Below are 57,671 nucleotides of genomic sequence, written 5' to 3'. Positions count from 1 at the left end.
CATAAATTCCGCAAGTTCCCGTTCTACACGATAGGTGGCTGGCTCTGGAACTAGCAAAATAATAGGGTCACCTGGACATTCGGTGATAACCTGCCGAATGCGTTCATATACGGCACGGGTCTTACCGGAACCAGCGCGACCATAATACATGGTAATACTCATACTACCTCCCACAACGATGCTTATATTTAGTAATTCTGCTTATATTTCATCATCCCTAAAATAAAATATATAGCACGGATACTTTATACGATATATAAATATATATACTATTGTACACCATGGAATATCAAAATTGTATTTGACAAATTCTCATTTTTACCTTATTCTGTTTACAAAAATTAAAAAAGTTAAATTTGTTTATATTTTGTTTACATATCGACACTTATCATGTATAATGAAACCTAGATGAAGTGTTATTTGTAAAAATGTGAGATTAGGAGTCTTTATTATGAATACAAAACGAATTGCAACTGCTTTTGCCGTATTGGCAGTAACAACAGTATCTTTCTCTGCTTTTGCAGCATCTATGGATGCTAATGCACGCGCTTATGAACGCGCTGCAGCAGAACAAGCTCAATATCAATACACACCTGCAAACAGTGCACCTGTTGCACAAGCAAGTTATGTGGCAATGCCTCCACGTCCTAACTATACACCATTACCAGCTGTACCATATACAGCAGGCGATATGAGCCAACAAATGCCTGTTTCTAAAGACTTAGGCGATCCAATCTTTGTGGCTCCACAAACAACAGCTGTAGGCATGCAAATCATGGATCCAATTCCAAGCCCTAACGCACCTCTACAACAACCTGTAGATGCTCCAGCTACACTTACTTTCAGCAAAAGCGGTAGCGGTTATGTATCCACATACAGAAATAACCAATTGAACGCATTTGATGTATTGTTAAATGGTCGTTCTTATACATTCGATTTACCAGCTTATACAAATGGTTACCAAGTAAAAACTGCAAGTTCTTACAACCGTGCTGGTAATGGCATCGCTAATGTATTTACAACAAATGTTATTACAGAAGCCATCGTAAACAACACATCCTTACGCGTTACTGTTAACATGACACAACCTACATCCGTAGCTGCATCCAAATTACGCGCTATGCAACAATCTGGCCAAGTAACATTGGGCGAAGTTTCCACATTGTTCGCTTATAATGAAAGCTATGATGGCGTAAAACAAGCGGCTAACTACGATGTATACAACAATAATGGTCGTTTCATCGTTGTAAAATCCGGCGCGGTAACAGTACCAAATGGTGCACAACATCCATATGCAACAGCTATGTTCGCCATCACTGATGATACGGTAGCAGCTGTAACTGTTTCCGGTAACAGTGGTGAAACTTATGAACTTGTGAAAGGCACAGCTTACGCTATCGCAGCTTCTGCACACGCTGCAGCTGACAAAACATCTAAACAAAAATAATAGACCTCAGTGTACGACGTATGTCGAGCACTACATATAACGAAAAGAGCACATCCTACAGGAACGTGCTCTTTTCTACTATAATCGTGTAAATGTTTCCAATGCCTTATAGGCCATCAAGCGATAGCCTCGCTCATTTGGATGAACCTCTCCGGCAAATACAATTTGTCCTATTTGATCGGCTTCATGAAGAACGGTGTAAAAATCGATAGTTTGTAAACCATGTTCTAAGGCATAGTCTTGTAAACGACGGTTTACGTCCACTACCACATGATTAAGTCCATCCATTTCACTATCGATTTGCGTTTCAAGGCCCATAATAACATGCCCCTTTTCACCGGCTATGGTAGCGGCTTTAATGAGCTTGTTATATACGTAGTCGCTATCGCGATTTTGCAAAATATCATTTGTACCGCACATAATGCATATATATCGATCCTCCTCATAGGACTTGTCGATACACCAGGATTCTAAATAATTGATTAAACCTTGCACAGATAGTCCATCGATGCCGTGATTTTCCATATGATATGCGGGTAGTGCGGCACTACATAGTTCAACCCAGCCGAGACCTTCTCTCACATCATATCCACGGGTGATGCTATCTCCAAAACATATTATATTCATAAATTCCTCCCTGTACATTAATTCATCTACATTGTAAAATATATATGTATAAAGTACAATATGTTACTCATTTTCATGTATTCTTAAGTACACCATGGTACACTTTTTTCACATGGAGAGGAGAATTATAATGAAATATTTATTAGCTCTCGTGGGAACCCTATTGTGTACCTCGCAATCGGGATTTGCCATATCACAATATGAAATAGAGCAAAAGCCCACTCAATATCAGCTAGCGTATTCTAGCGATACCGAGCATATGTATGTCGACCTTAGCTCAATTCATACAAAACAGACGGCTTCTAATTATAAAACGGTACAAGCTCGACTATTGAGCTTATACACTAAAAATAACGTAATTGCAGACTATGATACAAACTTCACATTTTATAGACAACAACCTAATGCAACGGTAACGATGACTGCGTGGAAAATATCGAAACCAACATTCTATGCGGAAAATGGGTATCCTATCGATACATTACCGCAACAACGGTTAGCAAAGGATTATGGACAACATGTGGCGGCGCCAAATAGCCCATCACAACGCATTGGGGAATTTATCTATAATACGTCTAAAGAGATGGAAAAGATTACCTATACATATGATAATCCATATATTCCACCTCAAGTATTCCCTCCTGTAGTCGATCAACAGACACGGACTGTATTATTTGGTCTCATGCCTCCTACAGATGCTGTTATTTCTACGCCAATGGATCGTGTTATACCAGCACCTCCAGCACCTCCAACTAATATGCAGCCAAGCTTGCAACCAGGTCATGTAGGCGGACCTAACTCAGATAGCTTAGGTGATCGTGGGCGCTTCTCACCAAATTTAAATGCACTTCAAACGGGTAAATTCCAACCATCTAATCCAAATATTGCTCTTCCAGATCGACAAGGACCTCCTGGCCCTCAAGGTTTTAGAGATACCAAGAATCGTGATAGTCATCGCAACGATGGTAATCGTGACAGCGGCGGTCGTAATGGCGATGGTCGCGGAGATGGTGGCCATGGCGGTGATCAAGGTCCTCATTAATTATTATTTACAAAAACATTTAGAAATACGAAAACCCTCATCATTATCGATGAGGGTTTGTTTTATGGCTTTCACAAGGGAAATTTATTTTTTTAGTCTTACAAAGAACAAGGCAACGGCACCGATAACTGGTGCAATAGCAAGGGTCATCAATGCAGATTTATAGCTACCAGTTGCAGTTAGCATACTACCTAAAATCATAGGCGCCAACATAACGCCGATTTGATTGAATAAGTTTACAAAGCCTGCCGTAGTACCTCGCAAGTGAGGTTCTGCTGATTGTACAACGAGAGCATTCGTCAACGCACTGTGCATGAATGCGCCAATACCAAGAATTGGACCTGTAATAAAGAGCATATCTGGGTTTGTGGTGCTCGCAAAGAGTATTAAGGCCGGTCCAAATAAGAACATAACGAGTGCTGTTAAATGATTTTTCTTAATCGGCAAAATATCGGATAAAATACCGATGGTTGGCTTTGCAATAAGTGCAGCCAAGCCAAAAGCGGACATAACATGACCTGCATAGATGGCGTTAACACCTAGTTGTTTTACCATGTACAAGTTTGACCATTGAGCCACCGCCCATGTAGCACCGGTAGCGAAAAAGCCAGCAAACGCAAGGCAACGAATATTGCGATTTTTTAACACGTGAATCAAGTTTTCCTTTATGGATGGCTTGTTCCCTACAGGAACTGCTTCGACATGAGCCTCCGCTTCACGTTGAGCTAGGATTTCAGCACTTGGCTTACGAACTGTAAAGTAGCTAAGTATAAAGATAAGAACTGGCAACATAGCAGTTAAGAGGAATGCATTTTGCCAACCATAATTCGTTGCTACATAAGGGGCATATAAATTTACAGTCGCCACCCCAAGCGATGTACAAGACATGAAAATACCAACGGCTGCACCACGTTGATTAGGACCAAAGTAATCCCCAATGGCACTCAAGCAAGAAGCCTGTACAGGACCGGATACGATACCTAATAAGAAACGCAACACCCATCCATAGGTATAATTATCAATGGTACTCATCAATGCAGTGATGACTGCCATGGCGAGTAAACTAACCAATATAGTATAGCGATAACCGATTCTATCCGCTAAGATACCACCTGGTAATACCATGATGGCATAGCCCATGTAAAAGGCAGACAAATAGGACGTCCCCATTTGCGGTGTAAAATTCAATGCGTCATTGACAATCGGCATCAATGATGCCCAGGATAAACGCATAACAAAGCTAATCAAAAACGTTAGCCAAACGCTGACGAGAATTAAAATCTGAGTTCGTGAGAAACCAATTCTACTCATACGAGCTCCTTTCTATAGAAAAATAACATATAGAGCTATCATACTATAAATAGAAAGAGTTTTTCAAACATAATGAGTGAATATCTAATACTTTACAAAATTAAGTATCCGATGTACTATAATAATTGACTAAGGAAATGAATAACTAACATTGCTTAACGCAAAAGAAAAAAGACGGTACTGCGAATACCGTCTTTTTTATATGTGCTAGTTACTTGCTGAAGTATCTATCTAGCCACTTGCAAATGTAGTGACAAGTTACACCTGCTATGATAGATACAATTAAGGATATGAATAACTCTAACACAGCCTAACCCCCTTTCTGTTACCAGTCTAGGGAAGTAACACTCATAGTATAGCACAGAAAGAAATTACATCAATGCTACATTACTGTTACATCAAAACATACCGTATTAAGTGGTTAAGAAAAGTTAATGTTATCTATTAATAAAGCATACAAAAAAGCAGTACTACTAACGTTAAGGCACAGAGTGGCAATAGCCAAGCGGCCAATCATACGTCTAGTAGTACTGCTTTTGATACTATAAGTATAAAATTGAATGGCGGAGAGGGTGGGATTCGAACCCACGGCCCCTTGCGGAGTCACTGGTTTTCAAGACCAGCTCCTTAAACCACTCGGACACCTCTCCATAATGGTATATTATAGCAGATTTGTATTGAAGTGTGCAACAATTGAATAGAGGTAACCTCAGATATCTCTCATGTAGAACTACTTATATTAGAGACAAAAAAGCTGGCCTAAAGCCAGCTTTCAGCATATCTATTATAGTTATTATCTTAGAAAAGATCTTTTTTCCACATGCCAATGATGGCCACGATGGAACAGGCCACGGAGATGCCCACAACCTCGAAGAAACCATTTTCATCGTTTTGAAACGGCAATGGCACGTTGGTCCCCCACAAGCTAAAGATAATGGTCGGTACGGCCAAGGTAATCGTCAAGGCTGCCAACATTTTCATAACCATATTAAGGTTGTTTGAAATGATGGATGTAAAGGCGTTCATCATGTTCATCAAGATATTAGAATACATTTCAACCATTTCTATGGCCTGTTTATTCTCGATGATAACGTCCTCTAATAGATCCTCATCTTCCTCATACATCTTGAGAAGGTGTTTATAGGAACTGTGACCACGCAAGCGCAATAAACGTTCCATAACGGTACCATTCGTACGCAAAGCGGACGTAAAGTATGTCATGGATTTCTGTAATTCCAACAATTGGAAGAAGTCCTTGTTCTTTGTAGTATGACGCAATTGGACTTCGATATCGTCGGTACGACGGTTGATTTGTTGCAAGTAACGCAAGAACATGGTCGCCGTGCGATACAAAATTTGGAACAAGAAACGGGTCTTTTTATACGTATAGAACGTAGAAATCTGATTAGAAATAAACGGATAGAGCACTTCAGATTCTTCTAAACAGATGGTAATAAAGAAATCTGGCGTCAAAAAGATACCAAGTGGCACCGTATCGTACATATCATTGCCGCGAACAACAGGAATGTTGATAACAACAAAGATATAATTGTCCTCTAACTCCACGTGAGAACGTTCTTCCATATCGAGGGCGGTCTTTAATACGTCTGTAGGAATTTCCGTCAGAATATTGATAAGGGATAACTCATCGGGGTCTGGGTTCACCAAATTTACCCATGAACCTTTTGTGGCATCTGATACCGTGTAATCGGCTACTAATTCTTCTTCTATGTGCTTGTACACCGTAATCATGTTATCCCTCCTTCCGAGCGAAAATACTGTATCTCATCTTTAAAATTATATACTATTTAGGTGTACTATTCAATTCTCTTGTGAAAGTTTTACATAGAAAAACTGCTCCTCATTGCCTAATACAATGTAGGAGCAGTTTATTATCTATCAGTATTATTTTCTACTCAAGATGCGGACAGAGTTTAAGATACAAAGGATGGATACGCCTGTATCGCCAAATACAGCCCACCACATAGATGCATAGCCTAAGATGCCAAGCAGCATGATAAGGATTTTAACAGCAATGGCGAATACAACGTTTTGCCAAGCCACGCGCAATGTTGATTTGGACAAATCAAGAATATGTGCAATAGCGGTCAAAGATGGACGCATGAACACAACGTCGGCCGCTTCGATAGCCGCATCAGCGCCGCTACCCATCGCACCACCTACGTCAGCACCAGCAAGAACTGGCGCATCATTAATGCCATCGCCTACAAACATGGTAGGACCATATTCAGAGCGAATATCTCGAACAACGGACAATTTATCTTGAGGCAATAGTTGAGCACGTACTGCGCTTACACCCGTTTCTTTGGCGATATAGTTAGCGCTTGCTTCAGCATCACCCGTAAGCATAACAGTTTTAATATCTTGACGATTAAGATCAGCAATCGCTTCAGCAGAATCTGGACGAGCTTCATCGGCGATGATAATACGGCCAAGGTATGTATTACCTTCGGCTACAAGAACTTCTGTACCATATTCAGCAGGTTCTGTTGGATAGCCTTGTACATCATAGCGTTCCATAAGGCGACGGTTACCAACAAGTACTTGTTGACCATCTGCCATACCTACCATGCCTTCGCCAGCTAATTCTTGAACGAAATCGGAAGGTTCCACTGTAAGGCCTTGATCTTTTGCTTCAGACACGATGCTTGTTGCGATTGGATGTGTAGAAACGGCTTCGATAGCTGCAGCCATGGATAACAATTGACTGGAACTTACATGAGAGCCTACAGTTTCTACGTTGTGAACTTTGAACTCACCAGATGTAATAGTACCTGTTTTATCAAGAGCTACTGCTTTCACATTAGCCAATGCTTCGATAACACGACCACCTTTAAGCAAGATGCCATGTTTGGATGCGTTACCAATACCGGAGAAGAATGCAAGTGGCACGCTTAGTACCAATGCACATGGACAAGAAATAACAAGGAATGTTAAGGCTGTATAAATCCATCTATGCCATTCGCCAGTAATGAGGGATGGAATAATCGCAACAGCAAGGGCAAGGGCTACTACGATTGGAGTATATACACGAGCAAAGCGCGTAATGAATTTATCGATTTTAGGTTTCGATGCAGCCGCATTTTCAACAGCATCAAGAATTTTAGTAACCATGGATTCTTCTAGAACCTTATCGACGCGCATCGTAATACGGCCAGTTTCATTGATGCAGCCAGACATCAATTGTGTACCTGGTTCTGCGCGAACAGGCACTGGTTCGCCGGTTACAGGAGCCGTATTGACGCGAGTTTCACCTTCAAGAATCGTACCGTCTAGAGGAATCAAATCGCCAGGACGAACTTCAATAGTCCAGCCCACCTCAACCTTTTCAGGGGACATAACTACAATTTCGCCACCGCCGCATGTATCTACAACGCGCACCTCTTGAGGACGCATATCTACAGCATTCATGATTTCTGTACGGCTACGATCTGTTGCTTTTTCTTCAAAGAATTCACCGATACGGTAGAATAAAATAACACCAACCGCTTCAGGCAATGCATCGATAGCGATGGCACCTAATGTAGCGATGGACATCAAGAAGTTTTCATCAAATATTTCACCCTTTAAGATATTACGCGCGGCTGTACGCAATACAGGAAATGCAAGGAGTACATAAGCAACGTAGTAAATCGGAGTTTCAATAGATTCTGGCAATCCGATGGATGGAACAAAGGAAGTCAATGCATCATAGATCATAAATAATAGACCTACTACGATAACTGCAATTGTTACAGAGTCATTGTCCTGATTGTTTTCACGGCCATCATCCACAGCCGCTTTAGATTTACGTTCGTAATCAGCTACTGTTACGCCCTCTTCGATAGCATCACAGATATCTTGAATGTCACGCTTAAGAGCCTCACGGTCCTCCCAAGACCCAGTTAATTTTAATTGATGGGTAGCAAGTGTAAAGTTAGCTGTTTCTACCACATCCATTTTACGGATACGATCTTCGATTTTCGCTCCACAGTTCGGACAGTTTAAATTCTTTAGAAGTAATGTTTCTTCCATGATATCTCCTTTATCTATATTTGAAAGCACAGAAAGCCTTCATCCTATATGAATTAAAATAACATATGAATGTTCTTTCATATGTTATTTTATAGTGAAGGAGAATAAATGTCAATACCTATTGATATACTTATATAGGCCTCTGAATAAAACGCTCATATTCCAATATAAAATCTATTGTTGTACGTAGCATTATATGTTACTATATTAGTTGTAAAAAAATGGTGATGCATAAAGGTAATTTTAAAATGGGTCTATCAACAGCTGAAATAGAAAAAAAATATCATATAACTAGACAAACTCTCTATAATTGGATGAAAAAAGGATTACTCTCTAGACCTACGACAGGTAAAAACAACAAATTTGATTGGTTACCATCTGATGAGAAAAATATTCTTAACATTTTAACCGCAAAACAAATGCACAAAAGTCTTATCGAAAAAAGTGATAATGAATACTTACTAATCTCCAATCGCAGATATCTTGGCTCAAAGCAAAAATTGCTCCCATTTATTCTAAATATCGTAAAAAAGCACACTTCTAATGTAAAAATAGTTGCAGATATCTTCGGGGGGACTGGAGTCGTTGCACATGCCTTCTATACACAAGGAATGCAAATTATTATAAATGATATTTTACATTCTAACGTCATTTCATATGATACATGGTTCGGTAGTGATCCAGTTAACGAAAAGAAAATCAAAAAATATATTAAATATCTTAATCAATTATCTCCTACAAATGATAATTATGTCTCTATAAATTTTGGTGGGTTATATTTCTCCAATGAAAATGCAAGAAAAATCGGCCTCATCCGTGAAGAAATAGAAAACTTAAAAGTGTCGCCTCGTGAACGATCAATACTATTAACATCCTTATTGTATGCTATGGACAAAGTTGCTAACACTGTAGGTCACTATGATGCATATAGAAAAAAGATGGATTCATTTACTCCCATCTATTTAAAAGTACCTAAGATTAGCCACTATACAAACAATAATAAAATTTACAACATGGATGCTAATGAACTAGTAAAACAAATAACCCCCGACTTAATTTATATTGATACACCTTACAACTCTCGTCAATATAGCGATGCATATCATTTATTAGAGAACATTATAGATTGGAAGTTCCCCAAAGTTTATGGTGTAGCAAAAAAAATGGATCGTTCCCATATCAAATCTTCATATTCGACCCAAAAGGCTCCTGAAGCATTTGCCGACCTTATTTCAAAAATTAAGGCCAAATATATATTAGTATCCTATAACAATATGGCACAAAAAGGAAATGGTCGCTCTAATTCTAAAATATCAGAAACGGAAATTATTGATATCTTAAAATCTCGAGGCTCCGTCCAAATTTTCGAACAACCATTTCAAGCCTTCACTACCGGGAAAACGCATATTGATAATCACAAAGAGATTCTATACTTATGTACAGTAACTAAGTCTGGCAATTCAAATAAATTCACAAAATCCGCAATTAATTATACTGGTGGTAAAGCAAAATTATTAAATCAAATTCTCCCTTTATTTCCTAATGATATTCACGATTTTTATGATTTATTCGCTGGCGGAGCTAATGTTGCACTCAACGTAAAAAATAATGGTCGCCTATTTATTAATGATATCAACACTAATATTATCGAATTATATAAATTTTTATCTAAGTCTAATATATCCAATCTATTGACCAAAATCTCCAGATTACTAAATGATTATCAACTCTCAGAAACAGATAAATATGGATATTCATTTTATAACGCTAATTCATCTCAAGGATTAAAGGATGTAAACAAAAAGAACTATGAGAAACTAAGAAAAGACTTTAATAATCATACTTTTAAAAACGGGGATAAATGGATTGCATTTTATGTTCTTATAACTTTCGCCTTTAACAATCAAATTCGATTTAATAATATAGGACAATTTAATATGCCTGTCGGAAAACGTGATTTTAATATCAATATGAAAAATAAACTATGTCAGTTTATAGAAGCATTAAAGTCAAATGACATTGTATTTACTGCTTCTGATTTTAGAAAATACAAAAATCACTCATTTTCCTCAAACGACTTTGTTTATATTGATCCACCATATTTACTATCTACAGCCTCTTATAATGAAAATGGTGGTTGGTCAGAGAACGATGAGATAGATTTACTTAACTTCCTAACAGATTTAGATAATAGAAATATACGATTTGCATTATCTAACGTATTAGTCCATAAAGGCAAAACAAACCATCTACTAAAGAAATGGGCTAAACAATATAAAATTCACTACTTAAACCATAACTACAATAATTCTAATTACCAATCCACTGCTTCAAAACAATCTACAACCGAAGTCCTAATAACTAATTATTAATATTAAGGAATATAAAAAGCCGATGAAAATTTGATATGTCTCCTTTTTACTGGACAATCAGTAAAAAGGGGACATGTCAATTCATCGGTTTTTCTTAAGTTAAAAGATGTTTAATAATCGGAATTCTCCAATCATTTCTAATAACATCAATTTCCTCTTTATTAAATTTTTCTAGAACTTCCAATACAGTTTCACTAGAAATCTTTTTATCTAATAATTGTATTAATTCATCAGTAGTAAAACTAAAAATGTTTAGCCCTAAATATGTCCCCTCTATAAGAGTACCATTTAACTCGACATTTTTAATACTCCTAAAAATATTAATTACATTAGGATCTAATTCATTTGCAATAAAAATAGTTTGTACTTGTTTTGACTTGTGTTGTAAGGCAAAATTAACTGAATGCCTAATTACAGGTTCTAACTCGCCCCGTTTTTGAGTATTACTATCCATCAACGTTGCCTCGATTAATGTGGCATTACTATCAGTAACAACCTCAATATCACCCGCTCCACCTCCTTTATGAACTAACGGAAGTTTATTACCATCTAAAGATACACCAAACATCTTATATACTTTAAAATCTTTTTTATCTGATAAATAATACCAAGCAATAGTAAGTATATATTCATAAATAGTTGGAATCGTAGCTTCTTCAGTTACTAGCCTAGCTACTTGAGAGTCATCTCTATTCTTAATATAATTCAAAATATCAATAACTATATTAATTGGAAATCGTTTCTCAATAAACGTCCTATATTCACTTTCTCTTTGATTTTCTACAACTAAAGAGAGATTATCATCTAATTTATCTGTGCTAATACCTAAACAAGATCCAATATCTTCAAAAATTTTTTTAATTTCATCTTTAGATAGTGCTAAAATTCGAGTTAGTGCTATATTAGAAAACCAGGGACTTTCAAGATTAAGCTCATACTCTTCACGTGGAGAGACACCAATTAATTTAAATTTTTCGCCTAAGTTGTCTAATAATGGTTTTATAATATATCGGAAATTAAGGTTTACCAAATCATTTGAAAAGTTAATAATTCCTGTTATATTAAAGTATCTATAACACATATCTGAATACTCTCTAATTATATCCTCCGTTTTAGATAGTATAAACTGGTTATAAATATCTTCATAATTTCCAGACAATAATCTATTATCTTTATTATTATTCCAAAATGACTCTACAGTTTCTTTATTTCTACTAAAGTTAAATGGATTTTTCCCTAAGCCAAAAGCCTTTTTTATCTTATCGACTGTAGATAAACGCTTTAATCGTGAAAGAGATTCTACAGACCTATTAGCTAAAAAATCAAAGATAGAAAGTATAAACTTTTTATATTCTAAAGATATTTCACTACTTTTTCTATTCGGAAATGCTCTAATAAAATTCTCATCTGAATAATCCTCGTTTTCAAAGATTTGTCGAACAAATAAACTATCGTCTTTATCTATAAAATCATTAAAAAAATTTTTCTTCCAATATGACTCAAACGTACTCCGTTCACTAACTACATCTTCATAAGATTCAAGAACTCGCTTTAATTTCTCCTGACTTATATTAGGCCGAATACTCTCCAAAATAGAAAAAAAATGCTTTTTATTTACATTTTCATATCGGCACAAAAACTTTAATGCAAATCTAAAACAATAAAAATATTTATCAGTTTCTGAATCATAGACCCGTAACTTCATATATTGTCTAAAATATAGTAGGTTATCTTGAGATAATCCTAAAAGTTCTTCTATAGAATCTGCCTTAAGATTCTCTTCTAAATAAACTTTCGCTACCTTAGAAACATTTCTTCTGTCATCAATTAATCCAGATTTAACTATAGCATTTGTTAGGGTTCTCCCTCTCTTATCTAAATCAGAACCTCTTAAATTTCGAGATAAGTTCTGAAATAAACCGGTTCCACTCTTCTCCTCTAAGCGCTGAACCTCACTAATAAACAATTTATAAAACTCAGCCTGAGCACTATTATTTCTCTCCCATTTAGGGATTCTATTAATGAAACCATTTAAAACCTTAAGAATTAATCGATTAACTTCTACAACTTCTTGAACACGAATAGAAGTATCTCCCATATTAAAAACACTTCCTGATTTAGCAAGTTTCATTTCGGCCCCCCCATATAACAAAGATGAAGTAGTATATACTTGTAATTATAACATATTTCGATATTGATATATTCTCATCTTAATAGGCCTATATAAAAATAATAGGATTACCCACTTAAAAAAATACCTCTATTGTTTTTATATCAGAAAAAGAAATATTTTTTCCTATAGATAAAATTTGTTGCCTTTCACTAATCATATCTACCGGCCCTATGATTTCTACATACTTATGATTATCATAATAAACGACTCGCACCCAGTCTCCACAGCGTATGGCTTGCAATGTCTTATTTAATTCATCGATTTGGTCCTCAGATAACTCTACACGATTCTCCTTAGGCCGTGCTACGGCTGCCAGCAATGTTTCAAATCCCTTTAACGCCGCAAAAGGCATAAATTGTTTAGCCCGTTGCAAGCGCGACATCCGATGTTTCATGAATGTATACCTTCTCTCACGCAATACATCAATTCCTATTGTAAAATCTACTCTCCATTATGACCGCCTACCAATGTATTTCTAAACTGCATGGTCCCTTCTTCTTGCAAGCTAGATGCACGAAGGATAGCATTTTTACCAAAACGTCCTTTAATATTCAGCATGGTTTTCTGTATATGTTCCTCTTGCTCTGCTGTATCCGTTAAGGCATTACTAAACAGGTCCATTTCAGTCGGTACAGCGGCCTTATTAACTAAATCTTCAAAGCTAACGGCAATGCGTCGTATTAACTCATGAGGCCGTTTATATTTATCAAACAAGGCTAGTACAGCTGGACATAACTCTTGAAATGAGTCCGTATAATGCACTAAGGTCCTGGATCCACCAGTGGACTTTACATCCTCTGCCGCATAGCCGATGTGAACATGAATACACTTTGTAACTGCCTTAATCTGTAGCAGTTCAAGGACTAAGGACTCTACCATTTCTCGCATGGGCAATCGCGCCTCATCAGTCGTATAATTGCGCAATAGAATTTGGCTTTGTGAAAGGGAATGTTTAGACGGTCTATAGGCGTGAATATCGGCAATAGTGCAACTCTCACGACCCCACGCATGATCGATTAACAGCTCTGCGTTCACACCGAATTCCTTATATAATTTATGTTCCGGTACTTGGGTGATACCATGCAAATCAAAGGCGCCAAATTTACGCAAACGATTGGCGATACCGCTGCCGATTTGCCAAATATCCGTAATGGGCTGATGATGCCAAATTTGCTCCTTAAAAAGGCTTTCATCAAGATACCCGATAAAATCCGGCGCATGCTTCGCCAGTATATCGAGGGCAATTTTAGCGAGGAATAAGTTAGTCCCAATGCCAACAGTAGCGTAAATATGAGTAGCGTCGAGCACCGCATCAAGCAGGAGTTGAGCCAACTGACGAGGTGTTTTCTTGTACAAATTCGTATATGGCGTGATGTCTATAAAGTATTCATCAATAGAATACACATGAATATCCTCAGGGGATATGTAATTTAGTAGCGTCCCATAAATCTGCGCCGACGCCTGCATATACCGCTTCATATGAGGCTTTACCGTAATGTATTCAATGTGTGACGGAATCTGAAATAAACGAGACCGATTTTTAACGCCTAGCTTTTTAAGCGCTGGAGAGATGGCCAATGTAATCGCTCCCTTGCCACGCGAATTATCGGCCACCACCAACGGTGTTGTAAAGGGATCCACACCTAAATCGGCACATTCTACGGATGCGTAAAAGCTCTTTAAATCAATACACATATACATCCGATTTGTATCAGCTGAACCCATACCAACACCTCCTTAAAACGCTAATGGATTGACTTTCACAAAAATTAGTATCCTCATAATTTCTATCCTTAGTATAACAAAAATACGCAGTATTTTCAAACGTATGTTTGCTATTATGTAGATAATTTTAACTATAAAAAAGGTATCTATCATTAGACATATTTCTAATAATAGATACCTTTGTGCTTTGAATTTTTTTGATTCTAAGTATGTACCCCGACGACAGATTACATTTATTGTTCAGGGCCAACCCGATCTTCGTCTACCGTATCTAAGAATCGTGTTAACTCGCCAATAAATAGAAGTTTTACACTCCCCACTGCACCATTACGGTGTTTACGGATAAGAACCTCTGCCTTATCACCCATTTCAGAGTTTTCATCGTAATATTTATCGCGATACAAGAAGATAACGATATCCGCATCTTGTTCAAGGGAACCAGATTCACGAAGGTCAGATAATACTGGCCGCTTGTCTGGGCGACTTTCAACACTACGAGACAACTGAGACAAGGCAATAACAGGCACATTAAATTCACGAGCAATCAGTTTTAGGTTACGAGAGATTTCAGATACCTCTTGTTGTCGATTTTCACTGCCCTTACCGGAGCTACGGCCTTGCATAAGCTGAATATAATCGACGATAACAAGATCAAGACCATGTTCTACCTTGAGGCGGCGTAACTTAGCGCGCATATCCTGCACCGTAAGGGCTGCCGTATCATCGATAAACAGGCTGGCTTGACTCATCTCATCCGCCGCAGCCATCACCTTCCCCCAATCATTAGGGTCCATGTCAGCCTTGCGCAACTTGTCTGATTCAATACCGGCCACGGAGGACAAAATACGTCCTACCAACTGTTCCTTGGACATTTCTAGAGAGAAGAATGCTACGGTCCGCTTAATCCCCATCGCTACATTTTGAGCAATATTCAAGGTGAAAGCAGTCTTGCCCATAGCAGGACGAGCCGCTACGAGAATAAGGTCCGACCGTTGTAACCCATTTAACTTGAAATCCAAATCTCTAAATCCAGTTGGTACGCCTGTAATAGAACCCTTATGTTGTTGTAGTTTACTAAGTCTATCAATATTCGTAAGAACTACATCACCAATGGGAGAAAATGTCGATTCTGATTGTGTTTGTCCGCCTACATCAAGAACGAGTTGTTCCGCCTTATTCATAATGACGGATGGCTCATCCTCACCAGCATAAGTCATACCGACAATCTTATTACCTGCATCTATGAGACGGCGCATTTGTGCCTTTTCTACAATAATGCGCGCATGCTCTTCAATATTATAGCCTGTCGCTTCATTCGCAAGAGATGTAATATAAGCAATGCCACCTACGGTATCCAATTTTTTACGTCGTTCTAGTTCTTCACTTAACGTAATGAAATCTACGGTCTTGTTGCTTTTTACAAGATTTAAAATAGCATCATAAATGATCCGATGTGTATCACGATAAAAATCATCACGATCTACGATACTTGTTACCAAATCAACGGCTTCGCCAGATGATGAGCCATCGGTTAGCAACGCCCCTAATACGGCCTTTTCCGCGTCCTCATTATGCGGTGGTATGCGTACGTCCATGTCCTTCTCCCCTTAACTAGAATATGAGTATCTTCCCTATGAAAGCGTGCGTCACGCCTCTTCTATGCACAAAAAGAATCACCACACTCTGTGAGCATGGTGATTCGAAGATTATTCAGCGACTACGTTAACCTTGATAGTGCTCGTAATTTCTGGATGTACACGAACCACTACATCATGAACACCTAATGTTTTCAACGGTTCTTTAATTTCGATTTTCTTTTTGTCGATATCTACCTTGTATTGAGCTTTCGCTGCATCGGAAATATCTTTAGCAGTCACAGAACCGAATACGCGGCCTTCTTCACCCATGCGAACCTTAACAGTAACTTCAACCTTAGTCAATTGAGCTGCTAAGATTTTAGCTTCATCATTTGCTACCGCTTTGTTATGTGCAATGGATTCTTGTTTTTGACGAGCATTGTTTACATTCGTAGCTGTACCTTCAAGACCAAGGCCTTTTTTAATCAATACATTACGACCATATGCGTCACTTACTTCAACGATTTCGCCTTTTTTACCAACTTTTTTTACATCTTCTAACAATACTACTTTCATTGTTATTCCTCCTCTTTTTCAGCGGAATGAAGGGCTTCTAGTGCTTTATCTAGAATAGCTGCCTTCGCTTCCTCTATCGTCATACCTTGTAGTTGGGCACCAGCCACTGTTCTGTGACCGCCACCACCCAAGGATTCCATTACAACCTGTACATTTACCTTGCCTTTGGATCGAGCACTAACGCCGATACCGCCGTCGTTCAATGGGTAAAGCACAAAGGCCGCTTCAATATCTTCATTACTGATGAGCATATCCGCACTTTGTGCAGCCAATGCCATCATATCCTTCAAACCTTCAGGTGCTACAGAAATAGCGATTCCTTCGGTACGACTGGCTTCAAATACCATTTTAGCACGCAATTGGATAGAATCGAAGGTTTCAATAAATAATTGTTTAACCCGTTCAATATCCGCCCCTGCACGGCGCAAGAATGCTGCCGCTTCAAAAGTACGTGCTCCAGTTTGCTGATAAAAATTCTTCGTATCTAATACGATACCTGCATAGATACCTGTGGCTTCCGCTTTTGAAAGCTTCACAGGAACGCCTGCATATTGAACTAGCTCTGTAACTAGCTCGCTTGTAGATGAGGCAGCAGGTTCTAAATACGTAAGCAATGGATTTTCGACAAAATCTGCAGCTCGACGATGATGATCGATAACAATGCGTCGTTCAGATACCTCGAGAGCCTCTGGAGCTGCTACCATTGGGGTTCTATGCGTATCACAAACGATAGCCAATGTATTCGCATCAACCCATAATTTAGCTTCTGCAGGCGTTAAAATATGAGTCTTCCAAAATTCGTCTTCCACAAGAACATGTACCATTTTATCGATAGCATTTGTTTCTTTTGAAAGTACTAATCGCACCTCTTTACCAAGAGTACGTGCAATTGATACGACGCCAATAGCACCGCCTAATGCATCATAGTCCTCACGTTGATGACCCATAACAAGGATTTTGTCAGAATCATTCATCAATTCATGAATGGCTTGACTAACCACACGAGCACGAACGCGCGTATTTTTTTCAACACCTGCTGTATTGCCTCCGAAGAAGCGGGTGCTTTCACCATCCATAATACAAACCTGATCGCCACCGCGTCCTAATGCAATATCAAGAGCTGCTCTAGCACGTTCAGATACATCCTTAACAGAACCAGTATTTTCACCAATCCCAATACTAATCGTAGCAGGTACTTGACGAGGAGACGGTAATTTACGAATACGTTCAAGCACACGAAAACCATCGTTTTCCATGTCTTGCAAAGCGCCCCGAGAAATGGCAAATGTGTACATATCATCTTGGAAATTTCGAATGAAACCTTCGTGTTTATCGATTTCATCAACGACGATATTATTGATTTCCGCCCATAGATTTGTATATTCTCTATCGCTGAGCCCCTTCGTCAATTCTTCGATATTATCGATTTGAATCATGCCCCATACAGGCTGTTCTTCTTGCGCCTTAATACGTTCCTTCTCAATTTCTGTAATATCCTTGAAATATAAGGCCATAACAGCATGTTCCGTTAATTCATCATTAGGATCTGCATCAGGTCTTGTATCGCGAGGGTCGATGAACTTGTATACCACTTGGAAATAGCGATCCCCGTATTGCTCTTTCAAGAACCCCGATTTGCCCCAAATCTTATCAATTCTAAATCCAGGGATCAACGCGGACATTTTTTGTAATTTATTCCAGTCCACTGGAACCCAATCGGCAAACACGCTATTATTCCAAACCAATGTACCTTGTTTATTGACAAGTACAATAGCGGTCGGTAAGTTTTGTAAGGCAAAGTTAGCCGCCTGCGTCACATTCTTCATCATAGCACCAAATTGTTCGCGTGCTAAGCGACGACGATTGTGGATGGTATTGTAATTAATCAAGTATACAGCAACCACCACGATGACTGACAATATGGCTAATAACCAATTTAAATAAGCGATGATTAAGATTAATAGAACGATGACACCAATAATGGTCCATTCCATTGCTTCCCATCTTCGTTGAAAGGATTTCATAGTAACCTCCTTTCTATTAATAACCTCGTTGATTGAAACGAGATCGTAAATCTAAAAACATATCCATAACACCAAACGTTACTAGAGATATTGGCATCATGACATATAAAAGAGCTATAATAACAAATTTTAATACCCTTGATACACCATAACCTTCTAAAACGCCAAGCAAAGAAGCGATACCGTTAAGGCCACAAGCAAAGGCGCCAAATAAAGCAATGTTCATACCAACAGTTGTAAGCAGCTCATTATTGATACCAACAAAGGATGAGCCATAAATAATAATAAGACCTACAGCCAATACACCAGCCGTCCAAACAGGTATTTGCCAGGTTGAAATAGCAGGCAATGGTTGTACAGGATTATTAGTACGTTTTGCAATGTATGCTGTAAACCGTGCCAAGATATAAGACGTAACAGCAAACGCACAAAACGCATAAGTGATAAGCATCCTTTTAATCTGTACTAAGCTCGCTTGTATTTGTTGTATATAAAGCTCTGTCTGTTCTGGTGGCAGCGATTGTTGTTTCACGGTGTCTATAAATGCATTTTGTACTTCATCACCAATATTTTGAATAGATGTCTGTAAATCAACAGACATAATAGACATTGATGCTAAGAGCGTAATAATAGTAGTCACCGCTAATGCTAGCGTAGGCACCAAGATTAATTTTAAAGGGGACCAACGTTTACGAAAACCGAGTCCAATAAAAATGCTTGGTACTGCATACATCAAGATTGTTCCTACAGCTGTCAATGGTCCCAATAAAATGGAAACAATGACAAAGGCTACTATAGCCGCAGAGCAGCTATAACGAACGCCCCACCTGATCCCTACTGTAGCAATCGCCGCAGGAGCTACGATAGTAGCTAACAGAGATAAAACAGGAAGACTAGCGCCTATAACGGTTAATACAACTACGATGGCCGCTAAAAACGCCGTTTCCACCATAGCTCTTGTATTTGTTTGTTTCATAATACTCCATTCAACACTAAAAGGATACTAGTTATCTTTTAATTATAGCAGTTTAATAAAGTAACTTCAAATACCCTATATAGTAGATAACTACAGCAACTACGCTACTTATGGTGTCTCAAAATAATAAAGATATCCCTCTCAAGACTGTTCGCCACGTAATTGTGGCATTCTGCTTGAGAGGGATATGTTATTTAGTGTACGTCTTGGATGATTGGTAAAATCATAGGTCTACGACGCGTTTTGTCATAGAAGAATTTACCCAATGCATCGCGAACGTTTTGTTTAATTGTAGTCCAGTCCTTGATACGTTGTGCTTCACAATCATCTAATACTTGATGAACGCGACGTTCTGCTTCAAGCATAAGTTCTTCTGCATCACGTACATATACGAAGCCACGAGATACGAGATCTGGGCCTGCAATGATGGTACCGGAAGCAGTATCCATGGCCATAACAACGATAACCATACCTTCTTGTGCCAATTGTTGACGATCGCGAATAACGATATTACCAACATCGCCAACACCAAGGCCATCAACGAAGATAGCACCCGCTTGTACACGGCCACCTTTACGGCCACCGTCTTTATCAAATTCAAAGATTTGACCATTATCGCCGATGAGGACCTTCTTAGGGTCTACGCCCATAGCCACACCAAGTTCACCATGACGACGTAACATACGGTACTCACCATGAACCGGGATGAAGTATTCTGGACGCACAAGGTTGAGCATTGTTTTAAGCTCTTCTTGGCTCGCATGACCAGATACGTGGATGCCACGATCTTTGCCATATACAACATGGCAACCTAGACGAAGTAAGTTATCGATAGTTCTACCAACAGCACCTTCGTTACCTGGGATTGGTGTAGCAGAAATAATAACAGTATCATTTGGTGCCAATTCTACAGTGCGGTGGTTGCTTGTAGCCATACGGGATAAGCCCGCCATCGGTTCACCTTGAGAGCCAGTTGTTAAAATCATGATTTGGTCATCTGTATAGTTGTGCATTACATCTACATCGATAATCGTATTTGGTGGGATATTCAAATAACCGCGTTCTTGTGCGATTTCTGTAACATTTACCATGCTGCGACCCATAACGACAACCTTACGGTTGAACATAACCGCCGCATCGATTGCTTGTTGGATACGAGATACGTTAGATGCGAATGTAGCCAATACAACGCGGCCTTTTGCAGCACCTACAGCTTGTTTAATAGCAGGTCCAACGGAGCTTTCAGAACCAGTAAAACCAGGTTTTTCTACATTTGTAGAATCGGACATCAATGCTAGTACGCCCTTGTTGCCAAGTTCTGCGAATTTATGAATATCCATCAATTTGCCATCAACTGGTGTTTGGTCGATTTTAAAGTCCCCTGTATGGAGTACAGTACCGATAGGTGTATCGAAGTACACCGCAACGGAGTCAGGAATGGAATGATTAGTTTGGATAAAACCAACCTTTACTTGACCGATTTGCACTTCATCGCCTGCTGCAATCGTGCGAAGGCATTTTGGAGATACTTTATGCTCTTTAAACTTACCTTCAATCAAGCCACAAACGAGATTTGTAGCATATACAGGGCAGTTAATTTCCTTCATAAGGTACGCTAAGGAACCGATATGGTCCTCGTGACCATGGGTAATAACGACTGCTTTCACGCGGTCCTTATTCTCAATGATATAGCTCATATCAGGAATAACGATATCTACGCCAAGCATATCTTCACTAGGGAACGCAAGACCTGCGTCAAGAACGATGATTTCATCCTCGTATTGGAAGATGGTCATATTTTTACCGATTTCACCAAGGCCACCAAGAGGGATAATTTGGAATTTACCCTTGTTGGAGCCCTCTGGTTGACGGCCAATTAAATCGGATTGAACCTCGTGGTTGCGAGCCATCGGACGGTTGTTAGTGCGCGTACGACGGTTGTTAGTATTTTCATTGCGATTATTATCATTCGCATTGCGTGTACGCGTATTACGTGTATTTCTTGTATTACGAGTATTCTCGCCATTTCGCTCAGTACGATGTGTATTTTCACCGCTTCGAGTTGTACGACTTTGACGAGGTTGGCGAGGTTTACGTTCTGTACCTTGTTGTTCGCCTTGCTCAGCCGTTGAGCGTTGACGACGTGTGTTCGTTCTTGTATGTGTCGCACGTCGTTGGCGGCCTTCGCCATTTTGACTAGCTTCGCCTGTATGACGGCGTTCACCAGTGCGACGACCTTCTGTATTGCGGTGTTCTCCCGCAGGTCGACGTGTATTGGTGCGACGGCGCGTTGTTTTTTGCTCACCTTGAGCAGACGGAGCCGTCTCTACTGCAGTCACTTGTGCAGTATGTTGATTATCTGTTGTATTCACAGTTCCTCCTAAAATTTTGTTCATTAATTTGTTTAACATATATTTTCACCTATCATTAAAATTTGATCTTTACAGAGGAACGGACAAACGAAAAAGGCGCTATCCAGCAGCGTCTTTCAAATGGGCGCAAAAATAGCGCAACTCAATTGTTACCGTTCAAGTCCTATTGTCCATTCGCCTCGTGCAAATGAGTATAGTGTACCATTAAACGCGTCAGCCGCGACGTTACGTTCTCTTCGTTACCGTTTAATGTTCATTATAATCCGATCGTTTTGATGAAAGCCTCGCTTTCATACGTTACTATTATTGTAACATAAAAATAGCGTTAACAAAAGAGGACCCTTACGTTAACGCTATTCCATTAATCCTGTACGAATTTGAGCTGATAACCGCACAAAATCTAACCGTGTTTATACATCATATTTAGTTATCATCATCAGGCAAATGTTTGTAAAAGCCTTCAATATGCCAAGCACCATTTTCTTCAATAAGAGAAATATATCGCTTCATCGGTTTAGCCTCTACCATGTCTTCGCCAACCTTTGTAGTTTGTAAATCTGCTTCAAACACAATACGCTTTAGGCTACCCACACGACTTAGCCGTGCCACTCCCAAAGAAGCTATATCTACCTTTATACCTTGTTGCATAGATATGAGCCATTTTTGTTTTTCTACCGGATTTGTCTTAACTTGATTCATCACATACGTGAAAGCCTTATCATAATTCTTATTATTTACCGCATCAAAATAGCCTTGTGCCGATGCACGAGCGGCCTCTTCACTGCCTTCACCAACAATGGCATTTGTAAACCACCCTGAAGGGAATACTTCATTTTCCGGTCCCATAGTTCGTAAAGAAAATCCAAATATACATACTATACTTACAAGCACAACAATTAAAACTCTCGTTGTTAACGAACTGCTCGTAGGGGATACTTTCATAATTGAAGCTAGCCGTTTATCTATGACGATATGCTGCAATGCACTACCATATTGATTGTCCTGTGGCTGCCCCTTTTGACATAACAAGGCGAACAAAATCAAAGGTCCTACAAAGGGGAGGAGGAACAGCAACAAGCTCATACTGCCTCGTCCCGTATCATGAAGTCGGCGCACACATAACGACCCTAATGGAAGCAAGGATACTAAACATAGTATAGCCGTTAAGAACCCACCTAAACCGATTAAATACGGTCCCGTTTGAAATATAGCGGTTATAGCATAGAAAAAAGCGAGCAAACCAACCATACATACATGCCACAGCAATAGAAATTGTAAGAATTCCCTCCGCGAAGCGCGACCATCCGTATCCATGAACTTATTCATCACATAGAGATATGTATCCTTATAGCTAAGCTGATAATGGGATAAAGGATAAATTACATCACCTTCAGGTGCAATGCGTTCCACCTCTGTAGCCACCGTATACTGCCCACATGTAGGACAAAACATAGCCGCCTCATCGCAATAATGACGGCAAGCATCACAATAACGTTTCATAAGTATCTCTCCAAAAACTCTCAAATGTTTACTATTTTAAGTATGTATCTATAGCCTCCGCAAAGCCCTGACGATATAGATTAGCACCGCCGTTTGCAGGGTGGCGCAACCCAATAGCAGACAATCCAAATTTTCCCATTGTATCTGCAGATTTTTGGCCTACGGCGAGCACAAGAGGTTCTACGCCGCCTAATTCTATATGTAAATCTAACAAGCGTTTTGTATACTCCCAACCTAGTTGTTGTTCTCTATCCGTAGGTGTACGGTTAGTCAATGGATTATCATCCTTATGAGGATGGAAGGGGAATATATTCCACAACAACGTATCATATGGATCTATCCCCTTTTCAACGATAGCACTCCACACCACAGTGTCAGTAGGTTCGTTAAAACCGTCCTTCTGCTGTGTTCCTTTTAATAAAGAGCTAGTAGGCGAACTAGTGCGTTCCAACCGAATCGGCGTTACATCCTTCGCACGAATGGTTTTGTGCTTATCTAATAGCATTCTTTCACAAGTAATAGCAATGCCACTAAAACGTCCGCCTTGATATCCTACCGCCTCAGCCACTACAAATACCTTAGCTCGACCTAAGCGCGGTAATAAATAAGCTACTAAATTATCTCGACGCACTTGAGCCGCATCAAAACCATCTGTAACAATCTCTAAATCAGGATTTACCTCACCCCAAGGATTATGGACGAGACCACCTTGATACTGAGCGAGCCAGGCTACAAAATCGTGTACCTTCGCCACACGCTCCGTATCAAAGGTTGCTATATATTCATCAAAAGACAAGGTATTCTCTAACTCAAATAAAGACATAGAGCCTCCAATTTAAAATTTATATGTTATTACCGATATATATCTACTATACATGATAATTACACGAATTGCATAAGAAATATATAGTTATATGTACTACAATCAAGATGTCACCACTCCGTTCTGGGGAAACAGGTACAGAAAGGAGGTGTACCAGTGGATAAAGTATTTACAATCTTTCTAATACCAATTCTAACAAGTGTGATTAGCTATCTCATTTGCAAATGGCTCGATTGGTATTTTAACTGGTGATGAGCCTCGTTTTATCAACGTTATCAGATAAATAAAAAAACCACCTAGGTATGTCGTAGTCCCTAGGTGGTTTCTTTTGTGCACTCAGTGGAGCACTTACAATCTTTAGCTACTTATAGTATACCTTATTTTAAAATTTTGTCCATTACAAAATACCCAAGTATATACAACTAAATATAGAACTCGATTTTGTCTTCTTTTGCCAATTGGAATTGTTCAAAGATGTGGTTTCGAATATTAACAAAGGATGCCGATGTGCGGTCGGTTCTATCGATGATATTTACAGGGATGACAGTTTGTACACGTCCCGGGTTTGCCGCTAGTACCACAACGCGGTCTGCTAGGACTACGGCTTCTTCAATATCGTGGGTAACAAATACAACAGTTTTGCCTTCTTCACGGCAGATGCGAGAGATTTCGTCTTGCAAGTTAATACGTGTCAACGCATCAAGGGCGCCTAGTGGTTCATCCATGAAAATGATATCTGGATCCACCGCTAGTGCACGGGCAATAGATACACGTTGTTGCATGCCCCCAGATAACTCTGCTGGATAGCGATTGCGAGCGTGATCGAGGCCTACCATTTTAACGTATTTGTCGATGATAGCAGGACGCTCTTCTTTAGGCACCTTTTTACTTTCGAGACCAAGCTCAATATTGCTTTCCACCGTACGCCACGGCAACAAGCCATAGTTTTGAAATACTGTTACATATCTGAGTTGAGGCGCTTTTACCTCTTCACCGTCGATAGTAATGGAACCAGATGTAACGAGCTCAAAGCCTGCCATAGCATTTAATAGCGTACTTTTACCGGAACCAGAAGGGCCTAAGAGGCAAATAAACTCGCCCTTTTCAATATCTAGATTAATATCTTCAAGAATGGTGAGTGGTTCCCCATCTTTCATAAATTCCTTGTGTGCATTGCGCACCGAAATGTAACCCATGAGGCCACCTCCTATTTCTCAATACCCCAACGTTTGTAAATCCATTTTTCGATGAGGGACACGCCCCAATCGAGTAAAAGCCCAACGAAACCGATGGTCAAAATGGCTACCATCAAGAGATCGTTACGCAAGTTATTTCTCATATCGATAATGAGGAAGCCAAGGCCTGTTTGGGAGCCTACCATTTCCCCTGTTACAAGGAAGATCCACGCCGTACCAAGCGCGATGTGAAGACCCGATGCAATACCAGGGAATACGGCAGGCAACACGATTTTAAATAACAGTTCTGGCTGTTTAATACCAAAGTTGCGCGCTACCTTGATGTACACAGGGTCAATATTTTGAATAGCAGACACGGTGGACAATAGCACAGGGAAGAATGCTGCGATAAAGATGATAACGATAGCTGGTGCTTGACCGATACCGAAAAAGAGAACGATAAACGGCAACCACGCCACAGGAGAAATTGGTCGAATGACTTGAACGATTGGATTGATGTAGTTCCAAATCCCCTTATACCACCCCAAGATAAGGCCGAAGAATACGCCGGCTACAACGGAAATAATATAACCGATAAAGAAACGCACTAAACTATCTGCAATATCTTTAAAAAGAACACCGTCGCCTATAAGTTCTCCAAATCCGAGTAATACCTTATATGGCGTTGGCAATAGCGCTTCATTAAAACCGCCGAGGCAAACGATTAACTCCCAAATTAGCCAAGCTGCGATAAATGAACCTGGCACATATGTATATTTCTTCATGGTCCCCCTCCTATGGTAACAATGATTGATCTACAAACTCTGAATAGGTCGGCACTTTTTTGATTAAATCAATATGTGTCATGTGATGCACAAGTGCATTATAACGGTCCTCTGTAAGGGCTAAATCTTTAAACCCAATCACTTTGAGGGAACGTTCAATAACTGAGTCATTAAACTTCATGTACTTTGAGGAAATCTCCTCTTGTGCCTGTGGATGCTCGTCTAAATATGTACCTGCATCGAGATAGGCTTTTGTGAAAGCTTTTGCCAAGTCATGATGTTCATCGACGAATTGACCATTAAACACAAGAGCACAGCAAATATTATCATGCCAGAGATGGTCAGGATCTTCGAATACCTTCCCAGTTCCCATTTCAAGGGCTAGAGAGCCAAATGGTTCGGCTACACTATACCCAGCAATTTGACCTACCGATAGAGCAGAAGGCATTTCTGGAGGGCTCATTTCTACGATTTGTACATCTTTTTCAGAAAGACCCGCTTGTTCAAGCATGCAATCCACGAGAATTTTTTGAGTAGATTGTTTATGAGGGATGGCAAAGGATTTGCCTTTTAAGTCTTGAACGGAGTTAATATCCTTATTTACGATGATAATATTACCCTCTGTATGACCAAGTGCAGCAGCACGAACATCAATGCCTTGTTCACGAGCCTTTACACCTAGCTCAACGAGTACAGATGCAGCATCTACCTTGCCTGTATTTAATGCATCCATCAACTCTGGCCAAGATCCATATTTAACAAGCTCTACATGAACAGGACCATCTGCTGTTTCTAATTCTTTTGTAGCGAATACCGGCAATGCATGGGTAATTGGTAAATAGGCTACGCGTACAGTCTTTAATTCTTGAGCCGTCTTTGGTTTATGGTGTTCATGATAACCATAGGCTATGCAGCCAATAACCAAGAGAACTACTCCGATGATTAGATACCATGTCTTCTTCATAACTTCCCCTCTTTCTACCTCACAACAAGGGGGCGATTTTGACACATGCCACTTCCGCACTTTTCTAAAACCTAGATGAAATAAGGTTTCAAAACACCTCGTCCTAAAAAATTATATAACCTACTATACCAATATGTTTTTAATATGTCAATAATACATATAACTATAATAGGTTTTATTTCTAAAAAATATAAATAGTAATTAGGACATAATATATACATTAAATATTTTGATTATATACACAAAAAGCACCAACCGCATTGAGCGGTTGATGCTACTTTCACAAACACGATTAACAATATATTATTCTTCAATATAAGCTTGTCGTTTATTCAAAATATAAATCTCAGAGCTACCAGCCTCGCTGTACTCACCAACATATGGTGCAATACTAGACTGTTTAAAATGGTTAATTTCGCCTTTTGGAACGATGACCATGATTTGCTTACCTTCAGCCAAACGCTTGATAAACTCGTCCTCCGTCACTTGTTCCATAAGGTATTTCTTATCCCATTCAGCACTACGATGTTTTAATTTATCCTTATCATCCCAACGACTACTGTCACCCTTAATCCGAACCACCTCATGTCCAGTATAATATACGAGAGATGTGCTGTATCCATTGTAATAATATACATCACCATTATATTTATCTACAACAGGGATAAGATTGATAGAACTACGTTGTTTAACAAGAGGTACCAAACCCTCGAGTACTACAATCGATGAAATGAGCATGGTTCCGATCACGACAATGCTCAACAAACGATAACGTTGGCGAGTCCACCAGAACCATAACAGCCCTAATATGGATACGCCTGCCAAAACATAGAGCAATCCATAATAGCCCCAAGGAGCAAAGAAAGACGCCCCTACATAAGCGATCCATAACAATAGTGTGGGACCGACTACAATCCATGGGACATAACGAGGCCGACCCGGACGCAGAGCTTTCATAGCCCCTAATGTACCAAGAATACTGAAAGGTACAAGACTAATAAATGTATATAGAGGATACTTAGTGGCCATCAAGGAATAGAATAGAACAGTACCCACGCCCCAACACATGCAATACACGTACCACTTATGGTGCTGTTTAAAGCCCGTTATCATACCATAAATAACAGCGCCCGTCCATGGTAAAGAAGCGCCGAGGAAAATAGCGATATAGTACCACCACACATTATCTTCCGGGTGTTCAGACTGAGTCGCACGTGTTACATTGTTAAGGCCTAAGAATCCATCCAAAAAGGCTTGTCCATGGGCGCTATACATATAAACATACCACGGCATAGCGACGACAAGAAAGGCCAAAATCCCCTTCCAGTCAAAGAGGCGTAATAACATTTGTTTTGAACGGCAAAGCGCAACATAAACGAGTAAAATAAGGCCAGGTAAAACAAGTGCTACGGGCCCCTTTGTCAAAACGCCTAATCCGGAAAATACGTAAGCTACGACCATTGCCGTACTAGAATTTTCATTCAAGCCTTTGTACGCATACATCATAACCATCAAGGTCGTATATAACAGTACCATGTCGGTTATAACACCATGAGCAACAGCCCAGAACATAAGAGATGTACCAAGGATAGAGGAACCTACTAGGCCAACGAGCCAACGTCGACTAAAGGTCCGTAAAGTTTGAAACATGGCAGCCACTGACAAAGCACCAAATATAGCACTTGGCAAACGAACTACCCAATCAGCAATACCAAAGATTTTAAAAGCTAATGCAATCAGCCAATAAATCATAATCGGCTTGTCATACCAATATGTCCCATAAATCTGTGGCGATAACCAATTGCCAGACAACACCATTTCCTTAGCAGTTAACGCATAATTCGATTCTACTGGATCGGTTACAGGTAGTATATTATTAGCTACCATAAAGAATACCAGCCAAACAACAAACAACACAGGCGTCAAACGAGACAATTTCATTGTGACCTCCTTATGATTTACGGCGATTCTTATAGTATTTAAATCCGAGCACTGCAGCCACAATAGCAAAGATGACAATCACAACTAGCAAAAATTCATGATTATACTGAATAAGATCTTTCCAGTTTTCCCCAAGTACTTTTCCTAAATATACGAGTAAAATCGTCCAAGGAATAGTACCGAGTACAGTCCAAACGATAAAGTGCCACAATGGATAGCGCGCCATGCCAGCCGGGAAGGAGATAAATGTACGAACACCAGGTAAAAGACGGCCAAAGAATATAGCTACTCCACCATATTTATTAAACATCTTTTCAGCGAGTTCAAATTTATGCTCATTAAAGAATACATATTTACCGTATTTCAATAACAACGGACGACCGCCATATTCCCCCATCCAATATGACAAAATAGATCCAACGATACCAGCCAATGTACCTACGACCATTGTCGTATGCAAATCAAATATACCTTGAGAAATTAAATACCCTGCAAATCCAAGTACAATTTCACTAGGAATCGGTATATTCGCATTTTCTAGAACCATCGCAATAAACATGGCTGCATAGCCATACGTTTCCATAAACGAAATAATATATTCCACTTGTTATACCTCGTCACAACTCCCCTACAGCGGATTTATGATTTTTTAATGCTAACTAATGCTGGTAAAATATCACCATGTATACAATCTATTTTACCATAATAAAATGACCCTCACCATACGGGAGGGCCATTCGGGGCATCCTTAGCATTCTGTTTTTGCAAGAATCAACTAGTCATACACAGTTATTCAGTTTTTAGTGCTTGTATAAAATCAAAGGATTTTACGGCTGCTTCTGTGTCTACAAAATGGAACGGTTCCAACAGGCGACAGAATTTAAATAGATAGTCACGCTTGTGTAACACTTCTTTCACATGAAGAACAGTATCCCGTGCACAGCGTGCAGAGCTATAACCATTCATAGCTGCATATAGGTAGGTATTTGGTAAATCTCCTTCGCGGATGAAGCTATGAATAAAAATCAGTAAATCCCATCCAGCAGGCGTGAATTCTGGCCAACGGCGTGCGTTTTCCCAATCGAGGAGCATCACGCTATCCGTATCTGGATTGTAGACGATATCACGCAACGCAGGACGGCCATGAGCGATACCGTAATCGTGAAGTGTGCCGAGCGCTTTACCAAAGGCATAGAAAATATGAACAGCCATATCCTCTAGGGATGCATCTTCTGGATGTTCCTGTGGCAAATGGCCATAATAGGTCAAGTTTTTGCCATAATTCGGTGTCACAAAGTAATTTTCTCGAAAGCCTACAATTTCTGGAGCTAATGGTAATTGCGTACGTACAAAGTTCATCATATAAAACTCATGGTCAAAGGATGCGCGAGGCGATGGTTTGATCCAGGATGACCGATTATTACCTACGGCGCGTTTTACAAAATACTCATCGCCTTGAAAGGTGATTGGGAATACGCGCCCCAATTCTTCGTCATTCAATTTATGGTCTATATATTCTAATAAGGCTTCGTTCATGAGACCTCCTTATGTCATCAATGCTTACCTTTTTATTATATAATAAACACCATATATGTATCAAATAAAGACCCCCTAGCCAAGGCCAGGGGGTCTTTACGGTAATTATGATAATAGGTTTAATTTAGGTTTTTATAAGCCAACTGAGGCAATCTAAATTAAAACGAATTAACCTACAAATTTTGTCACTGCTGCAGTATCAGTTAAGTGACGTTTAGGCATGCCCATTTCTTCAGGAGTGATGCCAAGAGCAAGACCTACTAATTGGGACATGTGCAAGATTGGCATATCTTTGCCACCGCCAACAACTTCTTTTGCTTCTTTTTGGAACATATCAAGTTGCATTTGGCAAAGTGGGCAAGGAGTTACTACGCAATCTGCGCCTTCTGTAGCTGCATCTTTGTTGATGGAGCCAGTCATTTGCATTACGGAATCATGTGCAGGGTATACAGCATGGAAACCGCAGCAATCAAGTTTACGGGAGAAGTCGATTGGTGTAGCACCGATAGCGGAGATTAAATCTGCTAAGGATGTAGGCATTTGATAGTCTTCGAAGCCCATTTCAGTTTGAGGACGAAGAATATGGCAGCCATAGTATTCAGCTACACGTAAACCTGTTAAAGGTTTAACAACTTTTTCTTTCAATTTGTCCAAACCGTAATCGCGGATCAATACCCATAAGAAATGAGTGATATCAGTTGTACCGCGGTATTGTTTACCGATTTGAGCTAATTTTTTGTTCACTTCTTCTTTTTCTTTTTCGTTGTTGTCTAATTCGTTTTTAGCTTCACGAAGCATCAAAGTACAAGTGTTACATACAGTTAAAAGGTTTAAACCTTTTTCTTCTGCCAATGCAATGTTACGTGCGTTAGTAGCCAATGTAATTTCTGGAGCGATATCTTGAACGTGGGACGCACCGCAGCAAGTCCAACCGTCAAGTTCTTCTAGTTCGATGCCGAGTTTTTTAGCTACCGCAACAGTTGCCATGTAATCTTCTTTGGCAGCGCTTTCAAGAACGCAACCTGGGAAAAATGCGTATTTCATTATTTGCTTACCTCCTCAGCTGCTTTCATAAGTCTGCGAACACCATCAATACCATTAACTGGTTTTTGAGGTACTACAAGTTCGAAAGGATTAATTTTGCTGTGTTTCCACAAACGTAATGCATAGAATGCTTGTTTAGCGGAATCTACAACACCGTCAGATTTCAAGCTCATAGAAACTTCTTTCAAGCGACCAGTTTTGTAAAGGTCTTCTTTGAAAGCAACTGCATGGCGAACGCCTTTGTTGTTTGTAAGGCCAGCTTTTGTAGCTTCTTTACGCATGTTGGAAATATCTTGAGCAGGTTTTAAGTGTTTAGGACAACGGGAGATACAGTTCATGCAGTGAACGCATTTCCAAAGACCATTGTCATAAGCAGGTTGAATGTGAGCCATAGGTGCATCATCACGGCTATCCAATACGAAACGGTTAGCTTTTGTGAATACATATGGTTCTAAGAAATCATCTTGACGTGCAGTCAATTTGTTACATTCGGATGCGCAGCAACCGCAAAGGATACATTCTGTACCAGCAACGAATTTTTTGAAATCAGCTGGAGTTTGACGAACGATTTTGTCGCCTTCGTTAAATTCTGCTTTAAGGAAAATCCAAGGAGCAACTGTTTTCAAACGATCAACTTTAGATTCCCAGTCAACAACTAAGTCACGGATTACGCGGAAGTTGCCGATAGGTGCAATTGTTAATTCATCTGTACCGTAACGTTCTGTTAATTCGTCAATTTTAGATTCACAACCAAGCATTGCTTCGCCATTTACGCGAATGGAGCAAGCGCCACAAACTGCGGAACGGCAAGCTGCCAAGAATGTTAATGTTGGATCTTGAGTATCTTTAATTTTTTGAAGGCCCCAAAGAATTGTACGGTCAGGTTCGTAATCGAATTTGAAAGTTTGTACAAACGCGCGACCTTGTTGGTAACGGTGAATATGATAGGTGATTTGTCTCATCTTAGTACTTCCTTTCTTGTGGTTCGTATTTAGTGAACACTACGTCGCGTTCAGTTAATTCGTATTGACCGTCTGCGCCTAATTTGATCAAAGAATGTTTTAAGTATCTTTCATCATTACGTTTTGGATGGTCTTCACGAATATGAGCGCCACGGGATTCACGACGGTGTAAAGCGCCCATTGCAATAGCTTTTGCTACTGTTAACATAGAACCGATTTCACAATAGTTTACGAATGCCATGTTGTAAGTACGTTCAGGGTCACCTACATAACAAGTTTTGTAATCTTCGATCAATTGATCGATTTCTTTTAATGCTTCAGTAATACCTTCTTCATTACGGAAGATACCTACTTTGTTCCACATTGCATCAGCCAATGCATCGCGGATTTCTACAACTGGGCGACCACCTTCACGAGTTGTTACTTCAGTGAATTTTTCTTCCCAGCGTTTAGCAGCTGCAGCTAATTCTGCATCTACATTTGGTTGTTCATGTGTTTCAGCATAGTCAGCTGCACCTGCACCAGATACTTTACCGAATACTACGCCGTCAGCCAAGGAGTTACCACCTAAGCGGTTAGCACCATGGATGGAGATACAAGAAGCTTCGCCAGAAGCGAACAAACCAGGCAATTCACATGCACAAGTTTTGTAGTCCACTACGTCGATACCGCCCATTGTATAGTGACATGTAGGACGAATAGGTACTGGTTGAGTCAATGGATCGCAATGTTCGAAGCACATAGCCAAGTCACGGATACCATGAAGTTTTTCGATGATAACTTCAGGTCCTAAGTGACGAAGGTCAGCTACTACGTATGCGTTAAGACCAGAACCAAAACCACGACCTGCAGCGATTTCATCTTCGATTGCTTTCGCTACAACGTCACGGGATGCCAATTCCATTTTGTTAGGCGCATATTTTTTCATGAAACGTTCGCCTTCAGAGTTAAGAAGGTAACCACCTTCACCACGAACCGCTTCAGACATCAAGATACCAGTACGACCAAGACCAGTTGGATGGAATTGGATCATTTCCATATCTTTCAAGCCGTTACCAGCACGGAAAGCTGCTGCCATACCATCGCCTGTGGAAAGGAATGGGTTTGTAGTACGAGTCCAGAAAATACGACCTGCACCACCAGTAGACAAGATAATAGCTTTCGCTTTAATTTGTTCTACGCGACCTTCTTTCATGTTCCAAACTACAGCGCCACCAACATGACCATCTGCAGATTTAACAAGATCTAAAAGGTACCATTCTTGTAAGAAGTGTACGCCTTCTTTCAAGCATTGTTCGTAAGTTGTGTGCAAAATAACGTGACCAGTTTTATCCGCAGAGTAGCAAGTACGTGGATAGGATTGACCACCGAAGTTACGTTGCGCAATTTTGTTTTCTTGAGTACGGGAGAATGGAGCACCCATGTGGTCCATTTCAAGTACGCCTTCTGGACAACGAGAGCAGAAGAATTCGATCGCATCTTGGTCACCAAGATAGTCAGAACCTTTTACTGTATCAAAAGTATGTGTTTCAACTGTATCTTCAGCTGCTACGTTGTTCAAACATGCATTGACACCGCCTTGCGCCATTGCTGTTGCTGAACGGGTTGGGAAAATTTTAGTAATAAGTGCTACATTTAAGCCTTTGCGACGACCAACTTCAAGAGCCGCACGCATACCAGCGCCACCGCTACCTACTACTAGAACATCAAACTGTTCCATAATGACCTCCTCATAACTACCTATAAAAAGAAAATTTCTTAGACTATCTAGATTCAAAAACCTTATAAAAATTTTTGATAACCTAATCATTTTTCCTTAAAGAAAAGCCTCACACTTGTGCGATTTTTCTTATAGCTTTACTTATAATTATAGTGAGCATTGCCCCGTATGTCTAAACCTTATTATGCATAATTAATTTCGATGATTTTAATTGATACTCTGTATCATTTCATATTTTTATAGATGAATCTTGAACATTCCGATTATATTAAATGGAAATTCTATTTATTTTTATGTATATCATTTATATTGGTTCGGTTCCGAATTTTTTACTTTATAGCTAACCATATGAGGCCAATAAATACTATGTTTTACCGACTATACCACCCCAATAAGGTCATTTATTGTTATCAAAAATTTTAAATTCCTACTAAAAATACACGGAATTTAAATAGCTTATGTATATTAAAACCTCTCGATTTTAGTATACTTTTCACTTTTGATAATCATTATCATAAGTTTTTATTGTGATTTTCCTTACATCTTTCAAAATCGGTAAAATCACCCTTATCTATGCATATACGGCAATCTTCGATATACTTCATTTTATGAAATCTAATTATACTAGATAAAACTTATATAGTAGTGCTTACACACACTATATATATGAATATATAAGGGTTTTACCATTTATTACATTCATTTTTTACTCATTCCATTTGTATAAGGTATGATAATAGATAAATTAGTTATATAATATAACTTAAATATGTTAATATTAATTTAATTACTAATGTGTTGCAGCTTTCACAAAATGGAATCTGATTAGTAATTAAGTTGTATTAAGAGAGAGTTATATAATTTAATCATACATAAGGAGAACAAACATATGAAGATTTTACTTGTAGAAGACGAAGAAATGCTGAATGGTATTACGGCCAAATATTTACGTGCTGAAAATATGACTGTCGATACATGTTTCAACGGTCAACAAGCTATCGATTATGTAAATACATCTAGTTATGATGTAATTGTTATGGATATCATGATGCCTGTATTGGATGGCATTAGCGCATTGGCTCAAATGCGTAATGAAGGTAATACAACACCTGTTTTATTATTAACGGCAAAGGATTCCTTACAAGATAAGGTTACTGGTCTCAACACAGGTGCAGACGATTACCTTGTAAAACCATTTGATCTTGAAGAATTGACAGCTCGTATCTATGCGTTGGCACGCCGTAACGCACGTCATGCACAAAACGATATCAAGGTTGGCCCATTGACAATCAACGTCCCTCAACGTACGGTCAAACGCGATGGCGAAGCAATTACATTGACGGCTAAAGAATTTGATTTATTGTATTATTTAGCAAGCAACGAAAATATCGTTTTATCCCGTCAACAAATTCTAGATCATGTTTGGGAATACGATTATGAAAGCTACTCTAATCTAATTGATGTATATATTAAGGATTTACGTAAAAAGATTGACACGGATGAAAATGTGAAATTAATTCAAACCGTTCGTGGAGTAGGATATGTCCTCAAAACAGAAAACTAAGGAACAAGGTCACGACCTTAATTCTATGTCGGGTGCTTTTAAGCACCTGTGGAACCGCATACCACTAACCTTTAAAATCATGTTGTGGTACACCTTATTCTTGGCTACCCTTCTGATTTCGATGTCCATTTTCTACTATAACTACATTGGAACGGCGCACAGCGCAGAGGTCCGGGACCGATTGCAGCAACAAACACTCATGATGTCTACGGATATTCGCAAGTTCAAGCCTTATGAGGATGGCACATTCTATCTCGTTTACACACAAGATGGTCTCATCACAAAGGGATATTTACCAGATGGATTCCCAAATCAGTCCAGTCTATCACTGGGTCAAATCGGTGAAGTAGAGGCTAATGGTACAACATTCTATTATTACGATGTACCAATTAATGCACCTAACTACCGCGGATTCTTACGGGCTATTACGAGTCAAAAGATTACCGATAGAAATAGCAATACCATTTATGCACTGTTGCTTGTTACTATCGTAGCCTTACTCGTTTCATCCATCGGCGGCTATCTATTCATAAAACAAGGTTTGAAACCATTGCGCAAGCTGACCCATACGGCTAAGGTTATCGGTAAAAACAATGACTTGAGCCGCCGTATTGAATTGCCGGAAATCGCAAAGGATGAGGTCTATGAATTGACGACCACCTTTAACCGCATGTTATCCGGCCTCGAGGATTCATCCAATCGGGAAAAGCAATTCAGTTCTGACGTATCTCATGAATTGCGTACCCCTATTGCCGTTATCCAAGCTGAAAGTGAATACGCCATCAAATATGCGCGTACGCCAGAGGAAATGCAAGAAGGCTTAAAACATATTCTAGAACAAGCCAAATTCATGTCCTCCCTCGTATCGCAACTATTGGATGTAGCACGGTTAGAAAATAACTATGAAATGAACGTAGCCCCTGTAGATGTAAGCACTATGTTGAAAAATCTGGTACATGACTACACCAGATTGTGCGCAGAAAAGCAAATCACTATCAACGCAGATATCGATAATGATTTAGTTATTACAGGCCACGAAGTGTCCTTGCGTCGCGCTGTGACCAATCTTATCGACAATGCTATTAAATTCACAAAATCGACCATCAATATCACGGCTAAGCGCAATAACTTATACTTGATCATTGAGGTTACCGATAACGGAATTGGTATCGAGCCAGATAATTTATCACAAATATTCAACCGCATGTATCAAACAGAACAATCGCGGAATAAAAAGTCTAATCACGGTATAGGCTTAGGCCTCTATTTCGTAGACAAGGTTGTTCATTTACATCACGGTACAATCACGGCAAAAAGTGAGCTAGGTGTATTTACTACCTTCTCCATTACCCTTCCACTATCGGAAGAATTAATAGAATAATGTAATGCGATGTACATAAAAAACACCCTTCTACATGACAGGTCTCAACTAGGAGAACCACTCGTCATGTAGAAGGGTGTTTTCGTATATATAAATACTGTAATTTACTTGTAAGCCATACAAGGCATTTAACCGAGTAAAGCTAATAATGGTACATAGACGTACTCAAGGAAGCTCCATACCACAAGGCCCGCCACGGCGCCTACAATGGCACCATTGATACGAATCCAGCTGAGGTCATCCTCTACCTTGGACTCAATAAAGTAGATAAATTTATCGGTGCTAAGGCCTCCCAATACTTGGCGTATAATGGTTTCAATGAGATCATACCCTTGTTCTAGCACATACCGTGCAATATCGTGAAGAGTCGTTTCAATGCGATTGCGAAGATCTTCGGATTGACCATATACATTCCAAAGTTCAAGGGCGATATTCACAAGCACTTGCGCTGGGGTTTCGCCATTTTCATCGCCTTCAACAAGTAACTCTTCAACGTACGGGCATAGATGGTTCTCGATGATAGATTCCCAATCTTGTTCTCGTATCCAACGCTCCCAGGCCTCATCTAGAGCATCACAGACCACATGGTTTTCCTCAATGTGTCGAATCGGATCTACCCACTGACGGAGCCATGCTGTCCGCTCAGGGCTATTCGGACGTTTCCAGTTTTCCAACATAGCATACGCCTCTGTCACAATAGCCTCTGCCATTTCACGATAGTTCACAACATCGGTGGCCTCGGATAAGGAAATCAAGAAATCTGAAAGGAAACCCTTTCGTTTTTTCTTATGTGCTTCCTCTGCAACAACGGCCGTTAGCCACGTAACCATAGCCGGATGGTTAATACGCTCTTGAATGACATTCAAAACCTGTACAACCATGCCTTCATAGCGATTATGTTCACATAAATCAAGCAAAACATGCTTTAACACAGGTACAAGGGAATGTTTTTCTAGCAACGTACGAATGCGTTTGGCACCCCATCGTGACCATTCTTCGGTTGTTTGAGATTTCCATAACAAATGTAATCCCTGATGAATGACAAGGCGTGCGGCCCGCTGTCCCTCTGGAGATAGTAGGAATTTTTCAAATAAAGGTACGAATTGTACCTTGCCTAATAGCACTTGGCAACGATCTCGCGTTAGCATCTTCGTTTCCACCAGCTTAATTACACCATTGATCAGGCGTTCCTTATTGCGAGGAATCAAAGCCGTATGATACGGAAATCCTAAAGGTTTACGGAATAATGCAGTCACGGCAAACCAGTCCGCCACACTACCGATAAGAGCAGATTGTACCGCCCAATAGAGCGGCTGGTACCAGCTTTCATCATCAAAGAAAAACTGGCCTACAAAAACAAAACAGTAGAGCACGAACATCAAGCCAAAGATCCCATTGGCTCGCTGTTTCAAGGTAAGCGATTTAATATATCGTATCATCCGATCACCCCCTTAATGAGGAGGGTAACGCCGTAGAACAGCCCGCCGAGGACGGCCCCCACAAGTGAGCCATTGATACGAACCATTTGTAAATCATAATACATTTTACCGCGTATAATGTGCGTAATCTCGTCCGGTGAATAACGAGATAGTTCTTCGCCCACTACACGATCGATGAGAGGGTTCAATTTTTGTAGCCATGGAATGCTACGCAACAAGAAGAATCGTTCAAACGGCGCTTGTTTCTCAGGATTTAGAAGTATTTCACTGCCGAGCACGTTAAATCGTTCGAGCACAATATCCATGAGGCGCACCCAATCGAGCGTATCCCCATCGATGAGCTTGCCTTCCCATTCTTCGAGGACCATTTTCACCCATTGGTCCTTATGTTCTTCGATGAAAGCCTGCCATTCCTCATTAGTTTCCAAATTATTGAAAAATCTGATGGCCTGCCCCCATATATAGCGTCCCAATGGCGAATCGATATCTTCGTTGTCTTGTAAAAACTGAACTGCTTTTTTCTGTACCGTATCAACTAATCGTTCAGGTGAAAGCCCATCACCACCAAAGGCAATGGCTAGTTCACGCATAAATGAATCCTTAGTATAGGTTTTCATAATGTCTAGCATGACGCGATACAAATATGGATACACCTGATTTGACGCGATAACACGCTGACAAGTTCGATTAAAATAAAGCCAAAACACGCTAGCCGTATGGCGTTCCAGCATGCAACGACCGAATAGAATAACGAGAGGTGTGGCCTTCCAATTGGATACCCCTTTATAAACAGCCTTATTAATCTCCTTACGCATCGGCTCAATATCCATATGGGATAGTACCTGATTGCCAACGCCATATAAGAGTTCTTGTATCTGTTTTTGCCCTACGTCACTCATGCCATATTCGATGATACGTACCATAACGCGTTCCCGTTTGATAGCATAATACATTTGTGGCACCCGAAGTAATTCTTCGCTGAGCATGGTTCGGCCAATCTGTATCAACCGTTCTTTACTGCGCGGCAAGATAGCTGTTTTGAAAGGAATACCTAATGGCTTTGTAAAGAGCGCTGTCACTGCATACCAATCCGCCAGACCACCAATCATCGCGGCCCCCGAAACGTGCATGATAAACGCCCAAAGTGCATCGTGCCTATGTGGGTATGAAATTAAAAATATGATAGCCATGACAATCAACAGTGTGGTTGCCACTGGTTTAGTTTTCATCATCACTTGATCCTAACTTACTCAATTACGTATATAGACTCTCCCCATATAACGTAGTGACCGCGTGGGGCACTTAAAATATGCATTCATCGCCTTCTTTTTGAGGTTCCCATACAGGAACATCGCCAAAGAGAGCTTTAAAATACACGGATGGCGTCCATAGTGGACCATTTAGATGCATAGGAATAAACGCCTTTTTCACCTGCACGCGGCGTAAGAATTCAATAGCACCCCATTCCATGGCATCTTCTAAACGATTATCTACCGGGAACATCGCCACATCTACGGATAGACCTTCTAGTTCCTTAAATTCACGCCAAGCCATGCGTTTTGCATCCGCATTATTCTCCGGCGTATCGCCAAGCCAATGCCACCAGTTAAGGTCACCCGCATGGAATATGGAGTCAGAGTCGATATTTGCAGTATCCGTTTTTACATAGAAAGAACCGCCTTCGTCGGTGCTACCGTACATATGAATCCCTACATCATCGAGATTTGCATCTTGGCCAGGTCGCATGGTAATGCATTTTCTTACCTTACCTTCTAATGGCACATCTTGATGGCAAATATAACGCGTTTGAGGACCATCAAACTCCGTAATAGACGGATTAAAATGATCTGCATGGCTGTGACTAATAAAAAACCACAATTCACGGCCACGCTTTGCCAATTGCCAAACAATATTGTTTGGATCCTTATAATAATCAAACACATAACAGCGCTTGCCATCATCTACGAGGAAGCCACTGTGTGCGAGAAATGTTACATCTAACATCGTTATCAATACCTCTACATTACTGAGAATTTATATCATTCGTATTCTTTATTATACCATATTTTTCTATATACGTGGTTGAGGATATGGTAAAGAGTACCCTGCCAAAGCCGACACGCTACTGCGCTTCGCGGAGCCCGAAGTCGTTTTGGCAGGGAACTCTTTACCGCCTCTCAGTATATTAGAAATATTTAGGTATAATAAAGAATACAAATTGATTTTAGGGGAGAAGTCGTTTTTTGAAAACAGGGCCTTCCTACACTCAGTACATTAGAAACATTTAGGTATAATAAAGAATCCGAATCAATTTTGGTGAAACAGGGATAAGAAATGCCGCTGGCATTTCTTAGATGCGGCCAGCGGCTTTCATGTAGTCAATGTATTGGTTACCCCATTGTTCGAGGGATGCTAAAACGGTTTTAAATCCCGCACCTACTTCGGTCAGGCTATATTCTACCTTAGGTGGAATAGTACCATATACTTCACGATGTACTAAACCATCATCTTCCATTTGGCGCAATGCTCTAGTGAGTGTAGCTTGGGTAATTGGATGTAACCGACGTTCTAATTCACGGAAGCGCACAGGACCTTCAGATAATTCGTGCATGATCAATAAAGACCATTTGCCAGCTAGTAACTTTTGACTTGTTGCAAAGGGGCATCGGCCCACTAAATCATGAATATTTACAAGTTGCTCTGCCATGGTGATTCTCCTTTTCGTTCTAATATAATTCAAATATTATCACATATTTTTACCATTTCAAGTATTTTAGAGTATCTTTTTTTAGGGTACAAAACTTTTTTAAAATTTTTAGTCCAGTAAATATCACAATTCTATCACTTTTGATAGTACCTATCCTGAATAATTCTACTATTCAAAATAATAGCCCCCCTATATAATGATGTCATCAGTTGAACATATATTCACTAATCATATGTTAGAGTAGTCGCAAATAATCAGTTCTAAACAACTTTACCTAGGCCATAGGCCACCAAGCTTAGAATTAATTGTTTGGCACTCTATATAAAAGGAGAATCAATATGAACATTTTAGTAATCGGTGCAAATGGTAAAGCCGGTCGTCGCATTGTAGAAAAATCCCTCAAAGCAGGTCATCAAGTAACAGGCGTTGTTCGCCGCGAAGGTGCTATTGAAGGAATTCCAACCATCGTAAAAGATGCGTTACAATTAACAAAACAAGAATTAACTCAATTTGATGTAGTAGTAAACGCTACAAGCGCTTTCACACCAGATACATATCATTTACCAGCAGATTTGACATTATTGCTCGTGAAAGCATTAGCTAACACAAATACACGCCTCATCGCTATAGGTGGTGCAGGTAGCCTCTATGTAGACGAAGATCACACAATTCAACTAAATGATACACCAGAGTTTCCTCCAGAGTTCCTAGTTCGTTCCAAAACTCATGGTAAATCTGACGATATCTTGCGTAAATTCAGCAATGTAGACTGGACAATGTTTACCCCACCACCAATCTTAGATGCAGAAGGTCCTGAATCTAATGACCATATATTAGGTAATGAAAATATTATCGTAAACAAAGAAGGCAAGCCTTATATCTCTTATGATACATTCGCACAAATTCTAGTAGACGAAATCAGCAACCACAAATTTGGTCGCCAACGCTTTACAGCGGTACAAAACTAACGGAACTCTCTCTACAGTAGATTTAAAGCTATAAAATAGCCTCTATGGATATTCCTTCACCAGCAAGGAATCCATAGAGGCTATTGTTTATATATTAAGTTTATACCTAAATAAGTTGATTTACATCGTAATTAAATTTAGCTGTTGTTTCAGCAGCAGTCTTTTGCCATTCTGTAGGTGCTGTACCATCCTTATCAAGGAAGAATCCAGAGTCGAGGTAGCGAATAATGATATAGTTGGAATCCTTTTGATCAAAACCGTTACCACGAGTGAAATCGATGCCATGGCCGGTATTGCGTGTTACAATAGCTTCTAATAGTGGCAACGTAATCGCATTCAACGTAATTTTCATATCACATTTGTCAAAAATCTTTTTAAAGAAGGAACTAGGTTTTTCTTCTTTATATACTAATAGTTTACTAATTGTACCATTAGAGGCACATATTACACGACGAATTTCATTAATAGGAATATCTACCTTACCATTCGAGATAACACCGTTTTTAATGGTAATTTCTCGTTTACCCATGTAGGAGTAATCCAATGGCAATTGAAGAGTGTCTAAATTTGCTGGAAATTCCGCCGTCAATTTATGACGAGCAAAGGCGGCAATAATCGCTTTTGTTTCACGAATATTGTGGCCAGTATTATAATCTGTACGGTCAGTATCTAAATCTTGGTCTTTAATATTTTTCCAATTGTGGTCTCTGAACGTAATTGTATAATTACTATTTGAGTTCAAATAGCTTGTAAGATATAGCTCATTTACGTCATCGAAATCAATGTCAGTTACTACTTGTCCATTCGCATCTTTGCAGAGTACACCATTATAACTAATTGTTAAGGTACGATTTTTGTCTTCAAAAGTAACAGGATGTGTATCAAATACTGAAATCATAATTCTCTCCTTTTTATGGTCTCGAATATAACTACATTTGTATGTTGATTAAATCAAATGTTCTTAATGTAATGATACACCTTTCCTATCTATTTATACAAATTCCATATTTACATCTTACGGCATCTCAAACAAAACAGAGTTCTCTAAGAAGATATGCTCATGAAGGCCTTCTTCTAAAGCTTTCATGGTTTTAAACACATACACATAGGTAGCACAGCCATCTACTGGTGTAGTGTAATGATTAGTCAATGCACTTAAGGATTCTAAGAGCACACCTGCAGCTTCGTGCTCAGCACGGAGTTCATCAAAATCTACAGGTTTACCCGCTATAAATTCTGGAAAGTCTACATGTTCTTCATGACGGAAATGAGGCACGAGGGCTGATTTCAATTGAAGGAAGGTTTGATAGATTTCTGTCAACTCTGCTCCATGATGGTCATAGTGTACATTGAGTAGCTTTGCCAAACCTTGATCAATTTCATCGATCATATCTAATTGTTCTCGATGATAGTTATGAATGATATAATCAATCAATTGTTCCTTGGAATAGCTAAGCACCTCTGCGCGAGAGGACTTTTGTGCGTGCTGAACTGTATTCAACATAGCGATGTATTCATCAACATTTTTGCCTTTAGCTTCGATAGCCTCTACTAATGGATGTCCACCACCACAGCAAAAGTCGATACCATCCTTCGCTAACACATCCATTAGCTCTGGATTTACCTTAACCGCATCAGCGACTGTCATAGATTTATTGATAGTATTTACACTCATAAGATACACCTCCAATGATGTAACTCCAATTCATTTATGTTATATCTATACTATAAGCGTAATTGTAAATCCTGTCTGTCGCAGTGGCTACAAATTTGAGAATACACATCAACTAATATGAAAGCCACGAAATTTTACATTGGCTAAAGAATATACAAACCTATATAATACACAAAAAAGCTGGCTCATAGAGCCAGCTTTCAGCATATCAAAACATATACGACATATGTTTATATATGAAATTATGCAGCTATTAGATGCTTTCAACAGCAGCGATAGCAGCAACGTCTACAACGTCTTGAGCGGAGCAGCCACGGGAAAGGTCATGAACTGGTTTAGCCAAACCTTGAATCAATGGGCCAAGAGCATCAGCGCCGGAGAAGCGTTGTACCAATTTGTAACCAATGTTAGCAGCTTGAAGATCAGGGAAAATCAAGATGTTAGCTTTACCAGCTACGTTGGAACCAGGAGCTTTCTTTTCTGCTACGGAAGGAACGATGGAAGCGTCCAATTGTAATTCGCCGTCGAATTTGAAGTCAACGTTGCGTTCTTTCAAGATGTTAACAGCTTCAACCACTTTGTCTACTTCTGGAGTGGAAGCGGAACCTTTTGTGGAGAAGGACAACATGGATACGCGAGGGTCAGCCATACCAACAACTTTGCGAGCTTTTTCTACAGTGGATTCTGCGATATCAGCTAATTGTTCGCTAGTTGGGTTAGGCAATACGCCGCAGTCGGAGAATACGAGCATACCGTCGTCGCCATATTCTTTTTTGCTTGTGAACATGAACATGGAAGAAGATACAGTTTTAAGACCTGGTTTTGTACCAACAACTTGTAATGCAGCGCGCAATACGTTTGCAGTTGGGCAACCGGAACCAGCAACCATGCCATCTACTGCGCCAAGACGAACAAGCATAGCACCGAAGAATAAGCAGTCACCTTTCATAGTTGCGTCAGCTTTTTCAGGAGTCATACCTTTTTTAGCGCGCAATTCTACGAATGTATCAACCATTTCTTGGTAACGATCGTAGTTAGCTGGATCGATAATTTCAGCACCTTCTACGGATACGCCAACAGCTTTAGCAGCTTCTGCGATTTCAGCTGGGTTACCTACTAATACAGGTGTTACGAAACCTTCTTTCAAAATGATTTCAGTTGCTTTCAATACGCGTTCATCTTTGTATTCTGGCAACACGATTTTTTTACCTAATGGTTTTACTTGGTCTTTTAATTTTTGAATTAAATCCACGATTTTTGCCTCCTTAACATTGGCTTATGCCATATCAATACTATTATTATAGCAATTTAATAGCTCTCTAACAACCATTCTAAAACATTTCGTTGTTGAATTCCGTCATAATTTGCATTTTTATTTAATTCATCCAATGTAAGTAAAAACTTTGGATATTGGTCTTGTACAGCCTTAAGAGGTGCAAGCTCACGATGTAGCGTATTAGGATCTAACACAGTTTCGCTTACCTGATAGTATTCTGTAACACCCGCTTTTTGTGCAACAAAGTCAATTTCACCCTTAGCTAATTGACCTACATATACAGTATATCCACGACGAATGAGTTCAAGAAAAACGATATTCTCTAAAATATGTCCTGTATCACGACTCGCATTGCCAACTAATAGATTACGTAATGTTACATCCACACAGTAGTACTTTGCATTTATACGCAATAATTCTTTACCGCGTACATCATAACGATTGACCTTATATAGCAACAAGCTATCTTGCAAACCTTGTAAATATCGTTCTACCGTTTTATTATCTATTTTTCTACCGGCGCTAACGAGCGAATTTGCAATCTTATTGGGTGAAAGCAAACTACCTATGTTAGACATAATATATCTCACAATATCTTGTAAGATTGTAACATCACTAAGCTTCAATCGAGCCACAACATCATGTAATAATAGGGTATTGTATAGGCCTCGTAGATATTCTTGTATATCAAAATCTTCGCCCCCTAATTGTTGCGTATAAGGGAATGAGCTTTCACGAAGATAGGACTCATAGGCAGGAATTAAAGAGTACTGATTACCATCGAATTTACTATAATAGAACTCACTAAAGGACAGTGGTAACATCTGAATTTCCACATACCGCCCAGTCAGTAATGTAGCAATATCGGATGACATAAAGTATGCATTGGAGCCCGTAATATATAAATCTGTATTTTCTTTTACAAACAAGCTATCTACGACGCGATGAAACTGATCAACGTGCTGAATTTCATCAAGGAAAATATAATTCATTTCATCAGGCTGCATACGTTCTAAAATATATTGATACAGCGCATGATAATCTCGTAAATGCTCATATTCTAGTTCTTCAAAATTAATGGATATTATCTGTTCAGGTTTAATGCCTTCCGATAACAGCTCATCCTTAAATAGCCTAAATAACGTAGATTTCCCACAACGACGTATCCCAGAGACAACCTTAACAATAGACCGATTCCGATTACGTCGTAAAAAATCTAGATATCCTTGGCGCTGAATTAATTTCATAAGGGCCTCCTCATCTATGTACGTTCTCATAGATGGAACCCTCTTATTAGTATTGTCAAATATCATATCGACTACCTAATAACTTTGGATTCCATTCCAACTTTATATTAATTTTATCATAAAATTGGATTTCATTCCAAATCTTTACTATTTAGTATTCAAATATGGATTCTATTCCAATGTTTTATACAAAGAACATTCTATACTATCAGTATCATTCTTTTACCTAAAACAGGGTCTCCTTATATTGAATAACCACCACTAAAACAGTACAATACTAGTAATAGAAATACCGTATTACTTAGAAAACACAGTTTACCTCACTAGTTTATATGAAATCTTGGAGAACTCATGGCCAATACAGACACAACAATCAATGCAGTTATCAATCCTCAAATCAACGATGCCCCCATCGATATAGAGAAAACCATCAAAGCCTTAGAACGCAACAACTTCGTGGTCCATTATTTTGAAACAGGCGCTGACGCAGTGGCCTATTTACAGTCTCGCATTCAACATAAACGAGTGGCTATCGGTGATTCACGCACCTTATTGGAACTCAAGGTTCATGATGCTTTGTCCCAGGTCAACGATGACATAACAGACATTCAGCGACCCTTTCCTGGTGAAAGTTTCCGCGATACAGCGCTACGCACCATGGGGCGCGATGTATTTTTAACCTCTGTTAACGCCTTAGCGCAAACGGGTGAAATGGTCAACATTGATGGCACTGGCAACCGTGTAGCGGCCTCTCTATTCGGATCACAAGAGGTCTTTTTCATATTGGGACGTAACAAAATTACGCCAGACTTGGCCTCTGCCATCTATCGGGCGCGCAATGTGGCGGCACCACTGAACAGCAAAAAAAATAAAAAAAGTTCCCTCAATCCTTGTGCCAAGCTAGAAGAAAAATGCTACGACTGTGGATCACCAGACAGAATTTGCAATGCCTTAACCATTTACTATAAAAAGATGCGCAACATGCAAACCATGGAGGTTATTATTATCAACGAGGATTTAGGATTTTAATGAAATTCTATATGTCGATGTTCTATGCCGTGAAAGTCGATAAAGCCCAAGTCAGGGCCTCCAAAAAATGTATCTAAGGGCATATTATCAAAGCCATTGACTATCCTACACAGCGTAGATATACGAGGGTCTATATTCCCCTTTTCCAGCCCGCTAATATAGGACTGTAACAATCCCGTTCGCTTAGCTAACTCTTGTTGAGTTATGTGATAGTGGCGGCGCCATAAGAGAATGAGAACGCCTAAGTGTTGGATAGCCTTTTCTGACTGTGTTTCACTACATACGATATCATACGTCATAGAAACCTCACTTTCTATACTATCCTTAATAACAACTCTTTGCCTCCACAATACGGCAATCAATTAAGAGGAACCATAGGAACTTGAATTGTGATGACATATAATAGAAAATCCCTTGCGATACATTCATATCGCAAGGGATTTTTATTCATATTATGTTATAAAATTATGCTTAAACATACATATATGTATATTCTTGTACATAAAAGTCTTATTTATTCTCTTCTGCAATAGCCATAGCACGTTTGATTTCCATGTATTTAACCATGCCATCAACAGCTTTTTTAGCTTCGCGCATAGCGAGTACTACAGTGGCTGGTTTATGTACTACGTCACCACCGGCGAATACACCTTCACGGCTCGTCATGCCGTATGGTTCTTCGGATGTAAGAATATAACCTTTTTCATCAACACGGAGGTTATTGCCTTCACCAACGAGACGTGCATTAGGTTTATGACCAGCAGCGATGATGATTTTATCTACAGGCATAACTTGGTATTTACCTGTACCATGGATACCAGCACCATCTTCATTAAGGGCCATCACTTCGTATTTAAAGCCTTCTACCTTGTCTGTACCTTCTACGCCAACTGGAGAAGCGAACCATTGGAATTGAACTCCTTCAGCACGAGCTTCTTCGTATTCGGATAATAATGCAGGCATTTGTTCTTGGCTACGACGGTATGCTACAGTGACAGATTCACAGCCTAAACGTACACATGTACGAGCCGCATCCATCGCTACATTACCACCGCCAATGATAACAACGCGGTCTCCTTTTTTCACAGGAATCGCTTTTTCTTCAAGCTCACCATTCTCTACAAGTTGTACATTAGTTAAGAGGTACATCGCTTGGAATACGCCTGTAATTTGATCATTTTCCATGCGTACTTCTTGAGGAATATGCGTACCAGTACCGATGAAGATAGTATCAAATCCTTCGGCGAATAAATCATCTAGGGATTTGTCTTGACCGATAAATGTATTACATACGAATTTAACACCTAAACCTTCAAGGCGAGCAATTTCACGGCGTACAACGGATTTGGACAAACGGAATTCTGGGATACCGAATAATAATACGCCACCTGGTTCGGATTGACCTTCAAATACGGTTACATCATAACCTAGTTTCGCTACGTCACCTGCAACGGATAAGCCCGCAGGGCCAGAACCAACAACGGCTACTTTGCCAAGATCTTGTTTAATTTTCTTAGGTTTGCGCAATTCATTGATGCTTTCAAAATCGGCAGCAAAACGTTCCAATTTGCCGATGTTGATAGGCGGTTTCTTAGCCTTATTCATGATGCAGTTACCTTCGCATTGATTTTCACGAGGGCACACGCGACCACAGATAGCTGGCAAGTTTGTACGTTCCGCCAAGATATCGTTGGCTAAACCAAAGTTACCGTGCGCGATAGCTTGGATAAAACGAGGAATTTCGTTTTCAATAGGACAACCCATACGGCACAAAGGTTTCGGACAGTTTAGACAGCGTTTCGCCTCAGCGAGCGCCTCCTCCATCGTGTAATCCGCATCAAAATGAAGGGGTTTCAATTCATTACTCATGGCACATGCCTCCTTAACAGGATCCAGTACTATACTTATATTAGCCTTCCCATATAGCGGCACAGTTCGATGAAGCAAACTCACATATGAACATCGCCCACTATATACGGCCAAGAATTTATCATTTGTAACCATTCGATACGAGTGTGGTCACTGGTGAGACACACACTATTCTATAGTATATTCTAAATTGTAAAAGTCCCAACAGTCAAGCAAATCTAACACCTTTTGTATACGAATATAGCCCCTATTCATGCAAGGATTGCATAGAAACAAAAGATACTGTAACAGCAATTCTTAAGGGTATATTTACATATATATCTATGCATGTATACTGATAATAGATAGAGTAATTAATTCCCACCACATTAACATATACTTATAGAGGTTCACTATGAACACAATAGACTTTACTGAAACATACTATATCGATCGCCGCGGTTCCCATTCTCGCAAATGGGACGGCGAGCACTTAAAATTTAGCCGCACCGATTTATTACCCCTATGGGTAGCAGATATGGATTTTATGACGCCTCAGTGCATACAAGAGGCTATTTGTAACTATGTAAAAGCCAATCCATTAGGTTATACCATGACAAATCCTGATTATATTTCAGCAGTCATGAATTGGCACAAACGTCGTCATAATTGTAATCTTGAACAAGACTGGTTGACCAGTGCGCCCAATGTGATTACAGGTATCATGTGGTGTATTGGGGCTTTCACAAAAACAAATGATGCCATCGCAGTCCTTACGCCCGTATACGGAGCCTTCGATGCCCGTGCCAATGGTGCGAACAGGCGCATTGTTGCTGTTCCGCTACATCGCACGCGGACCAATAAATACACAGTTGATTATGATGTATTCGAATCCGCCATTAAGCAAAATGATGTGAAGGTTTTCATCCACTGTAATCCACATAATCCTGTAGGTCACGTATGGACAGAAAATGAGATGGATCGGTTATTTAGCATTTGTGAGCGTCACAAGGTGCTCATCATTAGCGACGAAATCCATCAGGACCTTATTACCGGCCCCACACCATTTACACCAACCTTATCTGTGTGTAATGGTGTATATAAAGATAATATAATCGCCATGTCCTCTGTATCAAAATCATTTAACATGGCGAGTCTACATCAAGCCGAAGTGATAATTCCAAACGAGGCTTTACGAAATCAATACACCGCCTACAAAGCGCAAGTGTACCACACGGATGCAGATGTTATCGCAGAAACGGCTATCGCTGTGGCATATACCCACCCAGAGGCGGAAGCATGGCTCACAGATGTATTGGCTGTTATACGTGAAAATTATGAATATCTGTGCCGAGAGCTTTGTACGGCATTACCACAAATCCGCATCAGCCCTATGGACGGCACCTATTTAGCATGGATTGATTTTGGTGCCTATGTTAAGGCTGAAGATATGCACGACTTATTCGAAAATAAATGCCGCATCGCACCAAGCTTTGGCGAATGGTTTGGTGGAGAAAGCTACGCCACATTTATGCGCCTAAACTTGGCTACGAGCCTAGCTAATATCCAAATAGCTACCAATACTATCATCCAATATATACACCCATAAAAAGAGACTGCCTTAGCATCATTCAATACTAGGGCAGTCTTTGTTATGTCACATATTCTTATTTAGATCTACCGAAATGTTCCTTTGCAAATTGCATGTCTTGTACGAGTTCTAATGTACCAATATAGTTATTATGTTGGTCGCGTACAGCCATGTAGTTTACATAGAATGGACGACCTTGTTTTTCAAGCCATACTGCCACATTATCGCGGTCACCTTTACGGAAAGAATCAATGATACCGCGTACAATTGGTTCTACCTTTGGCGGATGACAGGAATACACGTCCCGGCCAATTGCTGTAGTAGGACGTTTGAATACCTTTTCACCATCGTTGAAGTAACGGTTAATATCTTCATGATCAACGAAGGTTACCTCCATTGGCATTGTATTGAGCATAGCATCTAGTTGGTCTACAGTTAAAGTACCACCAATTAAACCGATAGCATTGTCATCACCACTTGGTTTTGTACTTTGCGAAGCTAATGCGGCATCAGCTTCTGGCCAAGCAATGCGTGTTACACCAAAGATGTCTTCATACTGCGCTGTATCTTTGTAAATTTGATACCAATCTTCTTTGCTGAAGTTTTCTGCACAGATTGGGAACAAGATATTTTGTTCTTTGTAGATCATTTCTTGAGCACGTGTAAGAAGCTCATCAAAACGTCTATACCAATCATCTACACTTTGGCTAGATTTTGCTAAATCACCTAATTGGTCGCGAATATCGCCGTCAACAGTCCACATAACCATGGATGGACCACCGATCGCATAATCCACTTTCAATTTTGGATATAACAAATCGCCTTTTTTAGCATAGTGAACAGATAGTTGACGCACTGTATTCACATCATCATAAGTGGCAGTTTTATCTGCTACTTTTGGACGAATAGCCTCAATCAACTCGTCGAGCGCTTTATTTTCTTCTGTTAATTGGTTTAACGGATGACCTACAGTCTCAACCAAAGCCACAACGCTCTTGCTCTTTTCTTGAGCTTCTAGAACTGCTTCTACCTTAGCATGTTCTGCATCCATTTGTTCATGAATGGTGGAACCATGGAACAACGCAGAGTGAAGGTCACATAATTGTTGTACCTCTTCTAGAGGTGTACCTTCACGCATAAGGCCTTGTTCAGCTTTCATGATTTCACTGGCTTCTACATGTTTAAATTGACTGGCAAAATCTTTGCGCACATCGCCAAGCTCTTCACCAGTACCTAACCGTTTAAAGAAACCTTTCAATTGTTCTACACGTTCGCTATCTGTAACAGTATCCTCTTCATTAGTTTCTGTATTTTGGCTAGCTTTAGACTCCTCTACTTGAGTAGCAGCAGTCTCTACAGGAGCATCCTTAGCAGATGCTGCTTCATCACCGTGTAGATTTGGCATTTCACCTTCCAAAGTAAAACCAGCTTTCATGAATGCGCTCACGATATCGATCATGGATACGCCCTTCATTTTAGCCCCTTTAGGAATGGTCATGATTTTACCAACAGAGTTCAACATCACTTTATTAGTGATTTCGCTGAACCCTAAGCTTTTCATAATCTCTGTTACTTCAGGATATTCTTTTACCAAATCATATACGGATTTGGACAAATCTAATTTCTTTTCCATTTTGATCCCCTCGTGTCAAAAATATTGTGTATTACTTATGTGAGTAGCCCTCTATACGTACCACTGTGTATACAAGGCAATATATACTGTGAAAGATTTATCTAACATAACCTATGACACTATGATAAATGATATCGATTAGAAAATCTGTATCCATGGCTATACTTTTGAAAGTTCTTTCTAAAAATATCAAAATTTTTATATATAAATAACGGATAGATAATACATCCCCAGTCAAGTATGGAGGAGAATATATCAACTATCCGTTATCTATTAAAATATATCTAGTTTTGAGAGGATTTAAAGCTATCTTATTGATGATGAGGTTTCAATGCTTTTTCGTAGTTTTCAGAAACTTTATCCCAGTTAATAACGCGGAAGAATTCCTTGATATAGTCCGGGCGACGATTTTGATAGTGCAAGTAATATGCATGTTCCCAAACGTCTAAGCAAAGAATAGCTGTTTTACCTTCTAACAAAGGATTGTCTTGGTTCGCAGTAGATGTTACTTCTAATTTTCCGTCCTTGTTGACAACAAGCCATGCCCAACCAGATCCAAAGCGTGTTGCTGCAGCATTAGAAAAGCTTTCAACAAAGGCATCATAGCCACCTAAATCAGCATCGATAGCGTCCTTCAAAGAGCCTTCCAATTTAGACGTATCTGGTTTTGTCATGATATCCCAGAACATGGTGTGGTTCTTGTGACCGCCACCGTTGTTGATAACCGCTTGGCGGATGTCTTCTGGCACATTGGCAATATCGCCGAGGATACAGTCTACACAGCCATAAGCTAAATCAGGGTATTTCGCGATAGCAGCATTCAAATTATTAACATACGCTTGATGATGCTTATCATGATGCAATTTCATTGTTTCTGCGTCGATAACAGGCTCAAGATAATCGTAAGCATACGGTAATGGTGCGAGTTCGAAAGGTTTCATAACAGTCCTCCTTAAATTTAGGGCATGGAACGATATGTATCAGTACGTATCGTTCTGGTGAAAGCGATTCGATGCACCTGCATCGGTATTATAGAATCAATTAATTACATCCAAATACATGCTCATCAACAAGCAACATATTCATATTATTATTTTAACTGATACGAATTATCATTCTTTATATATTGTACTATCTATATAGAGAATCGTCAATATATCACCGCCTATTGAATAAAACCAGTTTGCTTTGTACACAAGAAAAAGGGTATCGATAGTATATGATCGACACCCTTAAATGGCAATGGAAAGAAAATTTTTTATTAATCAATAACACACTGACACATTTTCATCGTAGCCAATGCTGCTTCATGAGACTCTGGTGTAACCCCAGCACAGCACTTTGAATCTACATGAATTGGAACCTCTGGTAATCCAGCTTTCAACAATATGGCATTCGACACAACGCACACATCTGTACAAACACCGACCAAGGTTATACTTTCAATAGGCTCAGCTGTATTCATACCTTGCAAACGCGTAACCAATTCAGAGGATCCAAAATTAGGTTTATCAATGATAAAGTACGGATGGATGGTATTGCGTTTTTCTGCGGCCGTAATGAGGCTCTCCATAATTTGCCAACCAATCGTATTTTTCACACAATGCACAACTGGCAAATGCTGACCTTCTTGGCTTTCAAGATAATTAGTATCGTGAGTATCTCGTGTAAAAATAACAGGTCCATCAAAGGATGCAATTTTTTGACGTACATTATCCACGATGGCCTGAGCCTCTGGAGAACCAAGAGAGCCATCCACAAAATCATGTTGCATATCAATTACGACTAAAACGTTCATGTTCTATCCCTCCACAACGACATGGTGCACCCGATTCGGCGTATTATGGGCAATGCGACCTGCTGCAGCGGCCGCCACGGCACCAACTAAATCATCAAGAAACGTATTGCAGTGACTATCAACTTGACTATCTAGATTTTTAACAATGCCCGGTTTTACCTTATCAATATAACCATAGTTCGTAAATCCAATAGATCCGTATAAATTCACAATGGATAAAGCGAGGATTTCATCAATACCAAACAACGCTTCATCACGAGTCATGATACTTTGTAGTGGTTCAGATAATTTCTTCTGCTCCGCCAATCTATCCAATTCTATGCCCGTAATGATGGCATTTTGTGTTTCTCGTTTTTCAAGTACGGCCTGTACACTCTCTACGCACTCGTCCATCGTCAAATCAGGAATATATGGTTGTTGAATCATCATCACAATATCTGCAATGTCCTGAACGGTAACGCCTCGCTCCTTTAATAAATTATACGTACACGCCCTTAATTCCTCCTGAGATATCATAATTGCTCCTCAAAATTATACAAATTTACGTAACACATTATACCTTGATTATACCACGAAAAAATCCCTACCGACGTTCTATCGGTAGGGATTCCATGATTAGATTTTCTTAACCATTTCAGATTTCAATGCCATCGCACCAAAGCCATCGATTTTGCAATCGATATCGTGTCCGTCGCTCGCATCAGAAACGAGGCGAATGTTTTTAACACGCGTACCTTGTTTCAATACGCCAGCGCCTTTTACTTTGAGGTCTTTTACAACAACAACGGTATCGCCATCAGCTAGTTCATTGCCGTTAGCATCGCGAATGATACCTGCTTCAGCTGCAGCTTGTGCGTCAGCTGCTGTCCATTCATTGCCACACATAGGGCAGATAAACATATGACCATCTTCGTATGTGTACTCATCGCCGCACTTAGGGCAATTAGGTAAATTTGCCATTTAGATCTCCTTTTTCACTACATAATGAAAGTATTATACCATATTATACCTATGACTATGAAAGCCTTATAGATGAGACTTCGATGATTCATTTAATTATTCACAACACTATTGTAAACTGAATTCAAAAGATACCAATACAGTTGTCGCTTTCTCGACACCAATATTGCCTACATTCCATACTATATTTTTAGCAACCTGAACTAATTCCAAATAAGCCGTGTCGTCAGATAGGTCCTGATTAGGCGTTAATTCAACAGAAATAACATTTCCTTGAGCATCTGTAGTAATAGTCAATGGAACACTATACGGTCTAAGCCCCATCTTTTTCATCGTCTCAACTGGAATGAATTTCTGTTCTTCTATTTTACCCACAAATGAAGAAAGATCATTGCTATCTAGTTCCATATCATCTGCAAAAACAGGAAAAGGACTTAAAACAACTAACAATAAAAACAAACATATAACTCTAAGCATAAACGTTCACCAATCATAACACACAACACAATAATTTCTATTAATATATATTCTAGAGACTACCAATTTACGTCTCTAGTTCGAATTGACTATATATGTCAACCCCTTTATAATGTAGTAAAGAGATAGTCGACGAGTGGTTCCGTCAGGCTCATCCCAAAACATTATAAAACATGCAGAAATGGCCTTTCGTTTTCAGCTACCAGTTGGTAACGAAGGGCTATTTGTCGTTATTACGACAAATCAGCACTATCAATGCTCCAAAGGAAATAACTACAGTTAAAATCCCAAGGACAATCATAATGATTTCGTAGGCACTCATAGGCTTCACCCCCTTCAAAGAAAAAGGGCGACCCAACCTCGTCGACTATCTTAATTACATTATATGTCGAACTTATGTTTTATCCAACAAATAATATTAATACAACCTAAGCCAAAAAATAAACCTAACGCGACTAAGTACTGTAATACTTAGACACGTTAGGTTTATCAAATTCTCAATTCTTTGATGAGCCTAACGCCTAGAACACGTTAATTGGCTCTTTTGTACTTATAATATAGTCTGAATTCTAGAGACTGTCAATTTACTACCTCAGGCGTTTACGCAAGATAGCATAGAGAATCATGCTAATAATAACGCTCATAACGGCTTGAATGGTATTGGTCACAATACTAGCAATGGCTACGCCTGGATCAAATACGAAGTATTCGGCGATAAAGTAGCCTGCTACGATAATAATACCACCTACGACAGTCGCTACCAAAGCAGAGGTAGTTGTCTTATTGTTATAGACAGTACCGACAAGATAGCCTTCAATGCCTTTCACCACAAAGGTGATTGGTACAAAGACTGCATAGCCGAGGAATAAATCAGCTAGCGCTGGCCCAATAGCACCAATATAGGCGCCATATTTTCGACCTAATAATAAAGCGGATGTCATGATAACGACATCTCCAACATTGAAATAGCCGCGTATGCCAGGTACTGGAATTTTCGTATACATTGTAAGCAATGTAGCGAGGGCAATCAATACGGCTGTGAGTACTAACGCGGATGTAGTACTGCGGGTTTGAACGTGTTGCATAGCGTCCTCCTTATAAAGAAAATAGGCATGTGAATAATTACATCACATGCCTATACTATAAACCTTTATGGTAACACTTGTAAATAAAAGGAATTAACTATAGAAAATACTATTAACGGTACTCTTCAAAACGTTCCTCTACATTGTAGAGAACCTCGCAATCACAACCGCCACCTTCGTTGATAATCCAATCTAGTACGCTTTCAACATCTACCTTTTGTGTTTCTAAAAATTCTCTTGTGAAAGTCAAACTATGGTCGCAACCGTCATTCGCCTCTAATTTCTC

50 protein-coding genes and 1 tRNA gene (2 of these 51 only partly in view) are annotated in these 57,671 nt (G+C 39.6%); 8 read left to right on the top strand and 43 right to left on the bottom strand.

Annotated elements, in window-relative coordinates; translation table 11 throughout:
- On the bottom strand, positions 1-162 hold the 5' portion of the coding sequence (locus HMPREF1477_RS07070; protein WP_016476370.1) for a PD-(D/E)XK nuclease family protein. The gene continues 3,369 nt to the left of window position 1, outside the view; the window shows 162 of its 3,531 coding nt (coding positions 1-162); the start codon lies at positions 160-162; its stop codon lies beyond the left edge, outside the window.
- 289 nt (positions 163-451) lie between these two features.
- On the opposite strand from HMPREF1477_RS07070, the gene HMPREF1477_RS07065 reads away from it, so the two are divergent.
- A complete protein-coding gene (locus HMPREF1477_RS07065) occupies positions 452-1,447 on the top strand; it encodes a hypothetical protein (RefSeq protein ID WP_016476369.1) in 996 nt (331 codons plus the stop codon).
- Positions 1,448-1,525: 78 nt separating this feature from the next.
- Here the strand turns inward: HMPREF1477_RS07065 and HMPREF1477_RS07060 are convergent, their stop codons facing one another.
- Positions 1,526-2,074 (bottom strand): GDSL-type esterase/lipase family protein, encoded by a 549-nt coding sequence (locus tag HMPREF1477_RS07060; protein WP_005381236.1) that lies wholly within the window; start codon positions 2,072-2,074, stop codon positions 1,526-1,528.
- A gap of 130 nt (positions 2,075-2,204) precedes the next feature.
- On the opposite strand from HMPREF1477_RS07060, the gene HMPREF1477_RS07055 reads away from it, so the two are divergent.
- Positions 2,205-3,116, top strand: a complete 912-nt coding sequence (locus HMPREF1477_RS07055) for a hypothetical protein (RefSeq protein WP_016476368.1) — start codon at positions 2,205-2,207, stop codon at positions 3,114-3,116.
- Positions 3,117-3,200: 84 nt separating this feature from the next.
- On the opposite strand, the gene HMPREF1477_RS07050 is transcribed toward HMPREF1477_RS07055, so the two are convergent.
- The 4 genes from HMPREF1477_RS07050 to HMPREF1477_RS07035 form a co-directional block, all read right to left on the bottom strand.
- Positions 3,201-4,427 (bottom strand): MFS transporter, encoded by a 1,227-nt coding sequence (locus HMPREF1477_RS07050; protein ID WP_016476367.1) that lies wholly within the window; start codon positions 4,425-4,427, stop codon positions 3,201-3,203.
- 561 nt (positions 4,428-4,988) lie between these two features.
- A tRNA-Ser gene (locus HMPREF1477_RS07045) sits at positions 4,989-5,077 on the bottom strand.
- A gap of 148 nt (positions 5,078-5,225) precedes the next feature.
- A complete protein-coding gene (locus tag HMPREF1477_RS07040) occupies positions 5,226-6,179 on the bottom strand; it encodes a magnesium transporter CorA family protein (RefSeq protein ID WP_005378032.1) in 954 nt (317 codons plus the stop codon).
- 153 nt (positions 6,180-6,332) lie between these two features.
- Positions 6,333-8,462, bottom strand: coding sequence for a cation-translocating P-type ATPase (locus HMPREF1477_RS07035; protein ID WP_016476366.1), 2,130 nt, complete (start codon positions 8,460-8,462; stop codon positions 6,333-6,335).
- 248 nt (positions 8,463-8,710) lie between these two features.
- Here HMPREF1477_RS07035 and HMPREF1477_RS07030 point away from each other — a divergent pair, with 248 nt between their 5' ends.
- Positions 8,711-10,834, top strand: coding sequence for a Dam family site-specific DNA-(adenine-N6)-methyltransferase (locus HMPREF1477_RS07030; protein WP_016476365.1), 2,124 nt, complete (start codon positions 8,711-8,713; stop codon positions 10,832-10,834).
- Positions 10,835-10,928: 94 nt separating this feature from the next.
- Here HMPREF1477_RS07030 and HMPREF1477_RS07025 read toward each other — a convergent pair whose 3' ends face one another.
- The 19 genes from HMPREF1477_RS07025 to HMPREF1477_RS06935 form a co-directional block, all read right to left on the bottom strand.
- The gene (locus HMPREF1477_RS07025; RefSeq protein ID WP_016476364.1) at positions 10,929-12,965 is read right to left on the bottom strand and encodes an AlwI family type II restriction endonuclease; all 2,037 of its coding nucleotides are present in this window, start codon (positions 12,963-12,965) and stop codon (positions 10,929-10,931) included.
- Between the two features lie 115 nt (positions 12,966-13,080).
- Positions 13,081-13,401, bottom strand: coding sequence for a YolD-like family protein (locus tag HMPREF1477_RS07020; protein ID WP_016476363.1), 321 nt, complete (start codon positions 13,399-13,401; stop codon positions 13,081-13,083).
- A 47-nt stretch (positions 13,402-13,448) separates the two neighbouring features.
- Complete coding sequence (locus HMPREF1477_RS07015; RefSeq protein WP_016476362.1) at positions 13,449-14,732, bottom strand: hypothetical protein; 1,284 nt, start codon at positions 14,730-14,732, stop codon at positions 13,449-13,451.
- A 233-nt stretch (positions 14,733-14,965) separates the two neighbouring features.
- Complete coding sequence (gene dnaB / locus HMPREF1477_RS07010; protein ID WP_016476361.1) at positions 14,966-16,327, bottom strand: replicative DNA helicase; 1,362 nt, start codon at positions 16,325-16,327, stop codon at positions 14,966-14,968.
- Positions 16,328-16,438: 111 nt separating this feature from the next.
- Positions 16,439-16,885 (bottom strand): 50S ribosomal protein L9, encoded by a 447-nt coding sequence (rplI, locus tag HMPREF1477_RS07005; RefSeq protein ID WP_016476360.1) that lies wholly within the window; start codon positions 16,883-16,885, stop codon positions 16,439-16,441.
- A 2-nt stretch (positions 16,886-16,887) separates the two neighbouring features.
- Complete coding sequence (locus tag HMPREF1477_RS07000; RefSeq protein ID WP_016476359.1) at positions 16,888-18,909, bottom strand: DHH family phosphoesterase; 2,022 nt, start codon at positions 18,907-18,909, stop codon at positions 16,888-16,890.
- A gap of 16 nt (positions 18,910-18,925) precedes the next feature.
- Positions 18,926-19,885, bottom strand: a complete 960-nt coding sequence (locus HMPREF1477_RS06995; protein WP_016476358.1) for a DUF2232 domain-containing protein — start codon at positions 19,883-19,885, stop codon at positions 18,926-18,928.
- Between the two features lie 194 nt (positions 19,886-20,079).
- Entirely contained in the window at positions 20,080-22,257 is a 2,178-nt protein-coding gene (locus HMPREF1477_RS06990; protein ID WP_016476357.1) for a ribonuclease J, read from the bottom strand.
- A gap of 423 nt (positions 22,258-22,680) precedes the next feature.
- Positions 22,681-23,757: a DUF805 domain-containing protein gene (locus HMPREF1477_RS06985; RefSeq protein ID WP_016476356.1), complete on the bottom strand. Its 1,077-nt coding sequence runs from the start codon at positions 23,755-23,757 to the stop codon at positions 22,681-22,683.
- A gap of 31 nt (positions 23,758-23,788) precedes the next feature.
- The gene (locus HMPREF1477_RS06980; RefSeq protein ID WP_016476355.1) at positions 23,789-24,580 is read right to left on the bottom strand and encodes a uracil-DNA glycosylase; all 792 of its coding nucleotides are present in this window, start codon (positions 24,578-24,580) and stop codon (positions 23,789-23,791) included.
- Between the two features lie 422 nt (positions 24,581-25,002).
- Positions 25,003-25,776 carry an ABC transporter ATP-binding protein gene (locus tag HMPREF1477_RS06975; protein WP_009660599.1) on the bottom strand — a complete coding sequence of 258 codons (774 nt, stop codon included), beginning with the start codon at positions 25,774-25,776 and terminating at the stop codon, positions 25,003-25,005.
- Positions 25,777-25,787: 11 nt separating this feature from the next.
- The gene (locus HMPREF1477_RS06970; protein WP_016476354.1) at positions 25,788-26,540 is read right to left on the bottom strand and encodes an ABC transporter permease; all 753 of its coding nucleotides are present in this window, start codon (positions 26,538-26,540) and stop codon (positions 25,788-25,790) included.
- Positions 26,541-26,550: 10 nt separating this feature from the next.
- Positions 26,551-27,504, bottom strand: coding sequence for an ABC transporter substrate-binding protein (locus tag HMPREF1477_RS06965; RefSeq protein ID WP_009660689.1), 954 nt, complete (start codon positions 27,502-27,504; stop codon positions 26,551-26,553).
- Between the two features lie 303 nt (positions 27,505-27,807).
- Positions 27,808-29,445 (bottom strand): glycosyltransferase family 39 protein, encoded by a 1,638-nt coding sequence (locus tag HMPREF1477_RS06960; RefSeq protein WP_009660632.1) that lies wholly within the window; start codon positions 29,443-29,445, stop codon positions 27,808-27,810.
- Between the two features lie 10 nt (positions 29,446-29,455).
- Positions 29,456-30,049: a DedA family protein gene (locus HMPREF1477_RS06955; protein WP_005378047.1), complete on the bottom strand. Its 594-nt coding sequence runs from the start codon at positions 30,047-30,049 to the stop codon at positions 29,456-29,458.
- A gap of 185 nt (positions 30,050-30,234) precedes the next feature.
- Positions 30,235-30,981 carry a hypothetical protein gene (locus HMPREF1477_RS06950; RefSeq protein ID WP_009660618.1) on the bottom strand — a complete coding sequence of 249 codons (747 nt, stop codon included), beginning with the start codon at positions 30,979-30,981 and terminating at the stop codon, positions 30,235-30,237.
- Positions 30,982-31,149: 168 nt separating this feature from the next.
- Positions 31,150-32,025 carry a CoB--CoM heterodisulfide reductase iron-sulfur subunit B family protein gene (locus tag HMPREF1477_RS06945; RefSeq protein ID WP_005378080.1) on the bottom strand — a complete coding sequence of 292 codons (876 nt, stop codon included), beginning with the start codon at positions 32,023-32,025 and terminating at the stop codon, positions 31,150-31,152.
- A complete protein-coding gene (locus HMPREF1477_RS06940) occupies positions 32,025-32,987 on the bottom strand; it encodes a succinate dehydrogenase/fumarate reductase iron-sulfur subunit (RefSeq protein ID WP_005381216.1) in 963 nt (320 codons plus the stop codon). The genes HMPREF1477_RS06945 and HMPREF1477_RS06940 overlap by 1 nt, the downstream gene beginning before the upstream one ends.
- 1 nt (position 32,988) lies before the next feature.
- Positions 32,989-34,707, bottom strand: coding sequence for an FAD-binding protein (locus HMPREF1477_RS06935; protein ID WP_016476353.1), 1,719 nt, complete (start codon positions 34,705-34,707; stop codon positions 32,989-32,991).
- Positions 34,708-35,596: 889 nt separating this feature from the next.
- Between HMPREF1477_RS06935 and HMPREF1477_RS06930 the strand changes: the two genes are divergently transcribed.
- Positions 35,597-36,271, top strand: coding sequence for a response regulator transcription factor (locus HMPREF1477_RS06930; RefSeq protein ID WP_005378137.1), 675 nt, complete (start codon positions 35,597-35,599; stop codon positions 36,269-36,271).
- Positions 36,249-37,652 carry a cell wall metabolism sensor histidine kinase WalK gene (locus HMPREF1477_RS06925; RefSeq protein ID WP_016476352.1) on the top strand — a complete coding sequence of 468 codons (1,404 nt, stop codon included), beginning with the start codon at positions 36,249-36,251 and terminating at the stop codon, positions 37,650-37,652. Before HMPREF1477_RS06930 ends, HMPREF1477_RS06925 begins: the two co-directional genes overlap by 23 nt.
- A gap of 128 nt (positions 37,653-37,780) precedes the next feature.
- On the opposite strand, the gene HMPREF1477_RS06920 is transcribed toward HMPREF1477_RS06925, so the two are convergent.
- The 4 genes from HMPREF1477_RS06920 to HMPREF1477_RS06905 all read right to left on the bottom strand — a co-directional run bounded on the left by HMPREF1477_RS06920 (position 37,781) and on the right by HMPREF1477_RS06905 (position 41,798).
- Complete coding sequence (locus HMPREF1477_RS06920; protein WP_016476351.1) at positions 37,781-39,091, bottom strand: DUF445 domain-containing protein; 1,311 nt, start codon at positions 39,089-39,091, stop codon at positions 37,781-37,783.
- The gene (locus HMPREF1477_RS06915) at positions 39,088-40,323 is read right to left on the bottom strand and encodes a DUF445 domain-containing protein (RefSeq protein WP_016476350.1); all 1,236 of its coding nucleotides are present in this window, start codon (positions 40,321-40,323) and stop codon (positions 39,088-39,090) included. The genes HMPREF1477_RS06920 and HMPREF1477_RS06915 overlap by 4 nt, the downstream gene beginning before the upstream one ends.
- 70 nt (positions 40,324-40,393) lie before the next feature.
- Positions 40,394-41,095, bottom strand: coding sequence for an MBL fold metallo-hydrolase (locus HMPREF1477_RS06910; protein WP_016476349.1), 702 nt, complete (start codon positions 41,093-41,095; stop codon positions 40,394-40,396).
- Positions 41,096-41,441: 346 nt separating this feature from the next.
- The gene (locus HMPREF1477_RS06905; protein WP_016476348.1) at positions 41,442-41,798 is read right to left on the bottom strand and encodes a helix-turn-helix domain-containing protein; all 357 of its coding nucleotides are present in this window, start codon (positions 41,796-41,798) and stop codon (positions 41,442-41,444) included.
- A 338-nt stretch (positions 41,799-42,136) separates the two neighbouring features.
- On the opposite strand from HMPREF1477_RS06905, the gene HMPREF1477_RS06900 reads away from it, so the two are divergent.
- Positions 42,137-42,766 carry an NAD(P)-dependent oxidoreductase gene (locus tag HMPREF1477_RS06900; protein ID WP_016476347.1) on the top strand — a complete coding sequence of 210 codons (630 nt, stop codon included), beginning with the start codon at positions 42,137-42,139 and terminating at the stop codon, positions 42,764-42,766.
- Positions 42,767-42,872: 106 nt separating this feature from the next.
- On the opposite strand, the gene HMPREF1477_RS06895 is transcribed toward HMPREF1477_RS06900, so the two are convergent.
- From HMPREF1477_RS06895 to HMPREF1477_RS06880, 4 genes are all read right to left on the bottom strand, one after another.
- Positions 42,873-43,664 (bottom strand): hypothetical protein, encoded by a 792-nt coding sequence (locus HMPREF1477_RS06895; RefSeq protein WP_009660655.1) that lies wholly within the window; start codon positions 43,662-43,664, stop codon positions 42,873-42,875.
- 117 nt (positions 43,665-43,781) lie between these two features.
- Complete coding sequence (locus tag HMPREF1477_RS06890; RefSeq protein WP_016476346.1) at positions 43,782-44,441, bottom strand: DUF542 domain-containing protein; 660 nt, start codon at positions 44,439-44,441, stop codon at positions 43,782-43,784.
- Between the two features lie 253 nt (positions 44,442-44,694).
- Positions 44,695-45,693, bottom strand: a complete 999-nt coding sequence (gene pta / locus HMPREF1477_RS06885) for a phosphate acetyltransferase (RefSeq protein ID WP_005378201.1) — start codon at positions 45,691-45,693, stop codon at positions 44,695-44,697.
- Between the two features lie 56 nt (positions 45,694-45,749).
- Positions 45,750-46,964 (bottom strand): ATP-binding protein, encoded by a 1,215-nt coding sequence (locus HMPREF1477_RS06880; RefSeq protein ID WP_016476345.1) that lies wholly within the window; start codon positions 46,962-46,964, stop codon positions 45,750-45,752.
- 351 nt (positions 46,965-47,315) lie between these two features.
- Here HMPREF1477_RS06880 and HMPREF1477_RS06875 point away from each other — a divergent pair, with 351 nt between their 5' ends.
- Complete coding sequence (locus tag HMPREF1477_RS06875; protein WP_016476344.1) at positions 47,316-47,993, top strand: lactate utilization protein; 678 nt, start codon at positions 47,316-47,318, stop codon at positions 47,991-47,993.
- On the opposite strand, the gene HMPREF1477_RS06870 is transcribed toward HMPREF1477_RS06875, so the two are convergent.
- Positions 47,990-48,292, bottom strand: coding sequence for a helix-turn-helix domain-containing protein (locus HMPREF1477_RS06870; protein ID WP_005381161.1), 303 nt, complete (start codon positions 48,290-48,292; stop codon positions 47,990-47,992). The two genes, HMPREF1477_RS06875 and HMPREF1477_RS06870, sit on opposite strands and share 4 nt — an antisense overlap.
- A gap of 211 nt (positions 48,293-48,503) precedes the next feature.
- Positions 48,504-49,862 (bottom strand): NAD(P)-dependent oxidoreductase, encoded by a 1,359-nt coding sequence (locus tag HMPREF1477_RS06865; RefSeq protein ID WP_005378163.1) that lies wholly within the window; start codon positions 49,860-49,862, stop codon positions 48,504-48,506.
- Positions 49,863-50,256: 394 nt separating this feature from the next.
- On the opposite strand from HMPREF1477_RS06865, the gene HMPREF1477_RS06860 reads away from it, so the two are divergent.
- A complete protein-coding gene (locus tag HMPREF1477_RS06860) occupies positions 50,257-51,450 on the top strand; it encodes a MalY/PatB family protein (RefSeq protein WP_016476343.1) in 1,194 nt (397 codons plus the stop codon).
- Between the two features lie 58 nt (positions 51,451-51,508).
- Here HMPREF1477_RS06860 and HMPREF1477_RS06855 read toward each other — a convergent pair whose 3' ends face one another.
- From HMPREF1477_RS06855 to HMPREF1477_RS06820, 8 genes are all read right to left on the bottom strand, one after another.
- Positions 51,509-53,065: a DUF438 domain-containing protein gene (locus HMPREF1477_RS06855; RefSeq protein WP_016476342.1), complete on the bottom strand. Its 1,557-nt coding sequence runs from the start codon at positions 53,063-53,065 to the stop codon at positions 51,509-51,511.
- A gap of 311 nt (positions 53,066-53,376) precedes the next feature.
- Positions 53,377-54,006 carry a superoxide dismutase gene (locus tag HMPREF1477_RS06850; RefSeq protein ID WP_016476341.1) on the bottom strand — a complete coding sequence of 210 codons (630 nt, stop codon included), beginning with the start codon at positions 54,004-54,006 and terminating at the stop codon, positions 53,377-53,379.
- A 320-nt stretch (positions 54,007-54,326) separates the two neighbouring features.
- Positions 54,327-54,863, bottom strand: a complete 537-nt coding sequence (locus HMPREF1477_RS06845; RefSeq protein ID WP_016476340.1) for a cysteine hydrolase family protein — start codon at positions 54,861-54,863, stop codon at positions 54,327-54,329.
- A gap of 3 nt (positions 54,864-54,866) precedes the next feature.
- Positions 54,867-55,379 carry a phosphatidylglycerophosphatase A gene (locus HMPREF1477_RS06840; protein ID WP_016476339.1) on the bottom strand — a complete coding sequence of 171 codons (513 nt, stop codon included), beginning with the start codon at positions 55,377-55,379 and terminating at the stop codon, positions 54,867-54,869.
- Between the two features lie 99 nt (positions 55,380-55,478).
- Positions 55,479-55,823: a zinc ribbon domain-containing protein YjdM gene (locus tag HMPREF1477_RS06835; protein WP_016476338.1), complete on the bottom strand. Its 345-nt coding sequence runs from the start codon at positions 55,821-55,823 to the stop codon at positions 55,479-55,481.
- Between the two features lie 108 nt (positions 55,824-55,931).
- Entirely contained in the window at positions 55,932-56,231 is a 300-nt protein-coding gene (locus tag HMPREF1477_RS06830; protein WP_071600948.1) for a hypothetical protein, read from the bottom strand.
- A gap of 656 nt (positions 56,232-56,887) precedes the next feature.
- On the bottom strand, positions 56,888-57,385 hold the full coding sequence (locus tag HMPREF1477_RS06825) for an ECF transporter S component (protein WP_016476336.1): 498 nt from the start codon (positions 57,383-57,385) through the stop codon (positions 56,888-56,890).
- 112 nt (positions 57,386-57,497) lie between these two features.
- Positions 57,498-57,671, bottom strand: partial view of a DUF2695 domain-containing protein gene (locus tag HMPREF1477_RS06820; RefSeq protein WP_016476335.1) — the 3' portion only. It continues 120 nt past the right edge of the window; the window shows 174 of its 294 coding nt (coding positions 121-294); its start codon lies beyond the right edge, outside the window; its stop codon occupies positions 57,498-57,500.

Source organism: Veillonella sp. HPA0037 (genome assembly GCF_000411535.1).
Lineage (GTDB): Bacteria > Bacillota > Negativicutes > Veillonellales > Veillonellaceae > Veillonella > Veillonella atypica.
Note: the sequence above shows the minus strand (reverse complement) of the source record. Positions and strands in the feature narration are given on the sequence as shown.

Bases quoted from the DNA above. Each gene is read 5' to 3' on its own strand.
- HMPREF1477_RS07065 (WP_016476369.1), top strand. From the start codon at position 452: ATGAATACAAAACGAATTGCAACTGCTTTTGCCGTATTGGCAGTAACA.
- HMPREF1477_RS07060 (WP_005381236.1), bottom strand. From the start codon at position 2,074: ATGAATATAATATGTTTTGGAGATAGCATCACCCGTGGATATGATGTG.
- HMPREF1477_RS07055 (WP_016476368.1), top strand. From the start codon at position 2,205: ATGAAATATTTATTAGCTCTCGTGGGAACCCTATTGTGTACCTCGCAA.
- HMPREF1477_RS07050 (WP_016476367.1), bottom strand. From the start codon at position 4,427: ATGAGTAGAATTGGTTTCTCACGAACTCAGATTTTAATTCTCGTCAGC.
- HMPREF1477_RS07040 (WP_005378032.1), bottom strand. From the start codon at position 6,179: ATGATTACGGTGTACAAGCACATAGAAGAAGAATTAGTAGCCGATTAC.
- HMPREF1477_RS07035 (WP_016476366.1), bottom strand. From the start codon at position 8,462: ATGGAAGAAACATTACTTCTAAAGAATTTAAACTGTCCGAACTGTGGA.
- HMPREF1477_RS07030 (WP_016476365.1), top strand. From the start codon at position 8,711: ATGGGTCTATCAACAGCTGAAATAGAAAAAAAATATCATATAACTAGA.
- HMPREF1477_RS07025 (WP_016476364.1), bottom strand. From the start codon at position 12,965: ATGAAACTTGCTAAATCAGGAAGTGTTTTTAATATGGGAGATACTTCT.
- HMPREF1477_RS07020 (WP_016476363.1), bottom strand. From the start codon at position 13,401: ATGAAACATCGGATGTCGCGCTTGCAACGGGCTAAACAATTTATGCCT.
- HMPREF1477_RS07015 (WP_016476362.1), bottom strand. From the start codon at position 14,732: ATGGGTTCAGCTGATACAAATCGGATGTATATGTGTATTGATTTAAAG.
- dnaB (WP_016476361.1), bottom strand. From the start codon at position 16,327: ATGGACGTACGCATACCACCGCATAATGAGGACGCGGAAAAGGCCGTA.
- rplI (WP_016476360.1), bottom strand. From the start codon at position 16,885: ATGAAAGTAGTATTGTTAGAAGATGTAAAAAAAGTTGGTAAAAAAGGC.
- HMPREF1477_RS07000 (WP_016476359.1), bottom strand. From the start codon at position 18,909: ATGAAATCCTTTCAACGAAGATGGGAAGCAATGGAATGGACCATTATT.
- HMPREF1477_RS06995 (WP_016476358.1), bottom strand. From the start codon at position 19,885: ATGAAACAAACAAATACAAGAGCTATGGTGGAAACGGCGTTTTTAGCG.
- HMPREF1477_RS06985 (WP_016476356.1), bottom strand. From the start codon at position 23,757: ATGAAACGTTATTGTGATGCTTGCCGTCATTATTGCGATGAGGCGGCT.
- HMPREF1477_RS06980 (WP_016476355.1), bottom strand. From the start codon at position 24,580: ATGTCTTTATTTGAGTTAGAGAATACCTTGTCTTTTGATGAATATATA.
- HMPREF1477_RS06975 (WP_009660599.1), bottom strand. From the start codon at position 25,776: ATGGGTTACATTTCGGTGCGCAATGCACACAAGGAATTTATGAAAGAT.
- HMPREF1477_RS06970 (WP_016476354.1), bottom strand. From the start codon at position 26,540: ATGAAGAAATATACATATGTGCCAGGTTCATTTATCGCAGCTTGGCTA.
- HMPREF1477_RS06965 (WP_009660689.1), bottom strand. From the start codon at position 27,504: ATGAAGAAGACATGGTATCTAATCATCGGAGTAGTTCTCTTGGTTATT.
- HMPREF1477_RS06960 (WP_009660632.1), bottom strand. From the start codon at position 29,445: ATGAAATTGTCTCGTTTGACGCCTGTGTTGTTTGTTGTTTGGCTGGTA.
- HMPREF1477_RS06950 (WP_009660618.1), bottom strand. From the start codon at position 30,981: ATGAACGAAGCCTTATTAGAATATATAGACCATAAATTGAATGACGAA.
- HMPREF1477_RS06945 (WP_005378080.1), bottom strand. From the start codon at position 32,025: ATGAAATACGCATTTTTCCCAGGTTGCGTTCTTGAAAGCGCTGCCAAA.
- HMPREF1477_RS06940 (WP_005381216.1), bottom strand. From the start codon at position 32,987: ATGAGACAAATCACCTATCATATTCACCGTTACCAACAAGGTCGCGCG.
- HMPREF1477_RS06935 (WP_016476353.1), bottom strand. From the start codon at position 34,707: ATGGAACAGTTTGATGTTCTAGTAGTAGGTAGCGGTGGCGCTGGTATG.
- HMPREF1477_RS06930 (WP_005378137.1), top strand. From the start codon at position 35,597: ATGAAGATTTTACTTGTAGAAGACGAAGAAATGCTGAATGGTATTACG.
- HMPREF1477_RS06925 (WP_016476352.1), top strand. From the start codon at position 36,249: ATGTCCTCAAAACAGAAAACTAAGGAACAAGGTCACGACCTTAATTCT.
- HMPREF1477_RS06920 (WP_016476351.1), bottom strand. From the start codon at position 39,091: ATGATACGATATATTAAATCGCTTACCTTGAAACAGCGAGCCAATGGG.
- HMPREF1477_RS06915 (WP_016476350.1), bottom strand. From the start codon at position 40,323: ATGATGAAAACTAAACCAGTGGCAACCACACTGTTGATTGTCATGGCT.
- HMPREF1477_RS06910 (WP_016476349.1), bottom strand. From the start codon at position 41,095: ATGTTAGATGTAACATTTCTCGCACACAGTGGCTTCCTCGTAGATGAT.
- HMPREF1477_RS06905 (WP_016476348.1), bottom strand. From the start codon at position 41,798: ATGGCAGAGCAACTTGTAAATATTCATGATTTAGTGGGCCGATGCCCC.
- HMPREF1477_RS06900 (WP_016476347.1), top strand. From the start codon at position 42,137: ATGAACATTTTAGTAATCGGTGCAAATGGTAAAGCCGGTCGTCGCATT.
- HMPREF1477_RS06895 (WP_009660655.1), bottom strand. From the start codon at position 43,664: ATGATTTCAGTATTTGATACACATCCTGTTACTTTTGAAGACAAAAAT.
- HMPREF1477_RS06890 (WP_016476346.1), bottom strand. From the start codon at position 44,441: ATGAGTGTAAATACTATCAATAAATCTATGACAGTCGCTGATGCGGTT.
- HMPREF1477_RS06880 (WP_016476345.1), bottom strand. From the start codon at position 46,964: ATGAAATTAATTCAGCGCCAAGGATATCTAGATTTTTTACGACGTAAT.
- HMPREF1477_RS06875 (WP_016476344.1), top strand. From the start codon at position 47,316: ATGGCCAATACAGACACAACAATCAATGCAGTTATCAATCCTCAAATC.
- HMPREF1477_RS06870 (WP_005381161.1), bottom strand. From the start codon at position 48,292: ATGACGTATGATATCGTATGTAGTGAAACACAGTCAGAAAAGGCTATC.
- HMPREF1477_RS06865 (WP_005378163.1), bottom strand. From the start codon at position 49,862: ATGAGTAATGAATTGAAACCCCTTCATTTTGATGCGGATTACACGATG.
- HMPREF1477_RS06860 (WP_016476343.1), top strand. From the start codon at position 50,257: ATGAACACAATAGACTTTACTGAAACATACTATATCGATCGCCGCGGT.
- HMPREF1477_RS06855 (WP_016476342.1), bottom strand. From the start codon at position 53,065: ATGGAAAAGAAATTAGATTTGTCCAAATCCGTATATGATTTGGTAAAA.
- HMPREF1477_RS06850 (WP_016476341.1), bottom strand. From the start codon at position 54,006: ATGAAACCTTTCGAACTCGCACCATTACCGTATGCTTACGATTATCTT.
- HMPREF1477_RS06845 (WP_016476340.1), bottom strand. From the start codon at position 54,863: ATGAACGTTTTAGTCGTAATTGATATGCAACATGATTTTGTGGATGGC.
- HMPREF1477_RS06840 (WP_016476339.1), bottom strand. From the start codon at position 55,379: ATGATATCTCAGGAGGAATTAAGGGCGTGTACGTATAATTTATTAAAG.
- HMPREF1477_RS06835 (WP_016476338.1), bottom strand. From the start codon at position 55,823: ATGGCAAATTTACCTAATTGCCCTAAGTGCGGCGATGAGTACACATAC.
- HMPREF1477_RS06830 (WP_071600948.1), bottom strand. From the start codon at position 56,231: ATGGAACTAGATAGCAATGATCTTTCTTCATTTGTGGGTAAAATAGAA.
- HMPREF1477_RS06825 (WP_016476336.1), bottom strand. From the start codon at position 57,385: ATGCAACACGTTCAAACCCGCAGTACTACATCCGCGTTAGTACTCACA.